Origin of the sequence: Listeria valentina, assembly GCF_011800755.1 — a bacterium.
Taxonomy (GTDB): Bacteria; Bacillota; Bacilli; order Lactobacillales; family Listeriaceae; genus Listeria; species Listeria valentina.
Window position 1 is genome coordinate 1 of the sequence record NZ_JAATJW010000014.1, and the last position, 45,400, is coordinate 45,400.

40 protein-coding genes are annotated in these 45,400 nt (G+C 41.3%); 7 read left to right on the forward strand and 33 right to left on the reverse strand.

Annotated features, from left to right (window positions below; translation table 11 throughout):
- Window positions 1–345: 345 nt before the first annotated feature.
- The 12 genes from cysK to HCK02_RS05395 all read right to left on the reverse strand — a co-directional run bounded on the left by cysK (window position 346) and on the right by HCK02_RS05395 (window position 15,620).
- The gene (cysK, locus tag HCK02_RS05340; protein ID WP_167629072.1) at window positions 346–1,269 is read right to left on the reverse strand and encodes a cysteine synthase A; all 924 of its coding nucleotides are present in this window, start codon (window positions 1,267–1,269) and stop codon (window positions 346–348) included.
- 118 nt (window positions 1,270–1,387) lie between these two features.
- Window positions 1,388–2,272 (reverse strand): Hsp33 family molecular chaperone HslO, encoded by an 885-nt coding sequence (hslO, locus tag HCK02_RS05345; protein WP_167629073.1) that lies wholly within the window; start codon window positions 2,270–2,272, stop codon window positions 1,388–1,390.
- Between the two features lie 15 nt (window positions 2,273–2,287).
- Window positions 2,288–3,055, reverse strand: a complete 768-nt coding sequence (locus HCK02_RS05350) for a type III pantothenate kinase (protein ID WP_167629074.1) — start codon at window positions 3,053–3,055, stop codon at window positions 2,288–2,290.
- Between the two features lie 118 nt (window positions 3,056–3,173).
- Entirely contained in the window at window positions 3,174–5,294 is a 2,121-nt protein-coding gene (ftsH, locus tag HCK02_RS05355; protein WP_246215532.1) for an ATP-dependent zinc metalloprotease FtsH, read from the reverse strand.
- Between the two features lie 310 nt (window positions 5,295–5,604).
- Window positions 5,605–7,545 (reverse strand): hypoxanthine phosphoribosyltransferase, encoded by a 1,941-nt coding sequence (gene hpt, locus HCK02_RS05360; RefSeq protein WP_167629075.1) that lies wholly within the window; start codon window positions 7,543–7,545, stop codon window positions 5,605–5,607.
- A gap of 72 nt (window positions 7,546–7,617) precedes the next feature.
- Complete coding sequence (locus HCK02_RS05365) at window positions 7,618–8,040, reverse strand: S1 domain-containing RNA-binding protein (protein WP_115753357.1); 423 nt, start codon at window positions 8,038–8,040, stop codon at window positions 7,618–7,620.
- Between the two features lie 96 nt (window positions 8,041–8,136).
- Window positions 8,137–8,523 (reverse strand): FtsB family cell division protein, encoded by a 387-nt coding sequence (locus HCK02_RS05370; RefSeq protein ID WP_167629076.1) that lies wholly within the window; start codon window positions 8,521–8,523, stop codon window positions 8,137–8,139.
- Window positions 8,524–8,674: 151 nt separating this feature from the next.
- A complete protein-coding gene (locus HCK02_RS05375) occupies window positions 8,675–8,956 on the reverse strand; it encodes an RNA-binding S4 domain-containing protein (protein WP_281348871.1) in 282 nt (93 codons plus the stop codon).
- Window positions 8,957–8,984: 28 nt separating this feature from the next.
- Window positions 8,985–10,574 carry a putative polysaccharide biosynthesis protein gene (locus HCK02_RS05380; protein WP_167629078.1) on the reverse strand — a complete coding sequence of 530 codons (1,590 nt, stop codon included), beginning with the start codon at window positions 10,572–10,574 and terminating at the stop codon, window positions 8,985–8,987.
- 36 nt (window positions 10,575–10,610) lie between these two features.
- A complete protein-coding gene (mfd, locus tag HCK02_RS05385; RefSeq protein ID WP_167629079.1) occupies window positions 10,611–14,153 on the reverse strand; it encodes a transcription-repair coupling factor in 3,543 nt (1,180 codons plus the stop codon).
- 111 nt (window positions 14,154–14,264) lie between these two features.
- Window positions 14,265–14,819, reverse strand: coding sequence for an aminoacyl-tRNA hydrolase (gene pth, locus HCK02_RS05390; protein ID WP_167629080.1), 555 nt, complete (start codon window positions 14,817–14,819; stop codon window positions 14,265–14,267).
- 174 nt (window positions 14,820–14,993) lie between these two features.
- On the reverse strand, window positions 14,994–15,620 hold the full coding sequence (locus HCK02_RS05395) for a 50S ribosomal protein L25/general stress protein Ctc (RefSeq protein ID WP_167629081.1): 627 nt from the start codon (window positions 15,618–15,620) through the stop codon (window positions 14,994–14,996).
- Between the two features lie 335 nt (window positions 15,621–15,955).
- On the opposite strand from HCK02_RS05395, the gene HCK02_RS05400 reads away from it, so the two are divergent.
- Window positions 15,956–16,894, forward strand: a complete 939-nt coding sequence (locus HCK02_RS05400) for an L-lactate dehydrogenase (RefSeq protein ID WP_167629105.1) — start codon at window positions 15,956–15,958, stop codon at window positions 16,892–16,894.
- A gap of 54 nt (window positions 16,895–16,948) precedes the next feature.
- On the opposite strand, the gene HCK02_RS05405 is transcribed toward HCK02_RS05400, so the two are convergent.
- The 4 genes from HCK02_RS05405 to HCK02_RS05420 form a co-directional block, all read right to left on the reverse strand.
- A complete protein-coding gene (locus HCK02_RS05405) occupies window positions 16,949–17,326 on the reverse strand; it encodes a DUF956 family protein (protein ID WP_167629082.1) in 378 nt (125 codons plus the stop codon).
- A 149-nt stretch (window positions 17,327–17,475) separates the two neighbouring features.
- Window positions 17,476–18,390 carry a PTS system mannose/fructose/sorbose family transporter subunit IID gene (locus tag HCK02_RS05410; protein WP_167629083.1) on the reverse strand — a complete coding sequence of 305 codons (915 nt, stop codon included), beginning with the start codon at window positions 18,388–18,390 and terminating at the stop codon, window positions 17,476–17,478.
- A gap of 24 nt (window positions 18,391–18,414) precedes the next feature.
- Window positions 18,415–19,221: a PTS mannose/fructose/sorbose transporter subunit IIC gene (locus HCK02_RS05415; protein WP_167629084.1), complete on the reverse strand. Its 807-nt coding sequence runs from the start codon at window positions 19,219–19,221 to the stop codon at window positions 18,415–18,417.
- A 33-nt stretch (window positions 19,222–19,254) separates the two neighbouring features.
- Window positions 19,255–20,247, reverse strand: a complete 993-nt coding sequence (locus tag HCK02_RS05420) for a mannose/fructose/sorbose PTS transporter subunit IIA (protein WP_167629085.1) — start codon at window positions 20,245–20,247, stop codon at window positions 19,255–19,257.
- A gap of 568 nt (window positions 20,248–20,815) precedes the next feature.
- Here HCK02_RS05420 and ptcA point away from each other — a divergent pair.
- The 6 genes from ptcA (at window position 20,816) to HCK02_RS05450 (ending at window position 26,654) form a co-directional block, all read left to right on the forward strand.
- The gene (gene ptcA, locus HCK02_RS05425) at window positions 20,816–21,838 is read left to right on the forward strand and encodes a putrescine carbamoyltransferase (protein WP_167629086.1); all 1,023 of its coding nucleotides are present in this window, start codon (window positions 20,816–20,818) and stop codon (window positions 21,836–21,838) included.
- A 68-nt stretch (window positions 21,839–21,906) separates the two neighbouring features.
- Window positions 21,907–23,283 (forward strand): APC family permease, encoded by a 1,377-nt coding sequence (locus HCK02_RS05430; RefSeq protein ID WP_167629087.1) that lies wholly within the window; start codon window positions 21,907–21,909, stop codon window positions 23,281–23,283.
- On the forward strand, window positions 23,280–24,374 hold the full coding sequence (gene aguA, locus HCK02_RS05435) for an agmatine deiminase (RefSeq protein ID WP_167629088.1): 1,095 nt from the start codon (window positions 23,280–23,282) through the stop codon (window positions 24,372–24,374). The genes HCK02_RS05430 and aguA overlap by 4 nt, the downstream gene beginning before the upstream one ends.
- Window positions 24,375–24,390: 16 nt before the next feature.
- Window positions 24,391–25,335, forward strand: a complete 945-nt coding sequence (gene arcC, locus HCK02_RS05440) for a carbamate kinase (RefSeq protein ID WP_167629089.1) — start codon at window positions 24,391–24,393, stop codon at window positions 25,333–25,335.
- 139 nt (window positions 25,336–25,474) lie between these two features.
- Window positions 25,475–26,287 (forward strand): MurR/RpiR family transcriptional regulator, encoded by an 813-nt coding sequence (locus tag HCK02_RS05445; RefSeq protein ID WP_167629090.1) that lies wholly within the window; start codon window positions 25,475–25,477, stop codon window positions 26,285–26,287.
- A 46-nt stretch (window positions 26,288–26,333) separates the two neighbouring features.
- Entirely contained in the window at window positions 26,334–26,654 is a 321-nt protein-coding gene (locus HCK02_RS05450; protein WP_167629091.1) for a putative heavy metal-binding protein, read from the forward strand.
- 89 nt (window positions 26,655–26,743) lie between these two features.
- On the opposite strand, the gene HCK02_RS05455 is transcribed toward HCK02_RS05450, so the two are convergent.
- From HCK02_RS05455 to HCK02_RS05535, 17 genes are all read right to left on the reverse strand, one after another.
- Window positions 26,744–29,095 (reverse strand): hypothetical protein, encoded by a 2,352-nt coding sequence (locus HCK02_RS05455; RefSeq protein ID WP_167629092.1) that lies wholly within the window; start codon window positions 29,093–29,095, stop codon window positions 26,744–26,746.
- 371 nt (window positions 29,096–29,466) lie between these two features.
- A complete protein-coding gene (locus tag HCK02_RS05460) occupies window positions 29,467–30,426 on the reverse strand; it encodes a ribose-phosphate diphosphokinase (protein WP_115753374.1) in 960 nt (319 codons plus the stop codon).
- Between the two features lie 73 nt (window positions 30,427–30,499).
- On the reverse strand, window positions 30,500–31,879 hold the full coding sequence (gene glmU / locus HCK02_RS05465) for a bifunctional UDP-N-acetylglucosamine diphosphorylase/glucosamine-1-phosphate N-acetyltransferase GlmU (RefSeq protein WP_167629093.1): 1,380 nt from the start codon (window positions 31,877–31,879) through the stop codon (window positions 30,500–30,502).
- Window positions 31,880–32,233: 354 nt separating this feature from the next.
- Window positions 32,234–32,539 (reverse strand): septation regulator SpoVG, encoded by a 306-nt coding sequence (gene spoVG / locus HCK02_RS05470; protein WP_115753376.1) that lies wholly within the window; start codon window positions 32,537–32,539, stop codon window positions 32,234–32,236.
- 127 nt (window positions 32,540–32,666) lie between these two features.
- Entirely contained in the window at window positions 32,667–32,975 is a 309-nt protein-coding gene (gene spoVG, locus HCK02_RS05475; RefSeq protein ID WP_167629094.1) for a septation regulator SpoVG, read from the reverse strand.
- Window positions 32,976–33,687: 712 nt separating this feature from the next.
- On the reverse strand, window positions 33,688–34,788 hold the full coding sequence (locus HCK02_RS05480; RefSeq protein WP_167629095.1) for an ABC transporter permease: 1,101 nt from the start codon (window positions 34,786–34,788) through the stop codon (window positions 33,688–33,690).
- Window positions 34,785–35,471: an ABC transporter ATP-binding protein gene (locus HCK02_RS05485; RefSeq protein WP_167629096.1), complete on the reverse strand. Its 687-nt coding sequence runs from the start codon at window positions 35,469–35,471 to the stop codon at window positions 34,785–34,787. Before HCK02_RS05485 ends, HCK02_RS05480 begins: the two co-directional genes overlap by 4 nt.
- Window positions 35,472–35,500: 29 nt before the next feature.
- Window positions 35,501–36,187: an efflux RND transporter periplasmic adaptor subunit gene (locus HCK02_RS05490; RefSeq protein WP_167629097.1), complete on the reverse strand. Its 687-nt coding sequence runs from the start codon at window positions 36,185–36,187 to the stop codon at window positions 35,501–35,503.
- A gap of 122 nt (window positions 36,188–36,309) precedes the next feature.
- Window positions 36,310–37,131, reverse strand: a complete 822-nt coding sequence (gene purR / locus HCK02_RS05495) for a pur operon repressor (protein WP_115753381.1) — start codon at window positions 37,129–37,131, stop codon at window positions 36,310–36,312.
- A 180-nt stretch (window positions 37,132–37,311) separates the two neighbouring features.
- The gene (gene ispE, locus HCK02_RS05500) at window positions 37,312–38,181 is read right to left on the reverse strand and encodes a 4-(cytidine 5'-diphospho)-2-C-methyl-D-erythritol kinase (RefSeq protein ID WP_167629098.1); all 870 of its coding nucleotides are present in this window, start codon (window positions 38,179–38,181) and stop codon (window positions 37,312–37,314) included.
- Window positions 38,182–38,315: 134 nt separating this feature from the next.
- Window positions 38,316–38,573 carry a biofilm formation stimulator Veg gene (gene veg / locus HCK02_RS05505; RefSeq protein WP_115753383.1) on the reverse strand — a complete coding sequence of 86 codons (258 nt, stop codon included), beginning with the start codon at window positions 38,571–38,573 and terminating at the stop codon, window positions 38,316–38,318.
- 109 nt (window positions 38,574–38,682) lie between these two features.
- Entirely contained in the window at window positions 38,683–39,567 is an 885-nt protein-coding gene (gene rsmA / locus HCK02_RS05510) for a 16S rRNA (adenine(1518)-N(6)/adenine(1519)-N(6))-dimethyltransferase RsmA (RefSeq protein ID WP_167629099.1), read from the reverse strand.
- Complete coding sequence (rnmV, locus tag HCK02_RS05515) at window positions 39,560–40,135, reverse strand: ribonuclease M5 (protein ID WP_167629100.1); 576 nt, start codon at window positions 40,133–40,135, stop codon at window positions 39,560–39,562. The genes rsmA and rnmV overlap by 8 nt, the downstream gene beginning before the upstream one ends.
- A gap of 102 nt (window positions 40,136–40,237) precedes the next feature.
- Entirely contained in the window at window positions 40,238–41,479 is a 1,242-nt protein-coding gene (locus HCK02_RS05520; RefSeq protein WP_167629101.1) for a resuscitation-promoting factor, read from the reverse strand.
- 297 nt (window positions 41,480–41,776) lie between these two features.
- Complete coding sequence (locus tag HCK02_RS05525; protein ID WP_167629102.1) at window positions 41,777–42,541, reverse strand: TatD family hydrolase; 765 nt, start codon at window positions 42,539–42,541, stop codon at window positions 41,777–41,779.
- A gap of 119 nt (window positions 42,542–42,660) precedes the next feature.
- Window positions 42,661–44,652 carry a methionine--tRNA ligase gene (metG, locus tag HCK02_RS05530; RefSeq protein ID WP_167629103.1) on the reverse strand — a complete coding sequence of 664 codons (1,992 nt, stop codon included), beginning with the start codon at window positions 44,650–44,652 and terminating at the stop codon, window positions 42,661–42,663.
- 121 nt (window positions 44,653–44,773) lie between these two features.
- A complete protein-coding gene (locus HCK02_RS05535) occupies window positions 44,774–45,247 on the reverse strand; it encodes an SMI1/KNR4 family protein (protein WP_167629104.1) in 474 nt (157 codons plus the stop codon).
- Between the last annotated feature and the right edge of the window lie 153 nt (window positions 45,248–45,400).

A 45,400-nucleotide genomic window follows, 5' to 3' on the forward strand; every position in this document is an offset into this window, starting at 1 on the left:
GATTTTCATTCAAAAAAGGGAAAGAATGAAAGTTTTGCTTGTTGTTAGCTTATACATATATAATATCGTTCGAAGAATAAAATTTGCTTTGTATTTCATGAAAATTCACTAAGAAAAAGAAAAACATTTCCTCATTCAATCTTCTATACACATAAAAAACCGATGTGGAAAAAGGGAGTAAACCACATTGGTAAAAAGGGAGTTTTGGGATTTTCATTCAAAAAAGGGAAAGAATGAAAATTGCTTGTTGTTAGCTTATAAACATATAATACCTAACAAAAAAGTGTTCTTGCTGTGGAAATCATTAAAATTCACTAAGAAAATTATTTACTTTCTTTTATTTAGTCATTCAAAGTTGTAAAGGGGTGTGCTTAAATAGCGTTCGCCATTACTTGCGACAATAGCTAAAACTTTTTTCCCTTCGCCAAGTTCCTTCGCTAAATCAAGCGCCGCTTTAATCGTAGCTCCTGAGGAAATCCCAGCAAGGATTCCTTCTTGTTTAGCTACTTCGCGAGCTGTTTCAATCGCATCTTCACTTGAAACTTTTAGTATCTCATCATATACTTTCGTGTCTAGCGTATCTGGAACAAAACCTGCACCGATTCCTTGGATTTTGTGTGGAGAAGGTTCGCCACCACTTAAAACGGGCGACTCTTCCGGTTCAAGCGCATAAATTTTTACATCAGGATAGTTTTTCTTAAGTACATGACCCACGCCAGTAACAGTTCCGCCAGTTCCAACGCCTGCGATAAAGGCATCCAGTCCGTCTTTACCAAACGCTTCCACAATTTCTGGTCCCGTCGTTTCTTCATGAACTTTAGGATTAGCGGGATTATGGAATTGCTGCGGAATAAAGTAACCATTTTCTTTCGCTAGTTCATCAGCTTTGGCAATGGCACCTTTCATACCTTCAACTCCGGGTGTTAGCACAAGCTCAGCACCATAAGCTTGAAGCAATTTACGGCGTTCCAAACTCATCGTTTCGGGCATTACAAAAATCGCCTTATAACCCTTTGCAGCTGCAACCATCGCTAAACCAATCCCAGTATTTCCACTTGTCGGTTCAATGATTGTATCACCGGGCTTAATCACACCTTCTTTTTCCGCTTCTTCAAGCATTGCATTGGCAATTCGGTCTTTCACGCTACCACCAGGGTTTTGGAATTCTAGTTTGACATAAACATCAGCGCTGCCCGGCTCAGGCAAGCGATTTAGCTTCACAATTGGTGTTTGTCCAATTAAATCCGTAATCGAGTTCACAATTTTCATTTACCTCGCTCCTCACATTCATTTCTATTCTTACTTTATCTAATCCCGAGTATTCTTGTCAAATTTAAAGTTCCTCTAAAAAAGCTGCCCAGATAAACTGAGCAGCTTGTCAAAACCATTATTTAGCTTCTTGATAAATTTCTTCAAGATCACTTTCCGAAAACTCATAGTGCCGTCTACAGAAATGGCATTCCGTATCTGCACCGTGATCTTCTGTGATCATCGCGCGAATTTCATCTTTACCAAGCGACTGAATCGCTGTCCTAAAGCGATCTTTTGAGCAGTTACACTCAAACTTCACTGGTAATTTTTCAAGAATCTGCGCGTTTTCCTTCCCACCTGCTAGATGTGCGATGATGCTTTCCGGTGTTTCGCCGCTGTCAATCATGCGGGAAACAGTTGGACAGCTTGCCAAATTCCGTTCAATTTCTTCAATGATCGCTTCATCCGCACCCGGAAGTAGCTGAATCAAAAATCCACCAGCTGCACGAATACTCGTATCTGGGTTCACGAGCACGCCAACCCCAACCGAAGAATTCACTTGCTCCGAATTCGCCAGATAGTAAGTGAAATCCTCGCCGATTTCACCAGAAACAATCGGAACTTGTCCGGTAAAGTTTTCACCAAAACCAAGATCCTTCACAACAGAAAGCATCCCTTCCGTTCCAACCCCGCGCCTAACATCAAGCTTGCCATCACTATTCAATTCTTCAAAGTTAACATGCGGGTTCATCACATAACCACGAACCGTTCCTTCCGTGTCACCATCCGCAATAATCGTCCCAATCGGACCATTTCCTTCTACTTTCGTTGTAATCTTTTGGTTTTCCTTTTGCATCGCACCCAAAAATAAAGTCGAAGTCATCGTCCGACCAAGCGCAGCAGAAGCTACCGGCCAAGTATCGTGTCGCTCCTGCGCTTCACGAATCGTTTCCGTTGTCACCGCCGCATAAATTCGTACATATCCATTATAAGCCAAAGCTTTTACTAAATAATCACTCATGTATTTCTTGTCTCCTTAAGATTTATTTCGTTGATAAAGCAAGTTCAACCCTTTTAGTGTAAGGAAGGGATCGACCACATCAACTAGTTCCGACTTCTCGGTAATAAACCGCGCAAGCCCTCCAGTAGCAACTACCGTTGGCTTCGAATCCGTTTCTCGCATCATTTCTCGAATAATGCCCTCACACTGCCCGATGAAGCCATAAAAAATCCCAGCTTCCATCGCGCTGACCGTTGACTTACCAATCACATTTTCCGGTTCCGTGATATCGACCCGTGGCAACTTTGCCGTCTTCGTATAAAGCGCCTCCGTCGAAATCATAATCCCCGGTGCAATCACTCCGCCGCGATACATGCCTTTGTCATCAATATAGCAAAAAGTAGTTGCCGTTCCAAAATCCACAACAATCGCCGGTTTCCCGTATTCATGAATCGCTGCAACAGCATTCACGATTCGGTCTGCTCCCACTTCACGCGGATTATCCACTTTCAAATTGAGGCCCGTCTTGATTCCCGGTCCAACAACAAGCGGTTCAATCTCGAAATAGCGGCGACACATAGTCGTGATTGCATGCATGACGGGCGGCACAACCGAACAAATGGTTATCGCATTTACATCAGTTGGCTTAAGTCTTGCTTGCTGAAAGAAACCCAAAACAAGCATCCCAAGCTCATCCGCTGTTCTTGCCTTATCCGTCGCCATCCGAAATGTCTGCACAAGCTTATCTGACTGATAAATCCCAAGCGTACAATTTGTGTTCCCAACATCAATCACTAAAATCATGAATCGTCCTACTTTCTCCAGAGATCTCTCGTATCATATCACTAAGCCAATCCTGCTGTCGATTAATCTGTTTGGTTTAAAAAGGACTAAGCCGATTTCTCGACCTAGCCCTTCACATTTATTCGTTGTCTTTCTTGTTATCCTTATCATCATCCTCAGTTTGAGTTTGATCGGCATCCGAATTCGCTTCTTCCTGAATTTCCTTATCCTCTGCTTCGAATTTTTCAGTTGCTTCTTCGCGTTCAACTTTATCTTCCACGCTCGCATCCTGTTTTTCTTCCGCAAAAGATTTCGCGTCTTCAGTTTGCGTTTCCGCTTGTTCTTCCTTTTCAGAAGGATACTCATCTTGAGCTTCCTTATCAAGATCTGGAGGCATAACCCCGTCATCGAACAATGAACGAATTTGACGCGCATCAAGTGTTTCAACTTCAAGCAATGTTTCTGCGATCAGTTTATGTTGCGCTTGGTGTTCTAGAATAATATTTTTAGCACGGTCATAGCAATAACGAATAATGCTTTGAACTTCCGTGTCAATCTCATAAGCAATTTTATCTGAGAAGTCTTGCCCGTTTCCAAAATCGCGTCCCATAAAGACTTGTCCGTTTCCAGAAGTGAACTGAAGCGGGCCAATCTTATCACTCATACCCCATTCAGTAACCATCCGGCGAGCAATCTCAGTTGCCCGTTCAAAGTCATTACTTGCACCAGTCGTTACTTCGCCAAATGTAATCTCTTCGGCAACGCGACCACCAAGTAATCCAGTAATCCGGTCAAGCAATTCTGGTTTGCTCATCAAGAAGCGATCTTCTTTTGGAAGCATAACGGCATAACCGCCAGCTTGTCCACGTGGAACAATCGTAACCTTATGAACCGTTTCCGCTTCATCTAGCACCATCCCAACGATTGTATGCCCACTTTCGTGATAAGCCACAACGCGTCGTTCTTTTGGTGAGATCACGCGGTTTTTCTTCGCTGGTCCGGCAATTACCCGGTCAGTTGCTTCATCAATATCACTCATATCAACTTGCTTCTTATCTGCCCGAGCAGCCACAAGCGCGGCTTCGTTCAGTAAGTTTTCAAGATCGGCACCCGAGAACCCTGGAGTTCGCTGTGCGATAGCTTTCAAATCAACGCTTTTCGCAAGTGGTTTGTTTCTTGCGTGAACACGAAGTACTGCTTCACGTCCTTTAACATCTGGGCGATCAACCATAATTTGACGGTCAAAACGTCCTGGGCGAAGAAGAGCTGGGTCAAGTACATCTGCGCGGTTGGTTGCCGCGATGATGATAATTCCTTCGTTTCCACCAAAACCATCCATTTCAACAAGAAGTTGGTTTAAGGTTTGTTCACGTTCATCGTGACCGCCGCCCATACCAGCTCCACGCTGACGACCAACTGCATCAATTTCATCGATGAAAATGATACATGGCGCGTTTTTCTTCGCATTTTCAAATAAATCACGGACACGGCTTGCACCGACACCGACAAACATTTCAACAAAATCAGAACCACTGATCGAGAAGAACGGTACGCCAGCTTCGCCTGCAACAGCACGAGCTAAGAGCGTTTTACCAGTTCCTGGAGGTCCAACAAGAAGTACCCCTTTTGGAATACGTGCCCCAAGGTCAGAAAACTTACGTGGATCCTTCAAGAATTCAACAACTTCAACAAGTTCTTGTTTTTCTTCATCTGCACCCGCTACATCTGTAAAACGGACTTTCTTCTTATCGTCATTGTAAAGTTTCGCTTTGCTTTTCCCAAAGCTCATCACTTTACCACCGCCACCGCCTTGCGATTGGCTCATTAAGAAGAAGAACAGAATGATGATAATCAAGAATGGAATAATGGAAGAGAAGAACGTTACCCAACCGCTATTTTGCTTAGCTGGCACTACTTCCATTTTAGTTTTATTGTCATCCGCAGCCGTTTGAACTTCTTTTAACAGTGAATCACTGTTAATGGCATACGTTGTGAAAGCTGTATCACTTTTATTTTGTCCTAAACCTGAAGATTTTTCTTTTGAACTATCAGAAGACTTAAAATCTCCCTCAATAGTATAAACGCTTCGATCGGGTTGAATCGTAAATGATTTGACATCCCCATCTTGTAGCTTCGTCATAAATTCGTTATAGCTGATATCTTTCGCAGCCTCTTTATTGGTATTAAAGGAAGCAACAATCCCGATAATCACGAGAAAAATTATGACATAAAATATCGCATTTCTAAAAAATCTGTTCATTCCTTACCTCCTCCCACGCAAGAGCCTGGACTAATCGTTTCAAAAGTTTTTCAAAGGAGCGGTTACTAGTACCTTTCCCTAGATTTTTCCGAAAAACACATCCGAGTTTGTAACCTCTTACGAAGATTCATGAATTAATATTTTTTAAACTTACAAATAAGTATGTTAACTGAAAAACTAAGACTAATCATAGCACAACGAATTCGCCTTGCCTACTATTTTGCACGGTTTTTTAGGCAATTTCTTTCACGTTAAAATCAGCCTTCTTTTCTATATTTTACCGAAAAAAGAAAGGAAAGTGAAATAGAAATCATTCTGCATAAATTTCTGGTTTTAAAATCCCAATATAAGGAAGATTACGGTATTTTTCTGCAAAATCCAAACCATAACCGACAACAAATTCATTTGGAACAATAAAGCCGACATAATCAGCATGAATATCAACATTCCGACCTTCTGGTTTATCAAGCAACGTCACAAGTTTAACTGATTTTGCTTTACGATATTTAAGCATCTCTACTAGATAGCTAAGCGTTCTACCGCTATCGACAATATCTTCTACCACCAAAACTTCTCTTCCTTCAACAGATGTATTTAAATCCTTGATGATTTTCACTTCTCCTGAAGAAACCATTCCATTCCCGTAACTGGAAACATCCATAAAATCCATCTCTAGATACGTATCTATTCGTTTCAGCAAATCTGTCATAAAAGGAGTCGCTCCCTTTAAAATACCAATCACAAGCGGATTTCGTCCTTCATATTCCGTTGTTAGCTCCACACCAAGTTCACGAATTTTTTCTTGAATTCTCTCTTCACTGATCAGTACTTTCTGAATATCGTCATGCATACTCATTTTTCCTCCTAAATTTTTGCGGTATCTAATAATATACTGTTTTTTTTCGCGACTCGGTTTTGTATCTTGATTTGATTTCTTGATGCCGGGAATCCATAAAATTCGTCCCGTAAAATCTGTCACAATCGGAATGCTGTCCCGCAAATGACGGGGAACTTTTTCCGTAATCAAAATTTCCTTTATCTTTTTGGTGCCGCCGCTTCCCTTGAGCTTCATTTTATCGCCAGAAAGGCGCGTTCGAACAATGAGCGGAAGCGTCACTTCATCTGCGTTTACGATGATGCCATCTAATCCTGATATCTCAACACTTGAACTTTTTTGCCGCATCTTGAGTTCCGAACCGTCACGCAAAACAATTCGATCTCCTGCTTCCATCTGATAATAAAATTCCTGATTTTTCTGCTCTACTGGGAAAAAGCCTTCAATCCGCTCATAAACCCGGCGAATCTCTAATCCCTTTGGCAAATTCAACTTTGCAGAAGGATTATCGCTTTCGACCAACTCTAAAACAGCTTGGACATTCCGCGCAGAAATCTCTTTCATTTCAGCGTTTTTATACAGATAATTTAATAGTAAATGAATTAAGCGACGTTGTAAAGGAAAGGCCGCACTTTTTATCCCGGAAATTTGAAGTTCCACTCCACTTGATTTTATTTCGCCATATTCCGCAAATTTTTGTTTTGCCAGTTCATCCAAAAAATCCATATCTTCTTGTAGTTCAGTCGAAAATCGAGCAAAATGTTCTGCCACACGTGGATTTTCTTTTTTCAAAAAAGGAAGCAGTTCCCGCCGGTAGCGGTTCCGCGTGTAAAACGGGCTGTCATTGGTTTCGTCCACAAAATAGTGCAGCCCCACCGCCTGTGCATAAGTCAAAATCGTTTCTTTTGTCTCTTCTAGAAACGGACGAATGAGCTTCCCAGAACTAAACGGGCGAATCGCTCTCATACCTGCATACCCGCTCCCAAAGCTCCCACGAACAAGCCGCATCAAAATCGTTTCTACTTGATCATCAGCGTGATGTGCAAGAACTAATTTATCAAAGCCTTGTTCTGCAACAATCGATTCAAAAAACGCATAACGCGCGTGACGCGCTGCTTCTTCAAAAGTCATCTTCATTTCCGCTTGAAGCTTTTTAATGTCGACTCGTTTGCTGTAAAACGGCACATGCTGTTCCTTCGCAAATTGTTCCAAGTATTCTTTTTCATCAATACTTTCCGCTCGGAGCGCGTGATCAAGGTGTGCAATACTCACATTTCCTTTATAGCGTTCAAGCAAAAAATGCAGCAACGCGAAAGAATCCGGTCCTCCGGAAACTGCCACAAGCAATTTCTCATCTGGCCGGATTAAATCATGCTTTAGAATAAAGTTTTCGATACGCCTTGAAAATTCATCCATTCTAAAAACCTTTCTTCCAAAATAAGGATGGGTAAAATGCCCATCCTTACCGTTTCGTTTATGAATATACGCTTAGCCTCGTCTTGCTCCTCGGCCGCCGCGTTTTGATTCCGTTTGGCGCTTGATAGTTGACAATCTTTCATCACTATCTTTCAAGAATTTAGCCATTATGTCTTCAAAATCTTCAGGCTGTTTGGACTGAGCAGCTGGCTTCTTGTTATACTTTGGCTTCCGGTCATAGTTACGTTCTGGACGCGGACGATCAACCGCTTTACGGATTGAAAGGCCAATCTTACCGTCATCTCCAACGTTCATAACTTTTACCGTCACTTCATCCCCAACCGATAAAATGTCATTAATATCTTTTACATAATTATCTGCGACTTCACTAATATGAACTAAACCGGTTTTTCCACCTTCCAGCTCAACAAACGCTCCAAAATTGGTAATCCCTGTAACTTTCCCTTGTACTTTGTTGCCTACTTCGATCGACATAAAAAAAAGCTTCCTCCTTAATTTTTCACTCTATACAGCCTAATTATAACGATTTAAAAAAACGTGTCAAACACCTGAATTTGTTCAAACAGGCGTTTACTCAGATTTTTCCTTTTTCTTTTCATTCGGAGTATTAAAGATGATTTCCCCTTCTTTCGATAAATAATACTCACTGCGAGCAAGTTTTGCGATGTAATCATCATCATGCAGCTTGCTAATTTCACCTTTCAACTGTTTTTCCTCCAGCTTAGCGTTTGCAAGTTTTTTCTCCACTTTCACTTTTTCAGCTTTTTTATCTTGTAAAAGCATTGTTTGCTTCGTATAAAGCACGAAGAGAGCAGAAAAAACAACAGCAACGGCAACAAGAAGCACAGCCAGTCTTCTGGCTAGGGCAACACGGCGTCTATTTCTAGCTTTATTAAACGTTTCTTTATCTTTAATATAGCGATTTTGCATACGCGTAACCGTCTTCTTCTCGTTCATGCCCTGCACCTCCATAAGCCTTCAGCTGAAACCTAATCAGATTGAAAGGATTCTTATAAAGATAATATCAATAAATTCACAATTTGTCCATCGTCATCTAATCGAATCCAACACCTTTTTTTGATTTTTTTCACAAGAAAAAACGGCCACATTAGCGACCGCTTTCTCCATTTTCTTGACCATTTCGTACTTCACTTACAATTTTATACATTTCTGTCGCAGCTTCTTTACGCGCATTTTCCTCTAAGCGCTCTACAACAGCCGTCACCGTCTTAGGTCCAAAACGAATGACAAGTTCATCGCCAGGTTTTACATTGGTTCCTGGTTTTGCGACAGTTCCATTGATCATAATCCGACCTTTTTCTGCCACTTCCTTTGCGACAGTTCGCCGTTTAATCAGTCTTGAAACCTTCAAAAATTTATCCAAACGCATAACTTGAGCCATCTTCATTCCACCTTTATTATTTTTTAATCAATCTGCGACTCAGTCCATAAAGTTTCGATCCAAATGGCAGATAGACAAAATCTTGAGCTTCTAACAATCGGTATCGTAATGTAAATAATAGAAAAACAAATCCACCTAAAAGGCTTCCTCCAATCGCTTGAACCGCGCTACCCAAGCGAGATTCAAACGGAATGAAAAGCTCCCAGCAAACTGGGATGACGCACATGAATAGCAGTGCCAATCCAAGTTTTAGCAAAACATGCGGCGCTATGAAGTCGACCCGTAGATTTTGCTTTAAAGCATAGCCGCAAATAAGCAAAATTGCAAGAAGTCCGATTGATGTGGAAATTGCGGCGCCTAGGGTTGACCATTCGGGAACAAGCCATGAGTTGAAAAGGATCTTGATGGCAAGCCCCACGACAACGGCAACAGCGGGAACTGCAATCTTGCCAAAGCCCTGGAGGATGCTGCTCGTCATGATGATAAGCGAGCTGAGTAGCACAGCCGGGATGAACATTTGCAAGACGAAAGTCCCGTCGCTTGTTTCAAACAGCATCTGGTTGAGCGGCCGCATAATGATAATCAAGCCGACTGTTTCGGCACCCGAGAGAATCAAAGTGAGTTTTACGGCAAGCCTCACAGAGCGTTCCAATTGTCTCCGCTCGTTTTTCACTCGAGCCGCGGTAATCATCGGAACAAGCGCAAGCGCTAAGCCAGATGAGAGGACAAGCCCAAGTTGCAGGATTGGCTGACCACGATCGTAAATCCCTTTAAGCGATTTTGCAGTGAGTTCTGGGATGCCGCTTTCTGCCATCAAGCGGTAAACTTGGAAGGAATCTGCAAGCTGGAACAAAATGAGCATCGCGCTAACGGTACAAATGGCAAGGCTTTGTCGTAAGAATTCTCGGCCGATCCCCTTCTTTTCAGTTTTGCTCGGGAAAGCTCCCCAAATTTTGAGTCCTCCCTTTGAAAGTCGTTTCTTGTAAAAATAGCGCAATAAAAATACGGCAGCAAGTCCGCCAAATACGGCTCCGCTCATCGCAAAACTGGCGGTTTCTGACAGGCTTTTACCAAAGCGAAGCGCAAGCCACGAGCCAAGTAAAATGATCGACACGCGAATGATTTGTTCAACGGTCTGCGAAATGGCTGTCGGACGCATGTCTTCTTGTCCTTGAAAATAGCCTCGTAAAAAGGCAAGTTGTGGGGTGAGCAAGAAAACTAGACTGATGACTCGAATCGGGCTAGAAAGTTCGCTGTCTCCCATTAAACTCGCAAATAAACCGGCTCCAAGGAAAAGGATCCCAAATAAGCTATAGCAAAGCACTTTAAGTGTTCGATATATGGATTGCAAGATAATTCGCTGCTTGCGAAGGTCGTATTCTGCTTCGGCCATCATTTTCGATACCACAACTGGGAACCCACCTAAAGCGAGCGTCATCGCAATTCCATAAATCGGATAGACTTGTTGAAAAATATAAAAACCAACGTCGCCTACTAAATTTTGAAAGGGCACGCGGTAAATGGCACTTAAAATTTTAGAAACAAGCGAGGCGAGGGTTAACAGTAAAGCGCCATGCATTAAATTTTTAATTGAGCGTTCTGTCATGATTCGCCGCCTTTCTCGCTTTTTCCTTACCTAGTTCTAGGCTTTGTCAGCGGATTCTTCTTCTTTTACAGCATTTCCAAGTTTTTTAAGCAGTTCTTTAGTAGTGAAAAGCCATTCTGGCAAGGATTTGTTTTGGATATTCATCGTGAGTTTTAGCGCCGCTCCGTCCATTCCAACGCCAATAGCGCGTCCAAACTCGCCTACTACTTCCATCACAACGTCACCTCGAACTCGTTTCGTCCCTTCATCTGAATACATCAAGATGATTTTCTTGCCTTCTTCTTTAATAACTTCAATCCCATCTAGCAAGGCAAGAATCCGAAGTTCCGTCACGCCAAACAAATACTCCACTTCTTCTGGATATTCACCGAAGCGGTCAATCATATCACTCCGAAGCGTCTCGAGTTCTTCTTCACTTGCCACATTGCGGAATCGTTTATACATTTCAATTTTTTGGCGACTATCCGTGATGTAGTATTCCGGAATGTAAGCATCAACTTGGATGTCAATTTCAACGGGAGCCGCTTCTTCTTTTTCTTCTGATGGCATTCTTTCTTCGATGGCATCTTTCAGCATTTGCGAATAAAGATCAAAGCCGACAGAATCAATGAAGCCATGTTGCTGAGCCCCAAGGATATTCCCCGCCCCGCGAATAGATAAGTCACGCATCGCAATTTTAAATCCAGAACCAAGCTCTGTAAACTCTTTAATTGCTTGAAGTCGTTTTTCCGCCTCTTCTCGCAAAACTTTATCTTTTTTATACATGAAATAAGCATAAGCAATTCGGTTCCAACGTCCAACGCGGCCACGTAATTGATACAACTGTGACAATCCCATTCGGTCAGCATCCTGTACAAAAAGGGTATTTACGTTTGGAATATCCACACCGGTTTCGATGATCGTCGTTGTAACGAGCACGTCATATTCGCCTTCAAGGAAACTTAAAATAACGGATTCTAGTTCAGATTCTGTCATTTGCCCATGAGCAACGCCAACACGTGCATCTGGAACAAGCGCACTAATTTCATCTGCTTTTTTCAAAATCGTTTCGACACGGTTATAGAGATAATAAACTTGCCCATCACGCGCCAGTTCGCGTTCGATGGCTTCGCGTACTAAAACGTTATTTTGCTCGGTCACATAAGTTTGAACTGGAAAACGATTGGCAGGCGGTGTTTCGATAACCGATAAGTCACGCACACCAATCATCGACATATGAAGCGTTCGTGGAATTGGCGTTGCTGTCAAAGTAAGCACATCAATCTTGGATCTAATTTGCTTGATTTTTTCTTTATGTGTTACGCCAAAACGTTGCTCTTCATCGACAACAAGAAAGCCTAAATCCCGATACTTAACATCTTTTGAAAGCAAGCGGTGCGTACCAACAACAATATCAATCGTCCCACTTGCAAGACCTTTTATGGTTTCATTTTGTTCTTTTCTCGTTCTGAAACGGCTAAGTAAGCCAACATTGATCGGGAAACCTTGAAAACGTTCTTTCATCGTTTCATAATGTTGCTGAGCAAGAATCGTTGTCGGGACTAGGAAAGCAACTTGTTTCCCGTCCATCATCGCTTTAAAAGCAGCCCGAAGCGCTACCTCCGTTTTCCCATAACCTACGTCCCCAACAAGCAATCGGTCCATCGGGCGAATTCGTTCCATATCTTTTTTGATTTCTTTGATCGACCGAAGTTGGTCATCCGTTTCTTGATACGGGAAGGAATCTTCAAACTCCCGCTGCATGTCACTATCCGGGCTAAATGCAAACCCTTGTTCAGCTTCGCGCTCCGCATACAACTTGATCAAATCATCCGCAATGTCCTGCACGGATGCTTTTACTTTCGTCTTCACGCGTTTCCATTCGCTTCCGCCGAGTTTATTGAGCTTCGGCGCTTTTCCTTCTGCCCCAACATATTTTTGCACAAGGTCGAGTTGTTCGACTGGAATAAACAGTTTATCTTCTCCCTGATAAACAAGTAACAGATAATCTTTGTGTACGCCGCTGATTTCAAGTGTTTCCATTCCCACGTAGCGCGCAATCCCATGGTTAACGTGAACTACATAGTCGCCCACTTTAAGTTCTGAGTAACTTTGAATTCGTTCTGCATTCGAAAGTTTTTGGCGTTTTTTCGCTTTCTTCACTTGTTTATTAAACAATTCTGTTTCGCTAATGATCGCAACTTTTGAAAGTGGCAATTCAAAGCCATTTTGGAAACTGCCAATCACAAATTGGATGACCCCATATTTTGGGACATCTTCCTCGCGTTTTAACACAACGCTTTCCATATCATAATCCGCAAGCGTCTGTTGCATTTTTTCCGCACGCTCAAGTGTTGGTGCGAGAATCACAACTGCATAATTATTTTTGTGCCAGCTCGCCACTTCGGTTTGCAGCACCGACATTTGTCCGTGGAACTGCTGCATTTGTTTATAAACAAAGTTGGTCGTTTTAGAAACTCTGAGGCTTCCTTGAGTCTTCTGGAACAAAGTTAAATAAATTTTTGGGGAACGATTTTCTTCCATCAAGTCATGGAAATGGTGCCCAAGCTTCACGTCACGAACAGTTTCTAGCCGGCTAAGTGTTTCCGTCTGCCACTCCGCTTCTTCTCGCTCTAAACCCTCGTCTGTTTCTTGGATACGCGCAAATTCATCTAAAACGAGCACCGCGTTTTCTGCAGCATAATCAAATAGCGATGCCGGATCTGGGTAAGCTAAACCAATATATTTGAAAAACAAATCTGGCTTGATGCCCGAACGTAACAATTCAAGATCCGTTTCAATATTGCTTACAAGCGACTCTTTATCTTCAGGATTTTTCATGTTAGCCAGTGTATCCGAAAGTCCTTTTTCCAGTCGTTTTACAATATCCGGGAAATAAGCAGCTTCAAGCAAAATTTCCGTTGCAGGTAAAATTTGAAACTCTTCAATTTTATTTTGCGAACGTTGCGTTTCTACGTCAAAGTAACGCAATGAATCGATTTCTGTATCAAACAATTCAATTCGAATCGGGTATTCCTCTGTGATCGGATAAACATCAATGATTCCACCACGGACACTAAACTCTCCTGGCGTATTGACCATTCCACTCATGGAATATCCCATTGTCACAAGACTTTCTTTCAACTGCTCCGGCTCAATCTCTTCTCCTTGAACTAAGCGCAGATTATACTTTTCCCAAAGTGAAACGGGCGGAAGTAGCTTTCTAAGTCCAGAAACGGGCACTACCACAATCCCAGGTCGCTTCGAAAGCAAGAAATTAAGTGCTTCAACACGTTGCCCGCGGAGCTCTGGACTAGAAACACTTAGCTCCGAAGAAATGAGTTCGTCAGCTGGATATAAAAATAAACGATCGCTATCCATCAACGATAAAAGATCGTCATATAATTTTTGTGCATGGTATAAATTATGTGTAATCAAAAGTACTGGCCGTTTCGTTGCATTCTCGATGACACTTGCAAAAAGTGCACGCGCTGATCCTGAAAGTCCCGTAACAAGCTGAGATTCTTTTTTATTTGCAACCGCGCTCACAATATCGCGGATTTCTTTTTGGTCGTAGATTAGCTGTTTTAAGCCCTTCAAAACGATCCTCTCCTTCAATCCAATCTGGCTTCTTTTTTCTGAAAATTCCTTCTTTATAAAACGAGTAAGGCAGCATGCTAAGTGGGCGTTCGGAAACCCAGCCAAGCATGCTTAATTATACTGATTCATAACATCAATAAATGGTAACTTCACAGCCTCTTCAATCGCATCCGCACTTTTTTTAATCGCGTCTATAATTTCCGGCTGTTCGCTTTTACTAAAATCGCCTAACACATGGTGAATAATCTCGCCGTGTTCCGGACGATCGATTCCCACACGTATCCGGTCAAAAGATTGCGTCTTCAAGTGAGCAATCAGCGAACGCATACCATTATGTCCGCCAGCGCTTCCTTTTTGTCGCAATCTGATTTTTCCAATTGGTAAATCCAAATCATCGTAAACAACAATCAAATCTTCCGCTGCAATATTATAATAATCCATAAGCGGGCGCACGCATTCTCCGGAAGCATTCATAAAAGTCAGCGGCTTCACTAGCATGACTTTCTCTCCATTAATAATCGGCGTACTGATCATCCCATTGAACTTTGTGCTTTTCCACGGCGTTTGAAAGCGAAAGCTCAGTTCGTCCATCACCATAAAACCTACATTATGTCTTGTTCGTTCATATTTCTTCCCGGGATTACCGAGCCCTACAACCATCTTCATTATTATTCTCCCCGCTCAATAAAACCACTTCATTTCGCGAACTGGTTTTTCACTCCGTAATGATTATTTGTTTGATTATAACATGATTCTAGTCGTTTTTAAAGTTTCCGCCATCCCACAAAAAAAGCGCGATGCCTTATGGCACCACGCTTTCACTTTCATTTTTACATAGAATTATTCAACTGGTTCTTCATCAATTCCGTGAGCAGCTACTGGCTCAGGAGCAGCAGTGTCTGCTTCGACTTCTTCTTCAACACGTGGTGCAGCAATCGTTAGGATCGCTTCTTCACCATCTGTCATAACTTCGTAGTTAGAATTAGTCTGAAGGTCGCTTACTGCGAGCGAATCACCAATTTCAAGTTTCGAAATGTCTACTTCAATCGATTCTGGAAGTTTATCTGGAGTTGCTTTCACATTTACTTCATATAGAATTTGCTGCAATACGCCGCCAGCTTTCACACCAGCAGATTCTCCAACGAGGTCAACTCGAACCTCAGCTTCTACTTCTTCGCTCATATTAACAGCAAGGAAATCAACGTGAATAACTTCATCTTTAATCGGGTCTTTTTGATATTCATGTAGCAGCACATTAAACTTCGAGCCGCCAACATTTACAGCGAATACTGCGTTCTTTCCGTGCTCACGTACCGCTTTGATTAATTCAAGTCCATCAATCGAAACAGGAACATTTTCTGTTTGATAACCATAAATAATCGCTGGGATACGTCCAGATTCACGTACTTCTGTCACTTGTGAATGCGGTTTCGTATCTCTTTTTTGAACTTCTAATGTCGTTGCCATAAAAAATCCACTCCACTCATTCAATTTGTATTCTTTAACAACTAAAGTTTACCCCACTGTTTTGTTTTTAAACAAAATGTTTATTTCACCGTAATTAATGGTAAACAAAAACTAGTGTGAAACTTTGTTATTACTCTTCTATTGTATCGCAATTTTTCGAGCTCTCAAAATTTTTCGCATCATCATTTGGAATGAAAAGGATTACAAACTGTATTATAGCGCTTACAAAAATTCATTAGTACAAATTTCCAAATTAAGGACGTTCATAGTTTCACAAACTGTAATAAAGTGTTATACTGTATTAGTAAAAAGTTTTCTAAGGAGGAAGTTGTATGATTAAAGACCACCAAAAAATTATCTTGATTGGTGACGGCGCTGTAGGTTCTAGTTATGCATTTGCATGCGTTAACCTTGGAATTGGGCAAGAATTTGGTATCATCGATATCGATAAAGACAGAACGATCGGAGATGCTATTGACCTGAGTCACGCTGTTCCATTTTCTACACCGAAGAAAATCTATTCCGCTAATTATAGCGATTGCGGCGATGCCGATCTAATTGTTATCACAGCTGGTACTGCGCAAAAACCTGGCGAAACTCGTCTTGACTTAGTAAACCGTAACATCAAAATCATGAAGGGGATTATTGATGAAGTCATGGCAAGCGGCTTTGACGGCATCTTCTTAATCGCTTCAAACCCAGTAGATATTTTAACTTACGCAACTTGGAAATTCTCTGGACTTCCAAAAGAACGCGTTATTGGTTCTGGAACAAGTTTAGATACAGCTCGTTTCCGTTCTTCGATTGCTGACTATGTTAAAGTCGATGCAAGAAACGTGCACGGATACATTCTTGGTGAACATGGAGACACTGAATTCCCAGCTTGGAGCCATACAACTGTTGGTGGCCTTCCAATCTCCGAATGGATCAAAGAAGACGAACAAGGTGCCATGGATACAATTTTTGAAAGCGTTCGTGATGCTGCCTATGAAATCATTAACAAAAAAGGCGCTACATTCTACGGAATCGCTGCTGCGCTTGCACGTATTACACAAGCTATCTTAAACAACGAAAATGCGATTTTGCCTCTTTCTGTTTACCTAGATGGTCATTACAACTTGAACGATATCTATATCGGTGCTCCAGCCGTTGTTAACCGTCGCGGCGTGCGCCACATTGTGGAAATGAAATTAACCGAAGAAGAACAAGCGAAAATGAAAGCTTCTGCAGATACACTGAAAAAAGTACTTGATGATGCAATGAAAGAAATTTAAATTTTACCCACAAAAAAACAGGCCAAAATTTTTGGTCTGTTTTTTTGTGTCTTTTTATTTTTTCTTCTTAAATTTAGACCGAAAAGCTCGTTTAATAACATCAAAAAAGCTTTGCGAAGGAACCATATTAGCCGGATCGACATATACTCGAATCGCACGAAGTACTGGTTTCGGTTTCTTGGCTGAAAACGTATAGGTGCCGTTGCGCTTTGTTTTGATCGCAAAGCGGGGAATCCATTTTCCTTTCAGCATCACTGAAACGATAACCTGATCCACTTCTTCCCAAGGAATTTGAATGAATTTACGCACATCTCGCGAATTGAAAAATTCAAATCCTTTGTCGCCAATCATGATTTTTCCGTAATCTGTTAGTCCGGTAAATGCAGTGGCATCCTCCGTTAAGTCGACTTTCGTATTAATCGATTGAACCAATTAGCCTCGCTCCATTTCTTATTACTTATTCATTTCATTATACGTTTCTTTCTTCGAGAAGCCAATAAAAAAGCGGCTGATGCAACTAATCACCAACCGCTCAACGCGAGCTTCTACATTTTTCAAGCAGAATACCCGCCGAAAGTTTCTTATAGAAGTCCGATTACGTGTCCGCCGATACCGACAACGAATAGACCGAGGATAATGATGATCGGGCTGACTTTCTTTCTAAGCAACCACATACATAAGAATGTAAGAAGTAGCGGAACAAGTCCAGGGATCAAATTATCCAAGTTATCTTGCAAGGTTGTAACCTTGACTTTTGTGAGCGATAAACCAGCGTCTTGCTGTTCAAGGGCTTTTTGAATTCCTGCAGCACCTTTTGGAAGTTTATCCCAATCAATATACGCTCCATCATCTAATTTAACTTTAGAGATAACCGGCATAAACTTGATTGAAACCCACCTTTCAACAAGCCCGGCGAGCACGAACATACCAAGTATCGATGCACCTTTTGTGATATTTTGTAGTAAACCACCAGAAAGGTCTTCTGTAATTTTAGAACCAGCTTTATAAGCAAATTCTTGTGTATACCACATGAATCCCCAACGGATAATGTTCCATGCAACGAAGAAAATGATTGGCCCAAGGATGTTTCCACTCATAGCAAGCGAAGCTCCTAGCGCACCAAGCATCGGACGAACAGTAAACCAGAATACAGGGTCACCAACACCGGCAAGTGGTCCCATCATACCAACTTTAACCCCTTGGATTGCTACATCATCAACTGGAGCACCTTTTGCACGATCTTCTTCCAGTGCTAATGTTACCCCAAGAATAGGAGAAGCAATATATGGGTGAGTATTAAAGAATTCAAGGTGACGTTTTAACGCCGCAGAACGATCTTCTTTTGATTTATATAATTTTTTAATTGCTGGAATCATTGAGAATGCCCAGCCGCCATTTTGCATACGTTCATAGTTCCAAGATCCTTGGATAAACGTGGAACGCCAAGCGACTTTCAGACGATCTCGTTTCGTTAATTCAATTTTTTCTTCTGCCATTTTCTTTTCCTCCTTTTTTCCAGATTAATAATCGTTTAGTATGTCGCCGAGCGGATCATTGGAACTGCTTCCGCCGCCGCCGCCATTTGAGTTACCACCCATTTTGGAAAGTTGTAGATAAATGAGTGCAAGTGCGACACCGATTGCTCCTAGCGCGATAAGTGTAAGTTCAGAAATTGCTGCAAGTACGAAGCCGAGGATGAAGAATGGCCAAACTTCTTTTGTTGCCATCATGTTAATAACAAGTGCATAACCAACGGCTACGACCATGCCCCCACCAATTGCCATACCATCTGTTAACCAAGCTGGCATAGATTCTAGGAACGATTGTACAGTATGTGCTGGAATGAAAAGAAGTGCTGCAGCAGGAATCGCGATACGCAAACCTTGCATACATACAGCTCCAACGTGAAGCCATTCAATTCTACGAATGTTCCCTTTTTCTGCCGCTCCGTCCATCAAGTGAACGATCGGAACAGCTAATGTACGAACGATCATTGTTAAGAAAAGACCTGCTACTGCAAGTGGGATCGCAATAGCGATTGCCGAAGGAATCCCGCTAACACCTTGTCCGCCTAATACTAAAATAATTGCTGACGCAACGGACGCAAGTGCCGCATCGGGAGCTACAGCTGCTCCAATGTTTGCCCAACCAAGCGCGATCATTTGAAGTGTTCCACCAAGAATGATTCCCGCAGTTAGGTTACCAGTTACTAAACCAATTAGCGTACATGCCACAAGCGGTTGATGGAATTGAAATTCATCCAAAATTCCTTCGATCCCCGCAAGAAAGGCAACAACTATTACTAAAATCATTGATATTATAGTCATAATTGACCTCCTACTTTTTTATTTACGTTACTTCTATTGCTTTTTCAATTCTGTTTCTGCTTTTTGCAAAAGTTCATCAATGTTTCCACTTGAATCATTTGGAACTTTACGAACATCGAATTTAATACCTTTTTCTTTCAGTTTCTTGAAAGCATCAACGTCTTCTTGTCCCATCGAAAGAACTTTACTTACAACGACTTTCCCTACGGAGTGTGCAAGCGATCCGACGTTCACTTCTTCAATATCAACGCCACCTTCGACAACACGCAACACATCTTCTGGATTTTCAAACAGCAAGAGTGCTTTTGTGTTTCCAAAACGTGGATCTTTCGCGATTTCGATCATCTTACTAATTGGAATAACATTCGCTTTAACACCTGGAGGCGCAGCTTGTTCAATTAGTTTTTTACGAAGATCATCTTTTGAAACTGCATCTGATACAACGATGATTCGGTTTGGAAGTGTTGATTTTGTCCAAGCCGTTGCAACTTGACCATGAAGCAAACGAGAGTCAATCCGCGCTAAAACGAATTTAATTTTTCCGTCGCCAACAACTGTTCCAGGCGCAAGCGCTTCTTTTGGTTGTGCATCAGCCGAAGCTCCTCCAGCCGTTTCTTGTTTCGGTTCAAGTTCTTCCGGTTTGATACGGATACCTTCTTTACCTGTTTCGATAATATGCGCAGCAATTTCTTGCGCTGATTCCATCGTAAAGCGAGAAGCATAAGCTTCGATCAGCATCGGAAGGTTAAGCCCTGCCACGATTGCCCATTTATCTTTGTGGTCTTCAAATAGGTTATTTGCTTGGTTAAATGGAGTACCTCCCCAAAGATCAACTAAGAATAGTACTTCATCTTGATTGTCAAAGCTGGAAATGGCTTCTTCCATTTTCGCTCTAACATCATCTGGGCCTTCATTCGGCATCAAAGTAATGGCTTTAACATTTTCTTGTTCTCCGAAAATCATGGAACCAGATTGTAAGATCCCTGCAGCAAATTCCCCATGGGTCGCGAGGATAATTCCTACCATTTTTTTACCTCCTAAAAAGTTCAATTTATTTTTCCAAACAGGCGAGCTAGTTAGTTTCAGATAGCTTCCTGCTCAGAAGACGGCTCTCCCTTTTTTCACCGCCCCCTTTCAAGTTTTCAAATCCTTCTACTAAAGCCGCGCAACAAAAAGTTTTACCGCTTCCATTTTGATCGCAACTTCGCCTAAATAATATATAGCAAGTTCCGTGCCAATATAGTGTATCGAAAGAAAATCCTTTTACCTTAGCCCTTTTCAGATGCTTTTTTAGCAAGAAATCACTAGTGTATCATAAACCAATACGTTTCTGCTTCGTGAAATACAGTGTATTATTTTACAAATTAGTGTAGCCTCACTCCATTTTCCTGCCAAAACAGAACTTCACGCTTTCGAGTGTGCTTTTTGTTTCTTTGTTACCCAAAATGTAACAGGTTACAATCTTTTTTCCTTCGTTTTTAAAGCTTTAAAAAGCATTTTCAAACAAACGGGCATATACTATGATGTTGCTGTGGCAAAGAAATACTCGAGTATGCCCGTGCGATTCCCAAACTTATTTTTGAGGTGAAAACGAATGATTAAAAAAAGAGACTACATTGACACGAATGATTTTACAAAAGAAGAAGTTGTATACTTAATTGATTTAGCATTAAAACTAAAAGAAGCGATTAAAAATGGCTATTATCCACCTATTTTACGCAATAAATCGCTTGGCATGATTTTTGAACAATCTTCCACTCGGACTCGTGTTTCCTTTGAAACGGCGATGACACAACTCGGCGGACATGCTCAGTATCTCGCTCCGGGTCAAATCCAACTCGGCGGACACGAAAGCGTCGGCGATACAGCTCGCGTTCTATCTCGTCTTGTTGATATCCTAATGGCACGCGTTGAACGTCACGAAACCGTTGTCGCTCTCGCTAAAGATGCAACAATTCCTGTTATTAATGGAATGAGTGATTATAACCACCCAACGCAAGAACTTGGGGATGCAATTACAATGATTGAACATTTGCCTGAAGGTAAACGAATTGAAGACTGCAAAATCGTCTTTGTTGGCGATGCTACACAAGTTTGTGCTTCAACCATGTTTATGGCTACCAAACTTGGCATGGATTTCGTCCAATTCGGACCAAAAGGCTTCCAACTTAAAGAACACCATCTTGAAATTGGACGTAAAAACTGCGAACTTTCCGGCGGTAGTGTACTTGTCACAGAAGACGCTGACGAAGCACTTAAAGACGCTGACTTCATTTATACCGATGTGTGGTATGGCCTTTATGAAGCTGAACTTTCTGAAGAAGAAAGAATGAAAGTCTTCTATCCGAAATACCAAGTCAATATGGATTTAGTGAAAAAAGCAGCTCCTCATGTTAAATTTATGCACTGCTTACCAGCAACACGTGGTGAAGAAGTGACTGACGAAGTGCTTGACGCACCATTTTCAATTGTCCTTGACGAAGCAGAAAACCGCTTAACAGCTATGCGTTCACTTCTTGTTTACTTCCTTAAACCTTATTTGAACTACGCTGAAGAAGCAACTTGCACAAAATTCGATGCTGATATCCAAAAACTTCTTAGAAATTACGTTGACTAAGCACAACTAGCAAACCATCCGAGAAGAAGAATTTTTCTTCTTCCCATTAAAAGAGGAAGTGGGTTTTTTTGAAAAAGAAAAAGTTTCGTTTGTTTGATGCTGTTCTCATGGCTGTCTGCGTGATCTTAGTCGTCGAATCAGCTGCTCCAGCTGCCGCAATTGGCTCCTCCCAATTTTTCTGGTGGATCGCTTTGCTCATTTTGTTCTTCCTCCCTTACGGACTCATCTCCGCTGAGCTAGGAACCACTTACGATGACGAAGGCGGCATCTACGACTGGGTGAAACGGGCATTTGGAAATAGATGGGGCGGCCGTGTTGCTTGGCTCTACTGGATCAACTATCCAATCTGGATGGCAAGCCTCGCTGTGCTATTCATGGAAGTAGCTACACAAATTTTCAAGCTACATCTTAGCACGCCAGTTTCCATCTTGATTCAACTATTATTCGTTTGGGTCGTTGTGCTCATCAGTTGTTACCCAGTCAGCGATAGCAAATGGATTTTAAACTTAGCAGCTTTTTGTAAAGTATTCATCATGTTGAGCCTTGGCATTCTTGGCGTTTACTTCGCTGTCACAAAAGGACTTGCCAATGACTTTTCTGGAAAGGCGCTCTTGCCAAGTTTCGACTTGAATAGTTTGTCTTTCATCTCGATTATCTTATTTAACTTCCTTGGATTCGAAGTTGTCACAACGCTTGCTGGCGACATGGAAAATCCAAAGAAACAAATTCCACAAGCCATTATCATCGGTGGTATCTTAATTGCATTCTTTTACTTATTTGCAGCATTCGGAATGGGCGCTGCGATCCCAACGTCACAACTATCTACATCGGGTGGCATGATCGACAGCTTCATTATGCTTGTCGGCAAACTCAATCCGTTTGTTATTGTCATCGGAATCATGTTTATGTACACTTTGATTGCCAATTTGATTTCGTGGGCGCTTGGCGTCAACTATGTCGCAATGTATGCAGCTAAAAATCACGACTTGCCACGCGTATTTGGCATCCAAAATAAGAAAAACGAAATGCCGATCGGCGCAAGCATCTTAAACGGTGTTGTCGCATCAGCGCTCATCATTGTTGCACCACTCATTCCAAATGAAAATATTTTCTGGGCGTTCTTTGCGCTAAATGTGGTCGCGCTTCTTGCTTCCTACATTATGATGTTCCCAGCTTTCTTAAAACTTCGGAAAATCGATCCAGACAGACCTCGTCCATTCAAAGTATTTGGCGGAAAAGTACTCTTGCATTTATTTACGTACGTTCCTGTTGCACTTCTTGTGATTACACTGATCTTCTCAGCTGTGCCACTAAACGGTTCCGCTGCTGAACTGAATGAAAAAATCCCTATTTTAATCGGGGCTGTCGCCGCCTTTATTGTGGGTGAAATTTGTATTCACATGGCAGGTAAACGGAAGGAAAATAGAAAGGATGAAAAAGATTGAAAACTTTAGATAGTTCTCCTAGAAAAGATGGATTTAGAATGCCCGGCGAATTTGAAGCACATCGCGGTTGTTACTTGCTTTGGCCCGAACGTCCAGATAACTGGCGTAACGGCGCTAAACCTGCGCAAGACGCATTTACAGCGGTCGCAACAGCGATTGCCAAATTCGAACCTGTAACGGTAGGCGTTTCTTCTACACAATATAGCAACGCTCGTCATATGTTGCCTGATTATGTGCAAACGGTTGAAATTGACAACAACGACTCCTGGATTCGCGACTGCGGACCTACTTTTGTGAAAAACGATAAGGAAGAAATCCGCGCCGTGGATTGGACTTTCAACGCTTGGGGCGGACTTGTTGACGGGCTTTATTTCCCTTGGGATAAAGACGATCAAGTGGCACAAAAAGTGGCCGAACTCGAATCTGCCGACCGCTACCGCTTGGAAAACTTCGTCCTTGAAGGCGGCTCCATCCATGTAGATGGTGAAGGCACGCTGATTACAACGGAAGAATGCTTGCTTTCAGAAGGCCGCAATCCTGAGCTTTCAAAAGCACAAATCGAACAAATTTTAAAGGAATATTTGAATCTCGAAAAGATCATTTGGTTGAAACGTGGGATTTATTTGGATGAAACAAATGGTCACGTGGATAACATTTTGAACTATGTTGCACCTGGCGAAGTGGCGCTTGCTTGGACGGATGATACGACGGATCCGCAATATGAAATTTCGAAGGAATGCCTTGATATTTTGGAAAGCGAAACGGATGCAAGGGGGCGCAAATTGAAAGTGCATAAACTTCTTGTTCCGAAGCCTATCTTGATTACGGAAGAAGAAAGTCGCGGCGTTGATGCTGTGGATGGGACTCTTCCTCGTGAAGCAGGCGACCGTCTTGCGGCAAGTTATATCAATTATTATGCAGCAAATGGCGGGATTGTTTTCCCACTATTTGGTGACCCACATGATGACTTGGCGCGCGAAACGCTTGCAAAACTATATCCAGATCGCGAAGTAGTGGGCGTTCCAGCACGTGAAATCTTACTCGGTGGAGGAAATATCCACTGCATTACTCAACAAGTTCCTAAAGGATGATTGCGAGGGAGTTTTTATGAAAAATAGAAAAGTTGTTGTTGCGCTTGGCGGGAATGCCATTCTTTCGGATGATGCTAGCGCCCATGCGCAACAAAAAGCGTTAGATCAAACGGCAGAGCATCTTGTTCAATTTGTAGCAAATGGGGATGAATTAATTGTTTCCCATGGTAATGGGCCTCAAGTTGGTAACTTGCTCATCCAGCAGCAGAAAAGTGATTCCGTGAAAAACCCAGCTATGCCACTCGATTCTTGTGTTGCAATGACTCAAGGTAGCATTGGTTACTGGTTACAAAATTCACTTGATAACGCTTTTGCTAAGCGTAAAATGACAAAGGAAACTGTGTCGCTTGTTACGCAAGTCATCGTGGATAAAGACGATCCTGCGTTTTCTCGCCCGACGAAACCTATTGGTCCGTTTCTTTCCAAAGAAGAGGCCGATCTCGAAGTGAAAAAAACGGGCGCGACATTTGTCGAAGATGCTGGGCGCGGTTATCGCAAAGTCGTTCCATCGCCAAAGCCGCTTTATATCAAGGAACATGAAGCGATTAAAAAATTGGTTGAAGACGGTGTCGTTACGGTCTCGGCTGGCGGCGGAGGTATTTCTGTTGTCGAAAAAGATGGCGAATTCACTGGCGTTGAAGCGGTCATTGATAAAGATTTTGCTTCCCTGCGCCTTGCCGAAATGGTGGAAGCCGACTTATTTGTTATTCTAACAGGGGTTGATCATGTTTTTGTGAATTTCAATCAACCGAGCCAAGAAAAATTGGAACAGGTTACTGTTTCTGAACTTGAAAAATGGAAAGCAGAAAAGCAGTTTGCTGAAGGGAGCATGCTTCCTAAAATCGAAGCAGCAATTGAATTTGTCAAAAGCCGTCCTGGAAGTCGCGCTGTTATTACATCGCTAGAAAATATCGAGAACTTCCTTACAAATGGATCGGGAACTGTAATTACTGCTGATTGATAAAAGCAAAAGCGAAACTTTGGCTTTCCAAGCTTAAGTTTCGCTTTTTTTGTTGTTTTTTCGGAGTTTATCGAACCTCAAATATATGATACAATTTACGGGAAATCGTTCAATACGTCACATGGAAAGGATGGAATTTATGGACTTTTTTGAAATCGCTAGCAGGTCCATCACAAACTTAACAAGAAATGAACGGATCTTATTCGACTACGTTGTTAAGAACATGAAACGCATCAAAAACCAGAGCATTCGGGAAGTATCTGCAGAATGTTTTGTTTCTACCACTACTTTCCTGCGTTTCGTACGCAAACTCGGATTCACAGGCTACAGTGAATTTACAACTGTTTTAAAATTTACAGAATCCAGAAAACCCGACATTCAATCTCCTCCTTTTGTCGTTAAACAGAAGGATTACCGTGAAGAATATTTAAAAAATATCATCGAATCGGTTCGAGTCCTAGAGCCTTCCAAATTAGAACAAATCACAACCAAGCTTGAACAAAAACCTCGGATTTACTTTTTCGCCAAAGGTTTAAGCAAGCACGCCGCTGAATACGTCAAATACCTCTATACGATGAACGGCTTTTTGGTCGAATTCCCCGAGGATTACCAGTACCGTCAAGCCATTTTACCGCACATCAGCACTGAAGATATGGTTTTCATCTTAACTTACGCCGGACACGACATCGAGCTTGTTCAAACAGCGCAGCGACTGAAAGCACGTAAAGATTCGCCTCTACTTATTTCAATTACTTGCGCCGACAACAATATTATCCAGAACATGAGCGACATCAACTTATATATTTTCACAGATGAAATCGAAATCAACAATCTCGATATGACTTCACGAATTTCTACAATAGCGATCATGGAGCTGATTTTATACCAATATATGGAAAACACGAATCAGAAATTACTTAAAAAGAACGATCAAAATGAGATTCATTTTTGACGAATAGTCGAAACCCAAGTACACTTGAGGAAAAGGAGGTTTTCCAATGATTACAACAACATCCCCAAATGTAGAAGGTAAACAAATTATCGAGTATAAAAGAATCGTATTCGGTGAAGTAATTACAGGCGTCAATTTCATGAAAGACATCGGAGCTGGGTTAAGAAACTTCTTCGGCGGCCGTTCTGAAGGTTATGAACAAGAACTGATCAATGCACGAGAAGAAGCGATCGCAGAAATGGAAGCACGAGCTGCAGATCTTGGTGCAAATGCCGTTATCGGCGTCGACATCGATTACGAAGTCCTCGGCTCTGACAACGGCATGCTGATGGTCACAGCTTCTGGTACAGCCGTTGTGATTGATTAAATTTAAAATCTCCCAGTTCTTCCTGATGAATAGAAGAACTGGGAGATTTTTTGAAAATAAATTTCACTTTCTTCGCATCTACTTAACAGTTATATTGGCACATCACGTAAAGTCCAAGTCACTTCACCTTGATAGTCCCCACGAAGAGCTTCTCCCGGATTAATTTCTAAAATCAACCCTTTTGTTTCACCCCATGTTTTAGAAACATTTAACGGTTGCTTACGCCCCGTATAGCCCCCACTTTCCACAATTTGAAGTTTGTTTGTCAATGGCCATTTCCCATCATTTGAAAGATAAAACAATCTTCCCAGCGTCTTTTTATTCCCTTGCCCAGTTAAAGCCTCGTTAGCTGTAACGCCGAGTTCCCACTTTCCTAAATATCGTGTTTCTCGAATCGCTAAATCATTAATCGTTTTCTTGACTGGAACACTTTGAATATCCGAGCGAATTGGAATCATTCCAAAATCTATACTTTGTGGTACATTATCAAATTTTAAATTTCCAGTTTCAACTTCTACAGGAACTGTAACAACTCCTTGCACATGCGTAAGTTCACTCTCTATCAACACATCAACCGACGTATTTCCAAGCTGTTCAAACTTCTTCGATTCTTTAATGCCTACAACTTTTACTTTGTCTTGTGGCAAAATACTTTTTAAATCCGTTACTAGTTCAGCTGGATTTAATTCATCCGAACTCGAATAGAGAGATACCACTTGAGAAATTGGTGAACCCGTTGGTGAAGGCATCTTAACTAAGGTTTCTCCTTGTGTTTTTAAATCTGGTTGATCGCTGTTCGATACTTCAATCGGAATATGGAAAAAACCGTCCGATTGAAACGTATTAATCAAATCTGGGGCTTCAGTATTTAGAGCAAGGCTCCCTGTAATCGAAAGTTGATTGTTTGCAAGCTGTGATAAGGTGGATTTTGAAATCGTCATACTAACTGTATTAGAGCTCGTTTGAAAAGCTTTACTTACCAGTACAGATTTTTTATTCGTATCTTTGACTTGAATAGGGTATAAAGCATTAGTATTAGCTTTAATTAAATCTCCCATCGTAAAATTAACCGAAAGTGAGTTTGGGTAAAAAGACGAATTCTGAGCAAGCAACGTCTGACCAATATTAAATTTCGCTTGAAACGTCTCCTCATTTTTTTCTTCTTCCGTGGTCGGAGCGGAATATGGAAGCGGCAGAATCATGTCATTACTAGAAGATGAAAATAATCGATGATTCTTCAAGAAATCTACCTGATATTTATAAGGAACTACATTCCCCTCATTATCTTTTAAACTAGCGGAAAAATATAAATGTTGAGAGGTGTTATAAAGAATATTATAATTCATATCTGACCACTCTCTTCCAAGCAATTGATAGTTTCCTCCAAAAGCATCCAAATATGATTGACCACTTCCCGACAGCGAAGCATCCCGCACAAAAACATTTGTAATATCAGCTCTTTTTGAAAGCAAAGTAACAACGTTTCGATTTTCTCCATTGTTTAATTTTGGCACCTTGATTTTCAGAGGAAGCAGTGCATTAACTTCTGGATCTCTTATTGCATTTCCACTAGCATCTTCAATCCAGATTTCAATATTAAATTCTAGCGGATCAGCTGGATCTCTGGATCCATCACGCGCACTACTTATAGTCATTGGAAAATTACTGTAGACATCCATAATAGCTCCTGGCGAGAGAACCTTAATAGCTAGAACGCATGGTCGCCCTTGATAATAACCTATGTTATTAACTTTTAAAATATCTCCTTCAGCAAACCTTTTGTTTATAGAAGGAACTGCTATCGCAGACCCATTTAGAGTTATATCTTTTGCAGCAGACTGCGCCCCGTAGTGAATAAGCGGGATAACCGTTTTTGCTTTTTGAACGGGCTTTCCCGATACATATTGTCCTTTTGCATCCATCACAGTCCCATATGGAGATTGAGCAAAAGGAGTAAGTCCATCAAGTATGGAACCAGCCATCCGATTAGAAAGTTGGTTAGACACAGATTTTCTCTGCTCTTTTTGAACCAAAACTGAAACAGCATCAGAAGTATTATGCTTATCATCGAATGCTTGCAAAACTATTGCTCCGAGATTTAAGGCTTTAAACCTTAAAACAACTTCATGTTTTTCGTCATTTTTCCACTCTATCATTAACTGATTATTATCTAAATCCCTTTTTATCACAGCATCCCCTTGTTTTAGTCCCTGAAATTCCAGCCCCTCGCTTATCGGGAGATAAACTTTTTCAGACTCGTTGGTTTTATCTTGTATAGTAACTTCAAACGAAGAATTTAGCGTTGCTTTTTCAACATTTGAAGAAATAAGTAGCGAGTCAAAGGCCTCATTTTCGGCAAAAACCTTGGAAAAATTCAGTATCAATATACCCATTACCAACAAACTTATACAACCGATGAATAGATTTAGCCACTTTTTCATAGCATCCCCCCCCTCTATTTTCACAGTCAACTACTATCACTGTGAAAACTCTCAGATTACTATACTTTCACTATTTTAACTCAAGCAATTTTTAAATTAATGACACTTTGTTTCGTTTTTATCACATTTTTATCATTTAGTGTGAATTAACGTTCACTTTTTGATGAAATTTATATTTAAACCTCTTTATTTTTAAAAAAGTAAACTTATATTCAGTTGCTAACATTGTAGGCTCTCAGTAAAAGACTTCCTCTACAGCTGATTTAATCGCTATAAATTTATAGCAAGACAAAATAAAAGAGCCGCAAACAAAGCAATTAAAACTTTGTTTACAGCTCTTCTCAACAGCCATCTTAAAAGATCGCCTTTATTTATTCAAACAACGAACTCACCGATTCATTTTCATGAACGCGGACGATCGCTTCGCCTAGTAACGGCGCAACCGAAAGTTGTTCCATTTTATCAATCCATTTATCTTCTGGCATTGCAATTGAGTTTGTTACAACCAATTTCTCGATTGGAGAATTACTGATTCGTTCCATCGCCGGACCTGAAAGTACAGGATGCGTACAAGAAGCGAAAACGCGTGTTGCGCCGCTTTCTCGAAGCGCATTGGCCGCAAGTGTAATCGTCCCTGCTGTGTCGATGATGTCATCAATCAAGATACAAACTTTACCTTCTACGTTCCCAACAATGTTCATTACTTCCGCCACATTCGGACGTGGGCGACGTTTATCAATAATCGCAATCGGCGCTTTCAAACGATCTGCCATTTTGCGCGCACGCGTTACGCCACCATGGTCTGGTGAAACAACAACGATATCTTCACTCGATAGTCCAAGATTACTGAAATAATCGCTTAGTAAACGAACAGCATTCAAATGGTCAATCGGAATATCGAAGAACCCTTGGATTTGTGGAGCATGCATATCAAGCGTGATCATTCTTGTCGCGCCAGCTGTTTCAATTAAATTAGCTACGAGTTTAGCTGTAATCGGTTCACGACTTCTTGCTTTACGATCTTGACGTGCGTAACCATAATAAGGCATGACAATATTGATCGTTGCTGCCGAAGCTCGTTTTAATGCGTCGATCATGATGAGTAGCTCCATCAGATTTTGGTTGACAGGATAACTCGTTGATTGAACTACATAAACGTGACAGCCACGGATACTTTCCTCGATATTGATTTGAATTTCACCATCGCTGAAATGCGTAACACTTGATTTCCCTAGTTCGATCCCAACTTCTTTCGCAATTTCTTCCGCTAACGCACGATTCGAGTTTAGTGCAAAAATTTTCAACTTTGGATCAAAATAATCGTTTGACATAATCAGCCTCCACTAATTTATAAAATGATAAATGAATTTATTCTCTCGGCTAGAAACCGGGATTCCCTTTTCCTTACTTATCGTACTTTGCGCGAATTTTTTTCACATAGCCTGCTTTATTTACTTGACGCGCTCTTCCTATCGCAAGTGCGTCTTCTGGTACGTCTTCTGTAATCGTAGAACCTGCCGCGATATACGTATTGTCAGCTATCTCAACTGGCGCAACGAGGTTCGAATTGCATCCCACAAATACATTGTCGCCAATTTTTGTCTTAAACTTGCTAAAACCATCATAGTTCACCGAGATCGTTCCACAGCCAACATTGACATTCTTGCCAACTTCAGCGTCGCCCATGTAAATGAAGTGAGGTAATTTCGTACCTTCCCCGATTACTGCTTTTTTCGTCTCTACATAGTTCCCAATTTTCACGCCCGCTTTAATTTCCGAACCGGGACGAAGATGCGCAAATGGCCCGATTACAACATCGTCTTCCACTTTACTATCTTCAATTTCAGAATTACGCACGTGCACACGGTCGCCAATTTCGGCGCCATCAAAAACAGAGCCATTCGAAATCACACAGTCACATCCAATTTTCGTCTTCCCACGTAGCGTGACATTAGCTTCAACCACCGTATCCTGCCCAATTTCAACGTCTACATCAATATATGTGCTTGCTGGATCAACGAGCGTTACACCGTTTCTCATGTGCCGTTCATTGATTCTGTGACGCATCAAGCGCGCAGCTTCAGCAAGCGCCACACGATCATTCACACCAAGCGATTCTTCAAAATTCGCCATCCGATAAGCGGCTACAACTTCATCTTCATCCTTTAGAATCTTAATAACATCCGGCAAGTAATACTCACCTTGTGCATTATCATTCGACACCTTCAAGAGCGCATTAAATAACGTGCGGTTATCAAAGCAATAAGTTCCTGTATTGATTTCCTGCACACGTTGCTCTTTTTCCGTTGCATCTTTTTGCTCAACAATTTTTTCAACGATGCCAAGATCATCACGAATAATCCGACCATAACCAGTTGGATTATCAAGCGTCGTTGTTAAAATTGTTGCTTTTGCACGTTTTTCGCTATGATACTTAACAAGCGCACCAATCGTTTCGCTTTCAATTAACGGCGTGTCGCCACAAACCACGATCGTCGTGCCCTCCAAATTTGCAAGAAGCTCCTCAGCTTGCAAAACAGCATGAGCCGTTCCTAGTTGTTCTTCTTGTTTGACGAATTCGCTTTTTCCTTCTAGATGCGTACGAACGTCTTCTGCACCATGGCCTACAATTGTTACGATTTTATCTACATTTAAACGACTAATTTGATCCACTACATGTTCAACCATCGGCTTACCACATACTGGGTGCAAAACTTTATAAAGTTTCGATTTCATTCGTGTTCCTTGACCTGCCGCCAAAACAACAGCATACTGTTTTGTCATCTTTCAGAACCCCCAATTATTACTAATATACCACTATGAATCATACCGTAAAATCACGTTTTTTTCAAGAAACCCCAAGACGGCTCTTGTTCACGCAAAAAAGCCTTCCTATTCACGGAAAGCACAGTCAATTTGATTTTGTTCTTGTTCGCTGCTTTATAAAAATTGAAATTTTGCGTTCACTTTCCCAAAGAAGTATTTTATCCTTCAATTTCTTTTTCTGGAGCATTTGCAACATCAGAACCTCACTTCAATAATTTCCTCCATTATAACATAGCCATCCAGCTAAAAAAAGAGCGAAACGAAAAAGGACTATCGTCAAAAAGGCGATAGTCCTAGTATTTAATCATCATTTTATTCAGCAGATTCTGGATCAGATTCCTCTGATGCCGCATTTGCTTCTTCTTCACCAACACGTTCGTATTCCGCAAGAACTACATCTTGAATTTTACCACGTGTATCTGAATTAATTGGATGTGCAATATCACGGAATTCCCCATCAACACCGCGTTTGCTTGGCATTGCTACAAAAAGGCCATTGTTTCCATCGATAACACGAATATCGTGTACGACAAATTCCTCATCTAATGTGATTGAAGCAATTGCTCTCATTCTTCCGTCAGTTTCCACTCGACGAAGTCTAACATCTGTTACTTGCATTCTCTCGTCACTCCTTATCCCTAATGTCCTTAACCAAAGACGCGGTTTGCAATTTTTCTTTTGGCAACAGAATTTATCTCTCTCTGCTCCTCATCTCGCCGCATTTTCTTTAAGTAAAGGGGTTCTTTTATTCTGCCGCAGCTTCTTCTTCGCTTTCAGAACCTCCATCAACTGCAACTGGTTCCTCTGCTACGTCATAAGCAGCAATAACTGCTTCCTGAATTTTCGCACGTGTATCCGAGTTAATTGGATGCGCAATGTCGCGGAATTCTCCATCAGGAGTCCGCTTGCTTGGCATCGCTACAAAAAGCCCATCATTTCCATCGATGACACGAATATCATGTACAACGAATTCTCCGTCAATTGTGATTGAAGAAATAGCTTTCATTCTTCCATCTGTCAATACTTTACGTAATCTCACATCTGTAATTTCCATTTTCTTCACCACCTTAAGTCTAGTTGCTCAGCTTTTCAACCTAGCTGCTTGTGCAACAAAATTAGTCTTGATTTACAGAAAACAGAGATTCATACTTTCTCACCAGGCACCTCGTTTTCTATATTCATATGATAATAAAAAAAGATGAATTTGACAACTTTGTGAACTCTAAGTTTTTTCAAGGCTTTCATGTGATAAAACTATTGACAAATAGTAATTGTTTTTTAATTGTTTTTAATTGTTCAACTAAACATCTGCTTTCTCTTTGTACCTTTTAAGCCAGTTATTTCAATAGCTGGGCTCACATAAGTCTTCATTCTCACCTTCAACCTTCAAAAGACAAATCACATACAAACTGTGCACAATAAAAAATTATTTTTTTGCAGCGTTGAAAAGAAGAATTTTACAAAATAGCATGCAAAATTTTTGCATATTTTTTCACAATCATCCGACTCCAAAACTCCAAAAGATTGATTTTAAGCCAATTATAGCCAATTCACACTTTGAAGGTAAGAATTAGAATGTGGAATTTGAGTTTTTATGTAACAAAATTGTTAAAATTGAATGACAAGACACTTGTATATAATATATATTACGTTTTTTAGAAAAAATCGCGTTTTATATGCTTGTATCGACTCTTTTTATTCGGCATTCACATAATAACATGCTTTAAATAAAGTTCTCACTTTATTTAAAGCATGTTTATTAAAACTTATTCTGATCGAAGCGCATCAATTGGACGAAGTTTAGATGCCTTATTCGCAGGTGCAATTCCAAAGATGATGCCGATGATCCCTCCGACAACACTGATAACAACCGATTCGATTAAAAATTGTGTGAGGATATCGCGTTTTTTCGCACCAAGCGCTTTGCGGATACCAATTTCACGGGTTCGCTCACTCACAGAGACGAGCATGATGTTCATGATGCCGATTCCGCCGACAATAAGGGAAATGGCCGCGATTGCTCCTAAAGCGGTTGTAAGGGTGCCACTGATCGTATTAAAGGCGCTTAGGATTTCTTGTTGATTGATGACTTGATACGGCTGTTCAATCCCAGTATCGGATGCTGACTTGGATTTGTCGTCAGTATCTTGATTGAATTTAATGGATAAGCGCGATTCTAAGGTGCTCACCACAAAATCAATATCTTCGGCTGTCTTAGCCTCTACGTAGATGGTGCGGACATTTGTATCCTTAAGCAAGCGCTGCGCTGCCATGATCGGGATGAAGACTTGATCGTCGCTTGAGCCCATCATGGATGCGCCTTTTTCTTTAAGAACTCCGACCACTTTATATGGGAGTCCGTTTAGGCGGATCGTTTTCCCAACCGGGTTAGCAAAACCAAAAAGGTCTTTAGCAACCGTCGGGCCAATCACCGCCACTTTTTGACCGTATTCAATATCAATCGGTAAAAGGAAGCGCCCGTTTTCTAGCTCAAGGCTTCTTGCTCCTTTGTACTGGTCATTTGTTCCGATGACTTTTAAGTTTTTCGACTGGTAATCATTGGTCGCTGTTGCTTGGCCTGAAAGTTCGGGTGACACGCTTTTCACACCGTCAATCGACTGATATTTCATCGCTTCGTCATAGCTGAATTTATCGTTTGGGTTGGTTGAATTATTCATAACGGTCACAAGATTGGAACCTAAACTTCCCATTTGTTCGTTCACTTTTTGAGTTACACCGTTCCCTAAAGAAACAAGTAGGATGACGGAAGCTACTCCGATGATGATTCCAAGCATGGTCAAGAAAGAACGCAATTTGCTTGAGCGAAGTTGTTTAAATGCCATTTTCATGCTTTGAAGTGCACTCAATTTGCCACCTCCTCATGATAAAGCCGTCCGTCTTGGATGCGGATGCTACGCGTGCCATATTTCGCTAACTCAAGATCATGCGTGATCATCACGATGGTATTTCCGGCTTTGTTTAAGTCTTTCAGGATGCTCATCACTTCCTTGCCGGTTTTGGAGTCAAGCGCGCCAGTTGGTTCATCGGCTAATAAAATGGACGGGTTCGCGGATAGCGCGCGGGCGATCGCCACACGTTGCTGCTGCCCTCCTGATAATTGTGTAGGCAAATTATTTTTCTTATCTGAAAGGCCGACCTTTCTAAGGGAGTCAAGCACGATTTTTTCTCGCTTCGATAAGCTGTAACCTCCATAAATGAGCGGCAATTCTACATTTTCAAGTGCCGATAGTTTCGTAAGCAAGTTAAATTGCTGGAAAATAAAGCCGATTTTTTTATTACGGATCTCGGAAAGTTTATTATCATTTAGTTTGTAAACGTCCACGCCATCGAGATGATAACTGCCTTCATCTGGAACGTCTAGGCAGCCGATCATGTTCATCAAAGTAGATTTTCCCGATCCGGACGGTCCGACAATGGAGAGAAAATCACCTTCATTTACCGAAAGGGAAACATCATCAAGCGCTTTAAAGGTTTCATCACCTAAAGTATAGGTTTTCGTGATATTTTTCATTTCAATCAGCGGATTCATACGTGATCCCTCCTTCCTTTTTTCAGTTATTAAAATCCAGATGCTTGTGTGTTTGACTTGTTGGAAGGTAGGATAACTTTATCCCCTTTAGAAAGACCTTTTGTGATTTCAATATTATCTTCGTTATGCAAGCCAGTTTCAACGGTTTTCTTTTCTTTTTTCACTTTTCCGTTTTTATCTTTTTTCGGCAGCATCACATAATAACGGTTATCGTCATCTTTTTGAACGGCTTCAATTGGCAAGTAAATCGCATTCGCTTTTTCCTGCACGAGAATTGATGCATCTGCTGTCATCCCTGCTTTCAGTCCGTCTGTTTGGTCCAGTGAAATAACCACTGGGAACGAAGACACGCCATTTTGTACTTGGCCTTGCTCTGCAATTTGTTTCACTTTCCCTTTGAACGTTTTGTCAGGAAGCGCCGTCACATTAACGGTTACTTCTTGGTCCACTTTAACATTCGGGATATCAAGTTCATCCATTTGCACTTGAAGTTCTAGATCATCATAATTAGGAACTGCTTTATTCGCCGCTGCGATAACACCTGTTGCAGTTGCATCAATTTTCATTTCGCCTTGTTTCACTTTTGTTTCGACTCCATCACTTTTTGAACTATTTGTTGCAGCATCTTTATTATCCTTATTTAAAAAGGTAATGATGACTCCTGCAACAACAACGATGACCACGATCGCGATCAACCATTTGACCCATTTTTTCATACTATTTCCTCCTAATCCAATCTAGAATTACATAACCCATATTTTACCACAATTAGAAAGATTTGAACGTGCGGCGCTAGACTGAATTTCATAAAAAAAGAAAGCTGCCGTGGCAGCTTTCTTTATTCGGCTGAAAAGTAGTTGCCTTCAACCACTTCAATTTGTCGTTCTTTCACATTTACATTTTTGATTTTAACGAGCGAAACGTAGTCATCAACAAGGCGTTCTTCCGCATATTCCGACTCGACTAAGACACCAATTCCGACAAGCGTCGCTTTAAATTCATCCAAAAGATTTTTCATTCCATTAATTGTCCCGCCCGCTTTCATGAAATCATCCACGATCACGACGCGTGAACCTTCCGGCAAGCTTCGTTTCGAAAGCTCCATTTTTTCAATCCGCTTGCTAGAACCGGAAACGTAATTAATGCTTACTGTCGAACCTTCTGTTACTTTGCTATCACGTCTCACGATCACAAACGGCACACTCAAATGTTCTGCCACTGCTTGCGCGATCGGAATTCCTTTTGTGGCAACGGTCATAATCGCATCAATTGGTTTATCATTAAATTTCGTCGCTAAAATTTTGCCGATCGCTTTCAGTGTAACCGGCTCGCCAAGCAAATCAGATAAGTATAAATAGCCGCCAGGAAGCAAACGATCCGGCTCTGCAATTCGGTTGCAAAGCGTCTGGATAAAATCAAGCACATCTGCATTATCAGCTTTTGAAATATAACGCACGCCGCCAGCTGCTCCTGGAACCGTTTCAAGCGTGCCAATGCCACGATCTTCGAATGTTTTCTTGATAATGACTAAATCCTCACTAATGGATGATTTAGCGGAACCGTATCGTCCTGCAAACATCGTAAGCGGAATTAGTTTTCGTGGATGTGCCAGCAAAAACTGCGTCATATCAATTAACCGTTCACTGCGCCGAACTTTCATTGTCTCTCTCCCTCTTCAAAATCCGCATAATTTTTAAAAAATTATATGTTTTGTCCGTATTTTCTTCATTATAAAACGACTTTGTAGAATTGACAACTACCAAGAAGTATTTTCAAGGATTTTCATACTTTTTTTATTGATTTATTACATAAAAAAAGCGCCACACCAAATGGCATCGCGCTATTTGTTTATCCCTTCACCGTTCCAAGGTCTCACCATATAAACTTCTGAGCAAAAGCCACGTAAGCCATTATATACTCGCTTAGCACGTGAATATTGCTTCACGATGGCAAACACTGTTGGTCCGCTTCCGCTCATCATCGCTGCATCTGCACCAAATTCAAGCATTTTTCGCTTCAGCTGTTTGACTTTTGGATTCTTTTCAAGCGTGACACTTTCAAGTACATTTCCCATTGAATCACAGATTGCATCTAAATCCCCCGATTCAATGCCTGCAAGCATTCGTTTAGTATCTGGATGCTCGACTTCGTCCAATTTAAGTTCTTTATAAACAGACGGTGTTGAGATGCTGATGCTTGGCTTGGCTAGGATGATCCAGCAGCTAGGCATCATCGGTAGCTTCTGAATGACTTCGCCACGACCAGTCGCAAACGCGGTGCCCCCGTAAAGACAGAAAGCAATATCCGAGCCGATTCTTGCGCTAAGTTCTGCCAGTTCTTCAAGTGAAAGTCCAAGCTTCCAAAGTTCATTCAATCCTTTAAGCGCTGCCGCGGCATCCGTACTTCCTCCGGCCAGTCCTGCCGAAACCGGAATTTGCTTATCAAGCGTTATTCGCGCGCCCAGCTTCACGTTATATTTTTCTTTTAAAAGAAGAGCTGCCTGATAAACAAGATTGCGATGGTCATTTGGGATAAAATGAGCCCGCACGTCAAGAATGATTTCATCGCTCGAAATGAGTTCAAGCTCCAAGCGGTCGGCAAGGTCAATTGTCGTCATTACCATTCCCACTTCATGATAGCCATCTTCACGCTTATATAGAGCGTCCAAAGATAAATTAATTTTAGCCGGCGCCTTTAAATCTATTTTCATTCTATCTGCCTCCGTCAGTCCTCTAAAATCTCTTTGTATATTCTATCATAAGCCGAAAGAAATATGTAGCTTGATTTGATTTTCTTCCACAAAAAAAGCTGACCCTTTTCTGAAAGGATCAGCTCACTTATTTCTTATAAAGCTAGTTCTTTTTTATCATCAGTAAATACCAGTTCCACAGCATCAGTTAGAATATCCGTATAACTATAAGATACTCTCTCAAAATTGTTTTCATCTTGATCAAGTTCAACGATGAATACGGATGGATAAGTTTCCGCTAAAACGCCGCAGCGTTCAATCGTTTTTTTGCGTCCACCGTGTGCTTTCAAAGTTAGTGCTTTTCCTAGTCTAGCATCTAGACCTTGCTTAATACTTGCAATGGTTTTTGGCATTATCTCCACCTCACTGTTTACTAGTATAACATAAACAGCAGTGAAAATCAATAAGATAATATTTTATCAGGGATAGCAAGCCATGTCAACAAAGAAATCCCATTTTTAGCTAATTTTTTAGAATTTCCGCCAATTCGGCAGCAACTGCAGCAAATTCTGGAATCGAAAGGGTTTCACCGCGCCGTTTTAAATCAATCCCAATTTCCGCAAACCGGTCTTCCGTTTCTTGCCGCTTCGCTTTTAATTCGGGATATTTTTGCGCTAAATTATTCCACAGCGTCTTCCTCCGGTTCACAAACGACGCCCGCACCACCTCGAAAAAGAAAGTTTCATCTTCCACATGAACAAGCGGCTCTTCTCTACGCACAAGGTGAATGATGGCAGAATCCACATTCGGCTTTGGCATAAAGACGTTTTTCGGAACAATAAAAGCAAGACTCGCTTCCATATAATATTGAATCGCAATCGTCAAGCTGCCATAACTCTTTGTCCCCGGAACCGCGCTAATTCTCTCTGCCACTTCTTTTTGAAGCATAAACGTCATCGAGTTAACAGGGATTTCCGAATGAAGTAAATTTAAAATAATAGGCGTTGTAACGTAATAAGGCAAATTAGCCACGATTTTAAGCGGAGCTTCTGGATCAGCAAATTGTTGCGCAATCACTTCTTCCACATTCGTTTTTAAAATGTCCGCGTGCTCAATATGCACGTTCGAATAAGGCGAAAGGGTGTCTGCAAGAATAGGTAGTAAGCGCTGATCAATTTCAAACGCCACCACTTCTTTCGCTTCCCTCGCCAAATGTTCAGTCAGCGCCCCGATTCCCGGACCAATTTCAATAACATTCGTCTCTTTCGTAAGACCCGCCGTTTCCGTAATTCGCCGCAAAATATTCGGATCGATCAAAAAATTTTGCCCCAAACTCTTCTTAAACAAAAAACCGTATTTCTTTAATATCTCCGCCGTACGTCCGGGCGTTGCAATATCTTTACTCATTTCTCTCCTCCTGAAAAACTACGCCAAGCGCGTCTTCAAATTCCTGAGCCGTAATTTCGAACAAATTTAATCGAGCTTCAAGCTGCTTCCCATTCGCATATCCAATTCTCAGCTCTTCGCCGAGCAATTCACGCCGTCTTTTAGCCCCATCGCCAAATAGCAGCCCCGCCTCAATCAGCCTCTCGCGTGTTACAAGCGGGGTCTCCGCTCTTTTTGCGCGGCTTGTATGGAAACGCTCCAAAGCAGACCGAATCGCCTCAGGAGAAGCATGCTCAACGCCAATCCCTCTGCCGAATTTTGGTAAGGCATCTTTTTTCTTAATGAAGGCATGTTTGCATCCAGGCACTTGCGCTTCAATCGTCTTACGAATTTTCTCTCCCGGAAAGTCAGGGTCCGTCAAAATGATTACGCCGCGTTTTTCATTCGCATGACGAATCTGCTCAATGGTTTCTTCATTGATTGCCGAACCATTCGTTTCAATCGTATCCGCTTCAACAGCTCGCTTGATCGCCGTTGTATCATCTCGCCCCTCAACGACAATCACTTCTTGTATGACCGGTTTTTCCATCTCAAAACGTCCTTTTCTAAAATCAGTAAGCTTATCATATCATAAGCCAAAAGAAAAAGCGAAGCCCGATTAGTCAGCCTCGCTCTTTATCCATGTTTTTAATTAGAGAACCGTAACGGTCACTGTCCGGCGTCCCCAGCTTATGCAAGCTGCGTTACTCGAGAAGTAAACATCCACAATATTCCCTTTAATCGCACCGCCAGTATCCCCAGCGATTGCTTCGCCATATCCAGAAACATAAACACGTGAACCGAGCGGAATAACACTTGGATCTACAGCAACTACTTTTATTCCTGGATTCGCAGACAAGTTAATGCCTGTTGCTGTCACGCCACCACCTGTATAAGCCGTGGACTGCATCGTGAACGTTCTGCCTCCACTTGGCGCGCTACTGCTACTTGATGATGAACTTGCTTGCTCAGGCGCTGCTGCTACAGCTTTCTTGCCCGAATTTTTGTGGCTGACCGTCGCTACTTGAATTTGTTTTGTACCGCGCGCCACCACTTTATTTTTACTATCCGTTAGAAGAGATTCACCTACGCGTTTGCGGGATTTCTCTTTGCCATTTTCAAAAACAATTTCATATTTAACTTTCTTCGTACCGTGCTTTCCATCCGAAAGAAGTTTTGTTTCTCCTTTTTCCAAGCTGGAATCCTCTTTATACACCGTGTCAAAAGCAATCTTTTCATTTTTTTCTTCTGTTTTTTTATCAACATATGTAACGCGAACTGTCATGTTCTCTTTTAAGTCAGCATCTTTTTCAGGTGATACGCGATCATCTTTTCCTAGCTTGATATTTTTTTCATCAAGTAGATCTTGAACACTGCTTTTTGTCGACCAGACGTTTTCTTTTTTCTCCCCATTTTGAAGCGATAGTGCAATCGCCCGGTTAATGTTCACGTTCATGCCATCTTTAACTTTTGCATCAAGCGCAACGTTGACAGCATCTTGTGGACGCATTGTAATGTTTTCGTCCTTTAAAACGTCACCAACCGTTTTTTTCGTACTCCACACTTTTTCTTTGTTGCCGTTATCTATGATAGTCAGCTGGTTTGCTTTCGTGTAATCGATTTTCATGCCATCTTTGATTTTCGTGTTTTTCGCAGGAGATACTGTGTCATGTGCGGAAAGTTTAATTCCCGATTCATCTAGCGCTTCTCCCACTGTTTTAGCGTGTGTTTTTGCTTCGATTTTTTCACCAGCGTTATTAATAATGATATCGTTTTTAGTTCCTTCGAAAACGAAATAAAAAACCAATGATACTACAATAACGAATCCTGCAATCATAAGTGGTAACTTCCATTTTGATGATCGGACAGAGTTACTGCTGTTTTCCATGGTCATATATTTCTCCCCTTTCTACTCGCTAGTGATTATATACGGGGGACTAAAGAACTGTCAATTTTTGTGAAGTTTTTTGCATATTTATATTAATAACGCTGAAAAACCCTGCAGCGCCAAACATATAAAAGGTATTTTTTCTAACATTTTTTAAATGTAACAGAAATATTTCAAACAACTACGACTCGAGACTTAGGCATAAAATCGTGTGGTTTAGACAAAACTCTGCTTTTTGTATCCAAAAAACTTAAGAATAGGTTACAGAGTGCTCCTTTTATTACAGTTACATGACAATGCAAATCATAAGTGAAACAGTTTATTTGCGTTATTCATTGATAGGCGGGCGATTTCCTCATATTCAATCTCTTTTAATTCCGCTATTTTTTCGGCAACCAACTTGACATAAGCTGGTTCATTTCGTTTCCCACGATTAGGATGCGGCGCAAGATATGGGGCATCTGTTTCAATCAAAAACTTATCGAGTGGTACTTTTTCAGCAGCTATTTTAGGTAATTTAGCATTTTTAAATGTAACTGTTCCGCCGAATGAAATATAAAAATTGAGTGCCAAACATTCTTCCATCACTTCGACCGTTTCACCAAAGCAGTGCATGATGCCCCCCACTTCTTCGGCGTGTTCTTCGCGCAAAATGCGTACCACGTCTTCTGTTGCTTCACGATTATGGATGACAATAGGTAAATCAACTTCTTTTGCTAGGCGAATTTGCTTACGGAACACCTCGAATTGCACTTCTTTAGGCGATGTATCCCAGTGATAATCTAAGCCCATTTCCCCAAGCGCAACCATTTTGGGGTGCTTTGTAAGTTCACGAAGCCAGTCGAGATCTTGATCTGTAAAATCGATTGCGTCTGTTGGATGCCAGCCGAGAATCAAATAAATAAAATCGTATTTTTCAGCTAGCTCAAGCGCGCGTTCAATTGTATCTTTATTAAAACCCACAACCGCCATTTTAGAAACATCATTTTCTTTGGCACGAAGAATAACATCTTCCAAATCGTCACGGAAAGCTTCATCATTTAAGTGGACATGCGTATCAAAAAGCATTTTCTTCCCTCCAAAATTTCATTTCCCTCTATTATACTATTTAAAATCTACTTCGAAAACTTTTCGCTTTCATGAAAAAATCCTCATTGCGCGAAAGCGCGCAATGAGGATCGCTCAACTTATTTAACTTTTGCTCCATTTGGAAGGGAGCTACCTGCTTCAATGACTTGTAATTTGCCGTTTGACTCGCCAGAAAGGATCATTCCTTCGCTCATCAAGCCACGCAATTTAACGGGCTTCAAATTGGCTACTACAATCACTTTTTTGCCGAGTAAATCTTCTGGCGCGTAGAATTCAGCAATGCCAGACAAAACTTGGCGCAGTTTGCCTTCACCGAGATCAAGTTGGAAGCAAAGCAATTTGTCAGCCTTCTTCACTTTCTCTACTTGTTTGACTTCCGCTACCCGAAGATCGAGTTTATCGAAGTCTTCAATGTCGATTTGCGGCGTTTCAAAAGCTTGCGCCTCTACTTGTTCGGCTTCCTCAGCTTGCACAGGTTTTTGCGACTTCATCTGCTCTTGAATGTAAGCCACTTCTTCTTTGGCATCAAGCCGTGGGAAAATTGGCGTTCCTTTCACCACAACTTTTGTGCCAGCTGGGATTTTGCCAAAGCCCACCAAGCTATCAAAATTCTGTTCGAAAGAGAGATTTAATTGGCTAAGGATTTCTTGCGGAGCTTTCGTCAAGAACGGTTTTAAAAGAACGGCAGTAATGCGCAAAGATTCCGCTAAATGCGTCATGACGCTTGCAAGTTCAGCTTGTTTTTCTTCTTTTGCAAGAACCCACGGTGTTGTTTCATCAATATATTTGTTTGTACGGGAAATGAAGGACCAAATTTTGGCAAGGACAACGGAGAATTGCATATTTTCCATTCCTGCCTCATATTCCTTCAAAACTTCGTCTTTGAAAATTTCAAGCGCTTCATCAAAATCAGTCACATGACCTTTATAAGTTGGGATTTCCCCATCAAAATACTTGTTGATCATCGCAATAGTCCGATTTAACAAGTTGCCAAGGTCATTTGCGAGGTCATAGTTAATCCGGTCGATGAAGTCTTCTGGCGTGAATAAACCATCAGAGCCGAATGGGACTTCGCGAAGCAAATAATAGCGAACCGCATCGAGACCATAGCGATCAATAAGCATGTAAGGATCCACTACATTGCCTTTTGATTTCGACATTTTGCCATCTTTCATGAGAATCCAGCCGTGTCCGAAAATCTTTTTCGGAAGCGGCAAATCAAGTGCCATCAAAATAATCGGCCAGTAAATGGTATGGAAGCGGACAATTTCCTTTCCAACGATTTGCACATCTGCCGGCCAGTATTTTTGGAACAGTGAATCATCATCTGAATCGTAACCGAGTGCTGTAATATAATTGGAAAGGGCATCAATCCAGACGTAAACGACGTGTTTCGGATTGCCAGGAACCTTGATACCCCAATCAAATGTGGTACGCGAAACGGCAAGGTCTTCAAGTCCTGGTTCGATGAAGTTTTTCAGCATTTCATTTTTGCGAGATTCTGGCAGGATGAAATCAGGATGCGAATTGTAATAGTCAACGAGGCGATCTGCGTATTTGCTCATTCGGAAGAAGTAAGATTCTTCTTTCACTAGCTCCACTTCGTTGCCACTTGGCGCTTTTCCGCCGACAACTTTTCCATTCTCATCGCGATACACTTCAGCAAGCTGCGTTTCAGTGAAATATTCTTCATCAGAAACAGAATACCAGCCTTCATACTCACCCAGATAGATATCGCCTTGGTCAACGAGGCGTTTAAAGATTTTCTCGACGCCGCGTTTGTGACGCGGCTCAGTAGTGCGAATAAAATCCGTATTGCTAATCTCCAGTTTCTCCCAAAGGCCCTTAAAATTTTCGGCGAACTCATCAACGTATTCCTGTTCGGAAATTCCGCGTTCTTTCGCTTTTGTTTGGATTTTTTGACCGTGTTCATCGGTTCCTGTGAGATAAAAAACGTCAAACCCTTTTAAACGTTTATAACGAGCCATTGCGTCTCCAGCAACGGTTGTATAGGCATGTCCGATATGCGCTTTTCCGCTCGGGTAGTAGATGGGTGTAGTAATGTAAAATGTATTTTTCTCTTTTGGCACTCCTGTTCCCTCCTTCAATCAACTTAACAATTACCACCTATTATAGCATTTTTTGGAAGATTACGGGAGAGACTTCAAAAAATTTATCTGGTTCTAAAAAAGTACTTCACCCAGTAAAAATTCACTTCCATTCAAAATATTCCTTATCTGCTTCATCAATTAAAAAGGCAAGTTCCTCTTCGTCACCAAAGTAATTTTTGATTTCATCCCAGAGAAAGCTATAGAAGTTCTTTTTCTCTGGGTAAAATCCCATTCGGTCCCAACAAACAATCTCTGGTTCATTGTCGATCAATATATGATCGTAGTCAAACGCATAGCCATCAGAAGATTCATCAATGAAAAACAAATAGCGCTTTTCTAGATCAGCTCCTAAAAACGGTTCGAGTTCAGCCGCTTTTTCTTTATTTAAATCCACAATTGTATAACCAGAATATTCTATTTTCCCCTCAAATCCGAATCCAAACAAACTACTTTCACCGAAAGTCTCTAGAAACCAACGATAGCTGTTTGGAATCTCTTTCCCAAGCGCCTTCGAATAAGCATCCAACTCTTCCTCGCTCAGTTTGTTCCCGGCTAATTGTTGTTCCTTCATCATACTGATCTAATCTTGTTAAATATTTTTTAATATACATCTTCTTATTCATCTGATCCCTCCTTTTCTAATCATATAATCTGCATGTATCCTAATAAAGTAGACACCTTTTTTGATATACTAGTAAATAAATAGACACAAATGTCGAAAGGACTT

Excerpts from the sequence above, each read along its gene's own strand:
- cysK (WP_167629072.1), bottom strand. The coding sequence starts at position 1,269 with ATGAAAATTGTGAACTCGATTACGGATTTAATTGGACAAACACCAATT.
- hslO (WP_167629073.1), bottom strand. The coding sequence starts at position 2,272 with ATGAGTGATTATTTAGTAAAAGCTTTGGCTTATAATGGATATGTACGA.
- HCK02_RS05350 (WP_167629074.1), bottom strand. The coding sequence starts at position 3,055 with ATGATTTTAGTGATTGATGTTGGGAACACAAATTGTACGCTTGGGATT.
- ftsH (WP_246215532.1), bottom strand. The coding sequence starts at position 5,294 with ATGAACAGATTTTTTAGAAATGCGATATTTTATGTCATAATTTTTCTC.
- hpt (WP_167629075.1), bottom strand. The coding sequence starts at position 7,545 with ATGGATGAATTTTCAAGGCGTATCGAAAACTTTATTCTAAAGCATGAT.
- HCK02_RS05365 (WP_115753357.1), bottom strand. The coding sequence starts at position 8,040 with ATGTCGATCGAAGTAGGCAACAAAGTACAAGGGAAAGTTACAGGGATT.
- HCK02_RS05370 (WP_167629076.1), bottom strand. The coding sequence starts at position 8,523 with ATGAACGAGAAGAAGACGGTTACGCGTATGCAAAATCGCTATATTAAA.
- HCK02_RS05375 (WP_281348871.1), bottom strand. The coding sequence starts at position 8,956 with ATGCGTTTGGATAAATTTTTGAAGGTTTCAAGACTGATTAAACGGCGA.
- HCK02_RS05380 (WP_167629078.1), bottom strand. The coding sequence starts at position 10,574 with ATGACAGAACGCTCAATTAAAAATTTAATGCATGGCGCTTTACTGTTA.
- pth (WP_167629080.1), bottom strand. The coding sequence starts at position 14,819 with ATGAAGATGGTTGTAGGGCTCGGTAATCCCGGGAAGAAATATGAACGA.
- HCK02_RS05395 (WP_167629081.1), bottom strand. The coding sequence starts at position 15,620 with ATGGCAACGACATTAGAAGTTCAAAAAAGAGATACGAAACCGCATTCA.
- HCK02_RS05410 (WP_167629083.1), bottom strand. The coding sequence starts at position 18,390 with ATGGCAGAAGAAAAAATTGAATTAACGAAACGAGATCGTCTGAAAGTC.
- HCK02_RS05415 (WP_167629084.1), bottom strand. The coding sequence starts at position 19,221 with ATGACTATAATATCAATGATTTTAGTAATAGTTGTTGCCTTTCTTGCG.
- HCK02_RS05420 (WP_167629085.1), bottom strand. The coding sequence starts at position 20,247 with ATGGTAGGAATTATCCTCGCGACCCATGGGGAATTTGCTGCAGGGATC.
- ptcA (WP_167629086.1), top strand. The coding sequence starts at position 20,816 with ATGATTAAAAAAAGAGACTACATTGACACGAATGATTTTACAAAAGAA.
- arcC (WP_167629089.1), top strand. The coding sequence starts at position 24,391 with ATGAAAAATAGAAAAGTTGTTGTTGCGCTTGGCGGGAATGCCATTCTT.
- HCK02_RS05445 (WP_167629090.1), top strand. The coding sequence starts at position 25,475 with ATGGACTTTTTTGAAATCGCTAGCAGGTCCATCACAAACTTAACAAGA.
- HCK02_RS05450 (WP_167629091.1), top strand. The coding sequence starts at position 26,334 with ATGATTACAACAACATCCCCAAATGTAGAAGGTAAACAAATTATCGAG.
- HCK02_RS05455 (WP_167629092.1), bottom strand. The coding sequence starts at position 29,095 with ATGAAAAAGTGGCTAAATCTATTCATCGGTTGTATAAGTTTGTTGGTA.
- HCK02_RS05460 (WP_115753374.1), bottom strand. The coding sequence starts at position 30,426 with ATGTCAAACGATTATTTTGATCCAAAGTTGAAAATTTTTGCACTAAAC.
- glmU (WP_167629093.1), bottom strand. The coding sequence starts at position 31,879 with ATGACAAAACAGTATGCTGTTGTTTTGGCGGCAGGTCAAGGAACACGA.
- spoVG (WP_115753376.1), bottom strand. The coding sequence starts at position 32,539 with ATGCAAGTAACAGATGTTAGACTTCGTCGAGTGGAAACTGACGGAAGA.
- spoVG (WP_167629094.1), bottom strand. The coding sequence starts at position 32,975 with ATGGAAATTACAGATGTGAGATTACGTAAAGTATTGACAGATGGAAGA.
- HCK02_RS05485 (WP_167629096.1), bottom strand. The coding sequence starts at position 35,471 with ATGAATCCGCTGATTGAAATGAAAAATATCACGAAAACCTATACTTTA.
- HCK02_RS05490 (WP_167629097.1), bottom strand. The coding sequence starts at position 36,187 with ATGAAAAAATGGGTCAAATGGTTGATCGCGATCGTGGTCATCGTTGTT.
- purR (WP_115753381.1), bottom strand. The coding sequence starts at position 37,131 with ATGAAAGTTCGGCGCAGTGAACGGTTAATTGATATGACGCAGTTTTTG.
- ispE (WP_167629098.1), bottom strand. The coding sequence starts at position 38,181 with ATGAAAATAGATTTAAAGGCGCCGGCTAAAATTAATTTATCTTTGGAC.
- veg (WP_115753383.1), bottom strand. The coding sequence starts at position 38,573 with ATGCCAAAAACCATTGCAAGTATTAAGCAAGGTCTAGATGCTAGACTA.
- rsmA (WP_167629099.1), bottom strand. The coding sequence starts at position 39,567 with ATGAGTAAAGATATTGCAACGCCCGGACGTACGGCGGAGATATTAAAG.
- rnmV (WP_167629100.1), bottom strand. The coding sequence starts at position 40,135 with ATGGAAAAACCGGTCATACAAGAAGTGATTGTCGTTGAGGGGCGAGAT.
- HCK02_RS05520 (WP_167629101.1), bottom strand. The coding sequence starts at position 41,479 with ATGACCATGGAAAACAGCAGTAACTCTGTCCGATCATCAAAATGGAAG.
- HCK02_RS05525 (WP_167629102.1), bottom strand. The coding sequence starts at position 42,541 with ATGCTTTTTGATACGCATGTCCACTTAAATGATGAAGCTTTCCGTGAC.
- HCK02_RS05535 (WP_167629104.1), bottom strand. The coding sequence starts at position 45,247 with ATGATGAAGGAACAACAATTAGCCGGGAACAAACTGAGCGAGGAAGAG.